Origin of the sequence: Pseudomonas sp. p50(2008) (assembly GCF_015351605.1) — a bacterium.
Taxonomy (GTDB): domain Bacteria; phylum Pseudomonadota; class Gammaproteobacteria; order Pseudomonadales; family Pseudomonadaceae; genus Aquipseudomonas.
The window spans coordinates 1-57,479 of sequence record NZ_JACMYF010000011.1 but is presented as its reverse complement, the minus strand read 5'-3'; the positions used below and the strand labels follow the sequence as shown (position 1 = coordinate 57,479).

Genomic DNA, 57,479 nt, shown 5'->3' with positions numbered 1-57,479 from the left:
CGGCCCGGCGCTGACAGTGGCCTTGCTGCTGCCGATCACCGCCAAGGTCGATCCGACCGGCGCGCTGATCATGTTCGCCGGGATCTACTACGGTGCGCAGTTCGGCGGCTCGACCACGTCCATCCTGCTCAACACACCCGGCGAATCGTCGTCCATGGTCACGGCCCTGGAAGGCAACCTCATGGCCCGCAACGGTCGAGCCGGACCGGCGCTGGCCACGGCAGCGATCGGATCGTTTGTCGCCGGCACCATCGCCACCATCCTGCTGACCCTGTTCGCCCCGGTGGTCGCCAGGCTGGCGCTGAACTTCGGCCCGGCGGAGTATTTCGCGATTCTGGTGCTGTCATTCACGACGGTTTCTGCGGTGCTCGGCGCTTCGATGTTGCGCGGCTTTGCATCGTTGGGGCTCGGGTTGGCCATCGGCTTGATCGGCCTGGACTCGACCTCCGGGATCGCCCGCTACACCTTGGGCGTGCCGGAACTGGTGGACGGCATCGAAGTGGTGCTGGTGGCGGTCGGTCTGTTTGCGGTGGGGGAGGCGTTGTACAGCCTGCTGTATCAGAAAGAAGAAACTTCGGGCCGGCATCGCCTGACCTCGTTGTGGATGACCCGCGCGGACTGGAAGCGCTCGATTCCCGCCTGGCTGCGGGGCACGCTGATCGGCTTTCCCTTTGGCTCGATTCCGGCCGGCGGCGCGGAAATTCCGACCTTCCTGTCTTACTCCACCGAACGCAAACTCAGCAAGTACCCGAAGGAGTTTTCCGCGAACAAAGGCGAGGGGGCCATCGAAGGGGTCGCCGGGCCGGAAGCGGCGAACAATGCGAGCGCGACCGGTTCGCTGGTGCCGCTATTAACCCTCGGCATTCCGACATCCGCCACGGCGGCGATATTGTTGGCGGCGTTCCAGAACTACAACCTGCAACCGGGGCCGATGCTCTTCGAAACGTCCGCCGACCTGGTCTGGACGCTGGTGGCTTCGCTGTACATCGGCAACGTCATTTTGCTGGTGTTGAACCTGCCGCTGGTGGGCCTTTGGGTCAAGCTGCTGCAGATCCCCAGACCGTACCTGAACGCCGGGATTCTGGTGTTTGCCACCATTGGCGTTTACGGCATGCGTCACTCGTCATTCGATCTGTTGCTGATGCTCGGGATTGGCTGGGGCGGGGTGTTGATGCGGCGGTTCGACTTTCCTGTGGCCCCGGTGATCGTCGGCATGTTGCTGGGGCCGATGGCGGAAAAACAGCTGCGCAACGCCTTGTCCATCAGCCAGGGCGACTGGCTGATTTTCGTCACGCAGCCCATATCGGCTGCGTTCCTGGCGTTGACGCTGTTGGTGCTGCTGGTTCCCCATCTGCTGCATGCCCGGGGTATCAAGCTGCATGAGGATGATTGAACAGGCTTAAAACTGCGGGGTGTATTTCACGCTGAACATCAGGTTGCGTGGATCACCGTAGTTGTTGTTGCCGTTAAGCTGGTTAAACCCGGCGGTGATGTAGCGCTTGTCGAACAGGTTGTTGGCGTTGACCGCGAGGCCGACTTCCGGGGTGAGCTGATAGCCGACACGCGCATTCCACACGGTGTAGCCCGGCACTTCATAGGTGTGTTCGTAACCCAGGGTGTGACTCTGTGTCGTGAAGCCCAGACCGGTGCTGAGACGGTTGAAGTCGCCACTGAACTGGTAGTCGCTCCATACCCGCAACATGTGCTTGGGCGTCCAGGTGCTGAAGGTCTTGCCTTCGTTGTCCGGGTCGTCGAGGTACTGGGTGGTGTTGTAGGTGTAGCCGGCGAACAGTTGCAGACCATTGAGCACTTCACCGCTGATTTCGGCATCCAGGCCCTGGCTGCGGACTTTCCCCGAGGCGGTGGAGCAATACCAGCCGTCGCAGGCAAAACCCGAGGCCACATCGTTGACCGCGCGGTTTTCCTGGTCGTAGCGGAACAGCGCCAGGGACGTATTGACCCGGCCATCCATCAGTTCGCCCTTGAGGCCGACTTCGTAGTTGCTGCCGATCACCGGTTTGAGCACCGAGCCGCTGACAGTGCGCGAAGTCTGGGGCTCGAACACGTCGGTGTAGCTGGCGTAGACCGCCCACTCGCGGTTCAGGTCATAAACGATGCCGGCGTAGGGCGTGACTTCGCCGTTTTCGCTCATGTTGCTAGGGGCTTGGGGCGTAGCGAAATCTTCAAATGCGTTCTGGGTCGACGACTTGTAGCTGTAGTCGTACCAGCTGACGCGGGAGCCAAGCACCAGTGTGAGTGGCTCGAACGGCTTGACCCGCCAGCTGCCATAAAGGCCTTTCTGGCTGATGTCGTACTTGCTGGGAGTGGCGCGACCACCCGGGGTGTTGAGTATTCCCTCGTAGCTGATCTCGGGACGATGGTGGTCAATGCCAAAGATCGTGTCCGTACTGTTGTTGAAGGTGCGGGCGAATTTGTCGTCGGAATGCAGCTTGGAGTAGTTGCTGCCGATCATGACTTCCTGCGGCATGGACAAGGCATCGAAGTGCCCGGTGAGGTTCATGTCCAGGCCGATCTTGGTGGCGTCAAAGTCCGAGACGAAGTCGGCATATTGCACGCCGCTGCCATCGTCATTGATGCTTGCGCCTGAGGATTGCAGCCGTTGGTTTTTGGCTTCGTTGTCTTCAGTCATGTGCACGGCGCCGACCTTGAATGCCCAATCGTCATTGAACCGGTGTTCCAGGTCTGCATAGACCGTGGTGACGTCAATTTGCGAGTGGTTCCAGGTCGAGCCGGTGAAGGTGGAGCGGGGCACGTTGACCATGCTGCCGTCGGCGTAGCGCGGCAGGCCACGGATCATCGGGCGCGACTCGGCCTCGGTGCGGCTGACCGCCAGGCCCAGGGTAGTGTCCTCGCGCAGATCGAAATCCAGTGCGCCGTACAGCGAGTGGGTTTTGCTCCATTCGTAGTCGATGAACGAATGGCTGTCGTCCTCGTCGGCGACCAGGCGTCCACGCACCGTGCCGCTCTGATTCAGCGGGCCGCCAGCGTCCAGTTGCAGGCCGTAGCGGTCCCAGGAGCCGGCCTTGCCGGTGAGGGTTACGGTGGGTGCGTTCTGGCCGCGTTTGCGGACCAGGTTGATCGCGCCACCCGGGCTGCCGGTGCCCTGGAGCAAGCCGGAAGCACCGCGCAGGATTTCCAGGCGATCAAAGAAAATCAGGTCCTGAGTCGCCCAGTTTCCCAGTGCATACATGTTGCGCGGGATAGGGACGCCGTCGTATTGCCAGTCATCGATCTGAAAGCCGCGTGAGGTCAGGATCATGCCTTTGCCCACGCCCTGAACGCCGACCAGGCCGGTGGTGTGATTGGCGGCATCCTTGAGGTCAGTCAGGTCCTGATCGTCCATTTGCTTGCGGGTCATCACGGTGACCGACTGCGGAATTTCCTTGAGGGTGTGCGTGCCTTTGCCGATGGTTACTGCCCGCGCGGCGTAGGAGCCGGAGCCTTCGGTGGTGGCGTCGACGCTGCGTTCAACGATGTTGGTTGCGCCCAGTTGCAACGCTGCGCTGTTGTCCGGCGCCGGCTCGACGCTGAAGTTTCCTTGACCGGTCACGCGCAATTGCAGCCCGCTGCCGGCCAGTGCCTTGTTCATCGCCTGCTCGGGGAGCATCTGGCCAACCACTGCTGGCGCCTGTTTGCCCTGTACCAGCACGGGTTCGAGGGAAACAATATGGCCGCTTTGGCTGGCAATTGCATTCAACGTGGCGGCCAACGGTCCGGCCGGCAGGTTGAAAGTCAGAGGTTGCGCCTGGGCCAGGGCAGGGCTGGCCAGGGTGGCTAGGGCAACGGCGACGGAAAGGGCGTGGGGCCACGGGTTGAACACAGCATTCTCCTGATGATTTGTAAGTGTCAGGAGATAGGTGGGATGAGAATCAAAAACCGGACACGAATAAGAATTATTGTTAAAAATTATCAAGCATCGCTCTGGCCATGTGGCGGGCTTTGAGAGGGTTATGTTGGTTATTTTGCTCGAACCAGCGTCAGCCAGGGACTGTAGCGATCCACCCGGATCGGCAGGGTTTCGGCCAGTGCGTTGAGAGTGCGGTCCGGGTCGTCGAGGGGGAAAACACCTTGAACGCGCAGGTGACGAACTTCGGGTGCCACGCGGACAAATCCCCGGTTGTAAGGGCGCAATGCGTCGACGACTTGCTCAAGGGGTTCGTCGAGCACATTCAGGCGTCCGACCATCCAGTCGGCGCGAGCGCGCTGGTCGCCGATGATGGGCGTGATGATTGCGTCAGACAGCGTGGCCGACTGACCTTCCTGCAGCGTCCGGGTCGTGCCGTCCTGAAGCTGCACCTCAACCGAATGCTGCAGCACAATCACCCGAGTCGCTTCCTGTTCCTGAGCCACCAGGAACCGCGTCCCCAGCGCCCGCACTTCACCTTGGGCCGTGCGTACGCGCAACGGCCGGCGGGGATCGGGCGCCACCTGTATCACCAGCTCGCCGTGACGCAGGATCACCAGACGTTGTTTGTCGTCGAAGCGCAGGTCCACGGCGCTGTTGGCGTTCAGGCTCAGGCGGCTGCCGTCCGCCAGATTGAAGTCCTGTCGCTGGCCGCGTCCGGTGTACAGGTCCGCCAGCAGTGAGTCTCCCAGGGGGCTGCGTGCGCCGAGCCACAGGCCGCCGCCCAACAGACCCAGACCGGCAATGACCCGCAGCGCATCCCGTCGCGATCCGTGGGGCTGAAGCAGGATTTGCCGGGCTTCACCGGCCTGGCCGGGCAGGCGCCGGTCCAGGGTGCGGACGGTGTTGAAGGACCCGCCAAGGCGTTCCTGCAAGGTCGTCCAGGCCTGCAGGTGCGCGGGGGCTGCTCCCAGCCAGGTATTGAAGCGCGCTTGCAAGGCGGCATCGGGCGTCGCGGCACGCAGCTTGACCATCCAGTCGATGGCCTCCTCGCTGACAGGGTCCAGGCGCCGAGTGCTCATGGTGTCAACTCACTCAGGTAGCACTGACGCAGGGCTTGTTTCATGTAGCGGCTGACCGTGCGTTCCGACAGCCCCAGTTTCTGCGCGATGGCCACGTAGCTCAGGCCGTCCAGCTGGCTGTAGAGGAAGGTGGCCTTGACGACCTGTGGCAAGCCGTCGATGGCCCGGTCGATGGCGACCAGCGCTTCGATCAGCAGCAGTTGTTCTTCGGGAGAGGGGGCCAGCGCTTCGGGCAGCAAGGACAGGCGCTCGACATAGGCCAGCTCTAGCTTGCGGCGCCGATGACGATCGAAAATCAGTCGCCGGGCAATAGTCGACAAATACGCACGAGGTTGTTCGATGCTGTCGGGATCAACCTGCGCCGCCAGCAACTGGCAAAAGGTGTCGGCGGCGGTGTCCTCGGCGTCCGCGTGATTGCGCAGGCGCTGCTGGATATGCTGCAGCAGCCAGCGGTGATGGTCGCTGAAAAAGAAGCCCAGCTTGCGGGTCGAAGAGGGTTGCACCGGTCGGCTTTCCAGATGTGAGTGAGAATCGCTCTCAATACTACCTGTGCGATGGTGGCGACTGCAATCACTCGATAGTGGCATGGGTCGACGCCAGAGATGCAACGAATGCCCCGTCAGGGCCTCATATGAAAACGAGCCGTGCCATTGAAGCGAGATGGCCGAGTGCGATTTTGAACCCAGACAACAGGTGATTGTTTTATGACGGCGGCGGAAAAAAACCATGTGTCCTGGCTGGTAGAACAATCGATGCTGCACGCGGCGCGGCAGCGGGCCAAGCTCTACTCGGGCCAGGGTCGACTGTGGCAGCAGCCCTACGCCCATACCCGGCCTCGGGATGCGTCGGCGCTGGCGTCGGTGTGGTTCACCGCGTATCCGGCGTCCATCGTCACTCGCGAAGACGGCACCGTGCTCGAGGCGTTGGGCGATGAAACCCTGTGGCATGCACTGTCGAGAATCGGCATCCAGGGCATTCACAATGGCCCGCTGAAGATGTCGGGCGGTTTGCGAGGCACGGAGCAGACACCGACCATCGATGGCAATTTCGACCGCATTAGTTTCGAGATCGACCCGCAACTGGGCACCGAGGCGCAGTTGCAGGCCCTGACCCGCATGGCCGCCGCGCACAACGCCGTGATCATCGACGACGTGATTCCGTCCCACACCGGCAAAGGCGCTGATTTTCGCCTGGCCGAGATGGCGTATGAGGACTACCCGGGTCTCTACCACATGGTGGAAATTCGCGAGGAGGACTGGCCGCTGCTGCCGGACATTGCCGAAGGCCGCGATGCCCAGAACCTCAGCCCGCAGCAGGTCGACATCCTGCGGGACAAGCATTACATCGTCGGTCAGTTGCAACGGGTGATCTTCTTCGAGCCCGGGGTCAAGGAAACCGACTGGAGCGCGACACCGGTGGTGATCGGCGTCGACGGCAAGCCGCGGCGTTGGGTGTACCTGCATTACTTCAAGGAAGGGCAGCCGTCGTTGAACTGGCTGGACCCGACGTTCGCCGCGCAGCAGATGATCATCGGCGACGCACTGCATGCCATCGACGTGATGGGGGCGAAGATCCTGCGTCTGGACGCCAACGGCTTTCTTGGCGTGGAGCGCAAGCTCGATGGCACCGCCTGGTCGGAAAGCCACCCGTTGTCGATCACCGGTAACCAGTTGCTGGCCGGTGCCATTCGCAAAGCCGGCGGCTTCAGTTTTCAGGAACTGAACCTGACGGTCGACGACATTGCCGCCATGTCCCACGGCGGCGCCGACCTGTCTTATGACTTCATCACTCGCCCGGCCTACCAGCATGCCCTGCTGATGGGCGATACCGAATTTCTGCGCTTGATGCTGCGCCAGATGCACACCCTGGGCATCGATCCGGGCTCGCTGATCCACGCGTTGCAAAACCACGATGAGCTGACCCTCGAACTGGTGCATTTCTGGACGCTGCACGCCCATGACACCTACCTGTATCAGGGGCAAACCTTTCCTGGCAGCATCTTGCGCGAACACATTCGCGAGCAAATGTACGAACGTCTCGCCGGGGAGCATGCACCCTACAACCTGAAATTCGTCACCAACGGCGTGTCGTGCACCACCGCCAGCATCATCACTGCGGCATTGGGGATTCGCGATCTCGACGCGATCACGGACGCGGATATCCAGCAGATTCGTCAGGTGCACCTGCTGTTGGTGATGTACAACGCCATGCAGCCGGGGGTGTTTGCCTTGTCGGGTTGGGACCTGGTCGGTGCGTTGCCATTGCCGGCAGAACAGGTCGCGGACCTGATGCTCGATGGCGATACCCGCTGGATTCATCGCGGTGCCTACGATCTGGTGGACCTCAACCCGGACGCGCCATTGTCGGCGGGTCAGATGCCCCGTCCCAAGACCTTGTACGGCAGCTTGCCGACGCAATTGAAGGACCCGGATTCGTTTGCCTCGCAGCTGAAAAAAATCCTCGCCGCGCGCCGCGCTTATGACATTGCCGCCAGTCGCCAGATCCTCGTGCCGGACGTGCAGCACCCCGGTCTGTTGATCATGGTTCACGAACTGCCGGCCGGCAAAGGCACGCAAATCACCGCGCTGAATTTCGGTTCGACGCCGATCACTGAAACCTTGCACCTGCCCAACATCGCGCCGGGGCCGGTGGTCGATATCATCAACGAGCGGGTGGAAGGCGACCTGACAGACGAGGGTGAGTTCACCATTACGCTGGATGCCTATGAAGGCCTGGCGCTGCGGGTGGTCAGCAGTTCGCCGATGATTTAGCGGCCTGTGGACTAACCCGACCTGTAGGCGCTGCCGAAGGCTGCAATCTTTTGATCTTGCTGTGTTTGTGGTTTGGGAAGATCAAGATCAAAGATCGCAGCAGCTCCTGCAGGGTGTCGGATTGCTTGTGATGGCGGTGTGTCAGGTACCAGGTTTGGCCGCTGTTGAGTGTTTTCTCTATCGAAAAAACTCCCCTGGCGTATCGCCAAACTGTTGCCGAAACGCCGCGATAAACGCCGAAGTTGAATCATACCCGCAGGCCAGTGACACATCGGTAACCCGCGCGCCCTGCTCCAGAGGCGTCAGGGCGCCGAGCAAGCGCAAGCGTTGGCGCCATGCGCGGAACGTCAGGCCGGTGTCGCGCAGGAACAATCGGCTCAGGGTTTTCTCGCTCACGTTGAATTTCTGGCTCCAGTGAGCCAGCGTCGTCTGTTGTTCCGGGTGCAGTTGCAGGCTGTGATAAATCTGCCGCAATCGGCTGTCCTGGGGCAGTGGCAACATCAAGTCTATCTGGGGTGCCTCGGCCAGCTGATCCAGCAGCACCTGCGTCAGCCGTCCCTGCGCGCCGTCCTGCTCATACTCCACCGGGATCTTGCTGAACGCGTGGATCAGCTCCCGCAGCAGATTGCTGACGCCGAGGACATGGCAGCGCTGCGGCGCCCAGGCCGTGACGCTGCAATCGAGGTACAAGCTGCGCATTTCCGTGCGCGGCGAACTGAAGACCCGGTGCGGCATGCCCGCCGGAATCCACACCGCACGCTCGGGCGGAGCAACGAAGCGTCCGGCGCTGGTTTGCACTTCAAGCACGCCCTGGATCGCGTACGACAATTGCACCCACGGGTGGCTGTGGCGTCGGGTCAGCGCACGGTTCGGCAGCGATTCGGTACGTCCGTAGACAGGTCTCGGCAGGCTGGGAAGCCCGGGAATACTGCGTCTTACGCTTTTATCATGTCCTTTTGGCGGCATCAGCTGGCTCATCGGCGTTAGTCGGTCATCGCCAGTCACGTTAGAGTCGTTCCCACGTCCTTGGCAACCCCCGGATATCTCTCTGATGACTCGCCCTCGTTTCCTCCCCGATAACTTCACCCTGACCTTGATCGGCGTGGTGATCATCGCCAGCGTGCTGCCTGCCAGCGGGCAAGTCGCGGTCGGCTTTGGCTGGTTGACCAACAGTGCCATCGCGCTGCTGTTCTTTTTGCACGGGGCGAAGCTGTCCCGCGAGTCGATCATCGCCGGCGCTGGCCACTGGCGCCTGCACCTGCTGGTGTTCGGCCTGACGTTTGTGCTGTTCCCATTGCTCGGCCTGGCGCTCAAACCGTTGATGGCGCCCATGATCGGCGATGAACTTTACATGGGCATGCTCTACCTCTGCGCGCTGCCCGCCACGGTGCAGTCGGCCATTGCCTTCACCTCTCTGGCGCGGGGCAATATTCCCGCAGCGATTTGCAGTGCGGCGGCGTCGAGCCTGTTCGGGATTTTTCTGACGCCATTGCTGGTCACGCTGATGCTGGACGTTCATGGCGATGGCGGCTCGACGCTCGACGCGATTCTGAAGATCAGCGTGCAATTGCTGTTGCCGTTTATTCTCGGGCAGATCGCGCGTCGCTGGATCGGCGCCTGGGTAGCGCGCAATAAAAGCTGGCTGAGATTTGTAGATCAGGGGTCGATCCTGCTGGTGGTTTACGGGGCTTTCAGCGAGGCGGTGACTGAGGGCATCTGGCATCAGATTCCCCTGTGGGAACTGGCGGGGCTGGTGGTTGTTTGCTGCATCTTGCTGGCGTTGGTCATCGTGGCGGCGACGGTGCTTGGCAAGGCTTTTGGCTTCAATCAGGAAGATCGCATCACCATCCTTTTCTGCGGTTCGAAGAAGAGCCTGGCTACCGGCGTGCCAATGGCGCAGGTGTTGTTCGCCGGTAGCACCATTGGTGTGCTGATATTGCCGGTGATGCTGTTCCATCAGATTCAGTTGATGGTTTGCGCGGTGCTGGCGCAGCGTTACGCCAAACGCCCGGAAACGGTGGCCGAGCTGATGGGGCAGGTGGATCCGTGATCGCATAACCCTGTGGAAAGGTAATGCTGTTCACTGAAGAAAAGCTTCAGGCGGGCACAATATTGTTGCGAGGGGATCTAATTGTGGCGAGGGGATTTATCCCCGTTGGGCTGCGAAGCGGCCCCAAAACCTGCAACCGAGGTGTATCAGGTACACCCGCGTGTGATGGTTTTACGACTGCTACGCAGCCGAACGGGGCGGTGCGACGTTTCGCTAAATCCCCTCGCCACAGGGTTGTGCGGTGAATCGGGGATGAATCCCCTCGCCACAGAGTTATGCGGTGATTCGGGACTATTTGCGTTTGGGTAACTTCCAGTTCGGCCGGATGAAATGGCAGGTATAGCCATTCGGATACTGTTCGAGGTAGTCCTGGTGCTCGGGTTCGGCTTCCCAGAACGGTCCGGCAGGTGCGATTTCGGTGACGACCTTGTCCGGCCAGAGGCCTGACGCATCGGCGTCGGCCACGGTGTTTTCCGCGACTCGTTTCTGTTCCTCACTGAGGTAGAAGAGGGCAGAGCGGTAGCTGGTTCCCACATCGTTGCCCTGGCGATTCTTCGTTGTCGGATCGTGGATCTGGAAGAAAAATTCGAGGATTTGCCGATAACTGATCTGATCCGGATTGAATACGATTTCCAGCGCTTCGGCGTGGGTGCCATGGTTGCGGTAGGTGGCGTTGGGCACGTCTCCACCCGAATAGCCCACCCGCGTGGACACCACGCCGGGGTAGCGTCTGAGCAGATCCTGCATCCCCCAGAAGCAGCCTCCGGCGAGAATGGCAGTTTCAGTTTGCGTCGTCATTTTGCGGTTCATCCCGTTAGTGAAATTGGGCTTTTTCAGAGGGCGCGTATTGGCTACTGATTACCGGCCGGACTGTTGAACGGGTCAGTGTAGCTGCCCGTTATGGTGGATCGACTATACGAGCCTGATTCACCCCACGTATACCGAAAAAAGACGACGGGACAAGCGTGGGTTTTTCTTGCTTCCGGCAGTTCTAATGTCAGGCCGAATCAATCTAAAACGCGAACACGTTTTTGCGGGGGCTTTGCTATTCTCAAACCTGTAGGTGAAGACGCAGACTGATGCGCAAGCGGATAGCGAGGAAACGCGGGGCAGCGTTCCGAAGGGTACACGGTTAGAAAGATCTCCGCGCTGAGATCCAGCCCTGATGCCGTGTGAAGCACGAGCGCACAAAACGCTTGTGTGGGAGTCCTGATAAACCTTGTAAGCCAGATACCAGCACTGGCCACCTACTCAAATTCCAAGCCCGCCTCGCGCGGGCTTTTTCGTTCTTCGAGATCCATCTTCGCCGCACACAATAGATCGTTGATCGTCCAAATGCGGACATGGATTTTGGCCACTTCGATCTCCTTTTGGCCAACCTCGCACTGTGATCAACCCCGACTGTCAGCAAGAATCGAACAAGAGCGCGTGTTGCCGAGCGCCCAGCGATATAACAACCAAAATCTTGCCCTTGGCTTTTTTCAAAACCGCTGCCGTGTACAGAACATAAAAACCGTCGTACTAACGTCACACTTGGGGAAAATCCATGGTCACGATGAAACGCATACTGGGCGCCACTGTGTGTGGGCTGACGCTGCTCGCCAGCGCCGTGCAGGCTGAACAGCGCGAGCTGAGGGTGTACAACTGGGCGGACTACATCCTGCCGTCCGTGCCCAAGGATTTCGCAAAGGACACCGGCATCAAAGTGACCTGGGACACCTTCGACACCAACGAGTCCCTGGAAGCCAAGCTGCTGACGGGCAACTCGGGGTACGACCTGGTGGTGCCCTCGAACCAATTCATCGAAACCCAGATCAAGGCGGGGGTTTTCCAGAAACTCGACAAGTCCAAACTGCCGAACTGGAGCCATCAAGACCCTGAATTGCTCAAACTGCTGAACAAGAATGACCCCGGTAATCTGTACGGCGTGCCTTACATGTACGGCACCGTACTGATCGGCTTCAACCCGGCCAAGGTCAAGGCGGCCCTGGGTGACAATGCCCCGGTGGACAGTTGGGACCTGGTGTTCAAGCCCGAGAACATGGAAAAGCTCAAAGCCTGCGGCGTGGCGATGCTCGACTCACCGTCGGAAATCCTGCCCCTGGCTTTGCATTACCTGGGGCTGGATCCGAACAGCCAGAACCCGGACGACTATGAGAAAGCCAAGGCGCTGATGATGAAGATTCGGCCCTACGTCACCTATTTCAACTCCGCCAAGTACATGACCGACATCGCCAATGGTGATATCTGCGTTGCCATCGGCTACTCGGGCAGCTTCTACCAGTTTGGCAATCGCGCCAAAGAAGCCGGCAACGGTGTGGTGGTGGATTGGCGCTTGCCAAAAGAAGGCGCGCCGATCTGGTTTGACACCTTCGCGATTCCAAAAAGCGCGAAGAACGTCGAAGAGGCCCACGAGTTTCTCAACACGCTGCTGGACCCGAAAGTCATCGCCCCCATCAGTGATTTCCTTGGCTACCCCAACGCCAACAAGGACTCGCTTGCGTTGATCAACAAGGACATCACCGGCAATCCGAACCTCACGCCGACCAGCGAAGCCCTCAAGACGCTGTATGTCGTGCAGCCCCTTCCGCAGAAGCTTGAACGCGTGCGTACGCGCGTCTGGACCAGCATCAAGTCCGACAAGTAATGCCATCATCCGCACCGTTGCGCGTCGATGCGCAATGGTGTCGGGCAGGGCGCAATCAGAAGGGATCGTGCGGCCCGGCCCGCTGCCCAACACACGCAAGATGCCGGAGCGCATGGCGAACTCGACGATGTGGGTTGTAAACTGCCCCGGCAGAAGGCGTCGCCGCATTCATTTTTTCAGCGGCCCGCCAACCCATTGACCCCTTACCAAGAGATTCCCATGGCCAACCACGACATCACCTACGTCCCCGATCCTGACGAGGATTCCATCTCGTCCGACGTCACCGGTTTCGGCGGGCTGCTGGTCTCCACGCAGATCCCCACCCGTGCCGACGGCAGTCTGGAACTGGGCGATATCACAGTGCAAAGCGAATGCACCCTGCAGGCACTCAAGGTTGCGCTGGAGCGCGCCGGCAGTTCCATGGACCGCGTCCTGCACCTGACCATCTACCTCACCGACATGGCTGATCGCGCCGCCTTCAACGAGGTATACAAACGCTTCTTCGCCAAGCCCTGGCCGGTTCGCGCCGCCGTTGGCGTGGCGGCTCTGGCCGTGGAAGGCATGCGCGTGGAAGTGACCGCGATGGCAGCCAAGGGCTGAGTCTGCGTGTTCGTCCGTGGCGTCACTCAGCGTGCGGCGCCACCGACCGCGTTCATCCGCAATGCCTGCCCCAGACTGTGCATTCGATGCCATGGACAACACTACTAGGACCCGTAATGCCTCTGATATCGCAACGTGTAGAGATGGCACGCAACGGAACAAACGATAAGGTCATTTGCCGAATGGCGTCCGGTTGGGCGGTCATGGGCGACGTGCAGTTTCTACCTGGATACTGCCTGCTGCTGCCCGATCCTGTCGTATCAAGCCTGAACGATCTGGATGCACAAGCCCGCGCGACCTACCTGCTCGATATGGCGCGCATCGGAGACGCGGTTTTACAGGCCACCGATGCACTTCGTATGAACGACGAGATACTGGGCAATTCAGAGCCTGAGCTGCATTGCCACATTTTTCCGCGCTACGACTCCGAGCCGGACGACAAACGCAAGATGCCTGTGTGGTTCTACGACTGGAAAACCGCGATCGCCTACTCAGAGGAAATACACGGAGATCTGCGTAAAAGAATTGCCGAGTTGCTGGCAAAGCACGAAGTAAATCCCTGATTGGCACATACCCTTTGGCGAGGAAGTAAACTCCCTCGCCACAGGGATATTCGGGGTGACGGCTACCAATGGAGCACCTACCCCGCACTTGCTTGCTTGATATCCCCGCAAAAGATATCGACGTTGCCACTCTCCGGCGCCGTTCGCACCAATATTGAGTGCTCATTGGAAAGCAGGACCGACAGCTCAACAGGTGCCGTTCTGGACATCGTCCAACCGCGTACGGCCTGGCGTTCGGTGTTGACCTGATCATTCAATGCGTAGGCGACCGGACCAGGTTGCTGGCAGCTGCCTTTATTGATGAAGGTGTAGAGGCGCAAGGGTAGGGTCACCCCGCTCGGCGCTCCGCTGATGAAAAAGCTGAGGCCGGTTTGCTTGTCCTGGCTCGTCAATGTGACGGACCCGATCTGCCCGGTGTTCTGCCGAGTGGCAACCAACGGAACATTCACGCCATGGTTTGATGAAGTCGAGCAGCCCGCCAGGCTGGCGGTGATCATCAGGAGGGCCAGTGAACCTGCAAGTTTCATTGCCAACCTCCAACGTTGAAGAACTGCCATGGGAAACTATTCGGTATAGCGCATTAATCGCATCCCAAGTGGTGCCCGTGCGAAATTGGCTGGGTGCCTGACCGGCCGGATGACCAGCTGGCACTTTTTGGTTGAGTGTCCTGGCCAATAGTGGTAGAGGCAAGCGACTGTTTTAAAACGAAAAAAATCTTATTTTGGGCTTCCATGATGAAGCGAAAGTTGATAAATTTCCGCGCATTCCTGCACAGGGCCTTACGGCGCTGACAGCGAACGCAGCAACACTTCCTGTTGCTCACAAACCAGCGACACAGAAACACCGTGCATCGCGCACATCGCAACAGATACAGGGGCGTCGCCAAGCGGTAAGGCAGCAGGTTTTGATCCTGCCATGCGTTGGTTCGAATCCAGCCGCCCCTGCCATTTCTCAATAACTATTCCTGTCTAAAACCCGTGATCAGCGTTCACTTCGACGCGCTCGCTTTCGATATTCCGTGAGAAAGGAAAATGAGTACATCAACGGATCTGAGAAGCTGGTGCAGCTCATAATCGGCTGCTGAATTCCTGGGCACACCAGGCATCAATGTTGGCTTTTACCTTGTCGTTCAAATGTCCCGTCCAGATAGCCTGAGACGGCCCTTTCAGACGGTACAGAACTTGGAAACTCAGGTGACGCCTGAAGCGCCTGTACTTGGCAATATTGCGGGTGTCAATTTCATAACAGTGCCAGAGCAAGTTGATCACTGCTTCGATATCCTCGTCGATGACCGAAGCAGCAATGACTATTTCAGATATCAAATAGGCGGCGTCGTGTGTGCCACAGCCCAATTGACCTTGCTCGAAATCTATTATTGCAATGCGTCCGTCTTCGCAAATAATAATATTTCTGGAGTTCAAATCTCCGTGCAATAAAGTCTCTTCTATTGTCAGGTGTTCGTTTAGAAAAGCATTTGCTTCCTCAAGGTTTTTGTTTTGTAAGAATTCGAAAGATTTTTGGTATTGAAGAATTGCTTTGTAGCGTTTGAAGGCTTCACTGTTGATTTTTAGAATAGGTGTGTTCGAATTTTTTAATTCATGAAAGGATTTGAGCCATATTAAAACGTGTGCAACCCTTTCAACAGCCAAAGAGAATGTCGCTTGATTCACCATGTATTCAAACAGGTAAATCCCTTTGGCACCCTCCATGGCAATGGCTCTGTTTTCGAGATCCACAGCCATCAATCGAGGCACATACACGTTGCTCGTGACTACCGTTTGAGCTTGCTCATGCAAGGCAACAGCAATTTCATACCGCTGTAGAGCGGTGGTTGGCAGGGGAGGGAAACTCAGGGCTTTAGCCTGGTCTGAAAACGATTTTATGTAGAAATGCTCCCCCGCCTTGATCACGCAATGCACGTCATTAAATAAACCTCCGTCCACCACGCAAGCAATATCATTGCGCGCCAGCTTAAGGGCTCTATAAAGTTTTTGGTGGCGCGGATTCAATTTTTTTCACTCGAAGCAATGCTTTATGACAGAGATTCCTGCAAACATATTGCTGGCCGAGGCTGTGCGTCAATAGCGAAAAAGATATAGGGAGTTTAGCTCACTTTTTTTGTAGTCCGAAACCCTTAATAAGTACTACTCGTTATACGTGGTAGGAAGTTACCTATGACTTTTTCCTTATCCATCATGCGCGGTAGACGTTTTTCTCCGGTTCTGCCCAACATCTATGGCGACTACTCCCAATCTATCGTCCATCGCCGCATCCGTTTACGATGGGCCTTTCCACGGAGCGGAGGCACACCCAATGGATTGTCATATTCGACTCGCAACAGCCCTCGATGCAGAAGCAATCAGCCTCATCACGATCAGATCACTGCGTGAATCCAACGCGCAGGATTACTCGCCCGACGTCATCGCGCGCGTGGAGCAGGGCTTTTCCCCGCAAGGGATTCTTGGGTTGATGGTGCAGCGTCAGGTCTATGTGGCGACGGTCGATCAACAGGTCGTCGCAACCGCCAGCCTGGATAAGGACGTTGTACGAAGCGTATTTGTCGACCCGCACTATCAAGGGTGCGGCATCGGTCGGCAGCTCATGGCGGTCATTCATGTGGCGGCCATCGACGCGGGCCTGGATGTTTTGCGGGTGCCGTCTTCGATCACTGCCGAGGGCTTTTATGCTTCGTCGGGGTATCGAAAAATCCGCGATGAGTTTCACGGTGACGAGCGCACGATCATCATGCACAAGTGTTTGATGAAGTAGCGGGGCGGCTCGGTGCCCCGCTGGTGTCGCTACCGAACGCTTGTCACACCCGCGCCAGCGCCTGAGCCAGATCCGCTCGCAAGTCTTCCACATCTTCGACGCCCACCGACAAGCGCACCAGCGCATCGCCGATGCCCAGTTGTGCGCGGGTGTCGGCGGGGATGGTGGCGTGGGTCATGATTGCCGGGTGTTCGATCAGGCTTTCGACGCCGCCCAGGCTCTCGGCCAGGGCGAAGATTTGCACGCTTTCGAGGAAACGCCTGGCGCCTGCCAGATCACTGTTCAGATCAAGGGAGATCATGCCGCCGAAACCACGCATTTGCCGCTGTGCCAGCTCGTGCTGGGGGTGTGACGGCAGGCCCGGATAGTAGACGCGTGCGACTTGCGGTTGGCGTTCCAGCCATTGCGCCAGTTCCAGTGCGTTGCTGCAGTGGCGTTCCATGCGCAGTGCCAGGGTTTTTACGCCGCGCAGGGTAAGGAACGCGTCGAACGGGCCGGCGATGGCGCCGACGGCGTTTTGCAGGAAGCCCAGTCGCTCGGCCAGTTCAGGGTTTTGTCCGACCACGGCGATGCCGCCGATCACGTCAGAGTGGCCATTGAGGTATTTGGTGGTCGAGTGCAGCACGATGTCGAAGCCCAGTTCCAGCGGGCGCTGTATCCAGGGGCTGGCGAAGGTGTTGTCCGCCACGCAGATGATACCTCGGGCACGGCAGAGGCGAGCGATGGCAGCGAGGTCGGTGAGGCGCAGCAGAGGATTGCTGGGTGTCTCGACCATGACCATGCGCGTGTCGTCCTGCAGCGCAGCTTCGAAGGCCGACAGGTCGGTCAGGTCGACGAAACTGAATCGGTGCCCGGCGCTGCGCTGGCGGACCTTGTCGAACAGGCGGAAAGTGCCGCCGTAGAGGTCATTGCCGGAGACGATGTGTGCATTGGCATCGAGCAGTTCGAGTACGGTGGAGATCGTGGCCAGCCCCGAGGCGAAGGCGAATGCCTGGGTGCCGCCTTCGAGGTCGGCGACGCAGCGTTCCAGGGCAAAACGCGTCGGGTTGTGTGAGCGGCCGTAGTCGAGACCTTTGTGCACGCCGGGGCTCTGTTGCAGGTAGGTGGAGTTGGCGTAGATCGGCGGCATCAACGCCCCGGTGGACGGGTCCGGCGTCTGCCCGGCGTGGATCACGCGGGTGGCAAACGCATGTGGCGGGGCGGTTTCATCGTGCTGACTCATGCAAGGGATCTCCGTAAATGATTGAGCAGGTCGACGCGAGTGATCAGGCCGTGGAACCCCGCAGCGTCGGCGATGATCGCCACCAGTCCGCGGTCGAGCTCCGCCTGGAGTTCTGCCAGGCCGGCGCCGGGCGGCAGGGTTTGAACCTTGTTGGTCATAGCGCTGGCGACGGTCATGCGAAAGTGCGACGCGTCTTCCTGCATGCCGAGCAGGATGTCGGATTCATCGATCACGCCGACCAGTTGTTGCCCGTTCACCAGTACCGGCAACTGCGAGACATCGGCCAGGCGCATGCGCTGGAACGCCGTGAGCAGGGTGTCGTCCGGACCGACGCTGATCACCCGGCCATCTTCGAAACGCCGGGCGATCAGGTCGCGCAAATCGCCGTAGCGTTTGTACTGCAGGAGGCCTTGATCGTTCATCCACTGGTCGTTGTAAACCTTGGACAGGTAGCGGGTGCCGGTGTCGCAGACGAAACTGACCACGCGCTTGGGCTCGGTTTGTTCGCGGCAGTAGCGCAACGCCGCCGCTAGAAGAGTGCCGGTGGAAGAACCACCGAGAATGCCTTCGGCGCGCAGCAGTTGGCGGGCGTGATCGAAGCTTTCCTCGTCGCTGATCGAGTAAGCCTTGCGCACACTGGAGAGGTCGGCAATTGACGGGATAAAGTCTTCGCCGATGCCTTCGACGGCCCAGGACCCCGGCGTGCCGAGCGTGCCGCTGCGGCTGTACTCGGCCATCACCGAGCCCACCGGGTCAGCCAGCACCATTTCGAGATCCGGTTGCACGCGGCTGAAAAAACGCGTCAATCCGGTCAGGGTGCCAGCGGAACCTACGCCGACCACGATGGCGTCCAGATCATGCTGGGTCTGCGCCCAGATTTCAGGCGCGGTGCTGCATTCGTGAGCGAGGGGATTGGCCGGGTTGTTGAATTGGTCGGCAAAGAACGCGTCGGGAATGTCCTGAGCCAGGCGCGCGGCAACATCCTGGTAGTACTCGGGATGACCTTTGCCGACGTCGGAGCGGGTGATGTGCACTTCGGCGCCCATCGCCTTCAAGTGCAGGACTTTCTCGGTGGACATTTTGTCGGGCACCACCAGGACCACTCGGTAGCCCTTGGCGCGGCCGACCAGGGCCAAGCCAAGACCGGTGTTGCCGGCGGTGGCTTCGACGATAGTGCCGCCGGGTTTGAGGCGACCATCGCGTTCAGCGGCATCGATCATTGCCAGGCCGATGCGATCCTTGATCGAACCGCCGGGGTTCTGTGATTCGAGTTTGAGAAACAGGGTGCACGGGCCGGTATCGAAGCGGCTGACACGCACCAGTGGCGTGTTGCCGATCAGTTCGAGCACGGCAGGGCGGGAGTCGCTGGGCATGTCGTCACCTCGCTACTGAATTCGCAATGGATGGACAGCAATTCGCTGCAAGTCGTCGCACCAAAAACGGGCGACGTCTGGCATGGACCATAGGTCGGGATGGTGTCATTCGCAACTGTGGATGGCTGGCCGGTTGTGCTGGTGGGCTGGAGTCGGGGTAAAGAAAGATCAAAAGATCGCAGCCTCGTTTCACTCGACAGCTCACCGCTCCTGCAGACGTGGATCTCTGTAGCAGCTGGCGAAGCCTGCGTTCGACTGCGTAGCGGTCGCTGGCCAGAACAATGTGATGTCGGCTTGAAAAACAGGGCCGCTTCGCGCCCCAACGCAGGCTTCGCCAGCTGCTACAAAAACGCGTCCCGCCGATCCCTGTAGCCGCTGCCGAATGCAACGAGGCTGCGATCTTTCAACAAATTACCCCAAACTCAAGCCTTGCTCGCCGCCAGGTAAGTACCCAGCCGCTGCCCCATCTGTTCCCCCAACGCCTGCAAGCCACTCAACGGCCGGACCATTACTTCGAAATCGACAATCTTGCCTTCTTCGTTGAACCGAATCATGTCGATGCCCTTCAACTCTTTTCCGTTCACGTTGGCGCTGAACTCCAGCACCACATTCAAACCGTCCGCGGTGGCCAGTTCACGGTGATATTTGAAATTCTCGAAGACGTCGAACACCGTGGTGAGAATCATCGCCACCACGGCGGCACCGGGGTAGGGCGTGTGCGCCATCGGCGAGCGGAAGACCACGTCGGGTGCCAGCAATTCGGGCAAGGCGTGCAAATCAGCGTTGGCAATCATCTGGTGCCACTGGCTCAAGGACGCCAAGGCGTTGGGGTGCAGGTTCAGCTCGGACATGTTCGACTCCTGTTTTTGTTGTTCTGCGAAGCCTGACGTTATACCAACCCTGATCTTCAAAGGGCAGGGGGTTGATGTCCGAGCATTTGCAATCCACAGGCTTCATACTTAATATACGTTTCATATGCATTTCATATTAGGTAAGGCAATGGGTATCGTAAAAATTTCAGAGCACATGCACGAGAATCTACGGGTCGCCAGCGATGCGTTGAGTCGCTCGATAAACGCCCAGGCCGAACACTGGATGCGCATCGGCATGCTGGCGGAGCTCCATCCAAATCTTGATCACAGTGACATCTGTCGCTTGCTGATTCGTGCCGAACTGGCAGGGGGGCTTGATTTGAAGGCGTTGGGTACGCTGGAGGAATTTCCTCGGGCAGATCAGGTTCATGCGGCCATGGGAGCCAAGCAATGAAGGCGCACGTCCCGATCAACACGCCGGCACAAATAGCACAGTCCCGTGTGGCGGGCATGCTGGCCGCGGAGGTGCTGGCGATGATTGCTCCTTACGTGAAGGCGGGAGTGACGACCGACGAGCTTGATCAGCGTTGCCACGACTACATCGTCAATGTACAGAAAGCCATTCCCGGCAACGTCGGCTACCACGGATTCCCCAAAACGGTCTGTGCGTCCGTGAATCATGTGGTCTGCCATGGCATCCCGTCGAAGACGCCACTGAAGGATGGCGACATCGTCAACATCGACATTGCCGTGGTGAAGGATGGCTGGTTCGGCGACACCAGCCGCATGTACTGCGTGGGTGATCCCACTCCGGACGCACTGCGGCTGATCAATACCACCTATGAGGCGATGTGGGCCGGCATTCGCACGGTTCGCCCCGGCGCTACGCTGGGTGACATTGGTCACGCGATTCAGACGGTTGCGGAAAAAGACGGTTTCAGCGTCGTGCGCGAATACTGCGGTCACGGAATCGGCAAGGTTTATCACGATGAGCCGCAGATTCTTCACTATGGCTATCCCGGCCAGGGGATGACGCTCAAGACCGGCATGATCTTTACCATCGAACCCATGTTGAACGCCGGCAAACGCCATGTGAAAACCCTGGCCGATGGCTGGACCGTGGTCACCAAGGATCAGTCCCTCTCAGCGCAGTGGGAACACATGGTGGCGGTCACAGACGAGGGTTATCAGGTGTTGACGCCTTGGCCGGACAGTACCGACTGAAAAGCATTCTGGGCACCCCTTTAGCAGCCGCCGAATGCAGCCTTCGGCAGCTGATACAGGGAGTAGGGTGAAGACGTGTACGTACCGGCGGTCAGACGGTATGAATTATCTCGGATGGATTCACTCGATGAACGGTGGAGGTTTGCTTCGCAATGGCGGTGATATCCGCCCGGGGCGCACTCAATGACATCGGTAGACGACTTCAGAACCAAATCTCACGAACTTCTAATCGAACTCGACGCCGCTACCATGGGCATGATGCAGCTGGTCTCCTCCAGATGTGTGTCCGGGCCAGTATGGGAAGAGGCGACTCGACGGCATCACGATGCTTATGAGGTCTGGAACACCTTTCTCAACGTGCCAGAGTCAGGGGTGAGCCCGGACGCTCTCTGACCTTTGCCAGGAGCGACCGGGTTTTTCAACTGCTTGAAGATGACCGAAGCGGACCGGGTTACCCAGTCCGCACGGCGAGGTCAGCTTTGGCAGAACCGGATCCGGTTACCGAAAGGATCGTAGACCTCAAGGATCTTTCCCCAGCCCTGTTCAACGATATCCGGCCGTCCGTACCCGTAGCGTTTGCCCTGTAACTCGTCCCGCAGCAGTTCGATATTTTGCATCGGGACGAATATCGTCGAGCCAGGGCTCGCATCGCCATGATGCTCCGAGAGATGAAGGTGCAGGCCGTTGCGGCTGATGCCCAGGTACAGCGGTAGATCGGCTTCGAAACGGTGTTCGAATTCGACGCTGAACCCCAGGAAATCCAGGTAGAACTCACGCGCCTTGGCCTCGTCAAACATCCGCAAAATCGGGATGGCTTTGTCGAACGTTATCCCGGGCGTGGCGTTTTCCTGTGGCAGCAGCGCTGCTGCGGTGTTCCAGTCCTTGTAGCCCAACTGCTGCGCCACTGTTTCAAGCGCGGTGGCGTGGGACACCTCTTGATTGCGACCTTCCAGCGAAGTGCGCAACCGCTTGGCCATCTGCTTGGCTTGCTCGATTGAAATCATTGTTCCTCCTGTGGTCCAGGCATGTGGGTGCTCGCGTTGCCAAACCTCGACCTTCAAGAGAATCAACAGGATTTGGAGAGAAGAGATGCTTTCACCTGTCCTTTCGGAAGCGAGCGGCGGGCAGCATCGGCCCGGGCGGATGATACATCACTCCCACAACTACATCTTCACCAGTCACTGAACGGGTGTGCATGCCTGGTCACCTGTGGGAGCAAGCTTTGTTCCTACAATTGGATCTGCGTATCCACTGCTAGAATTGTTGTCTCAGTTCTATCCTGGAGAACCAAGATGATCAGTAAAAATACGATTTGTCTCTGGTACGACGGCACGGCCCTGGATGCAGCGACGTTTTATGCCAAGACGTTCCCGGACAGTGCCGTAGGGGCCGTCAATCGGGCGCCGGGTGATTATCCGGCGGGCAAGCAGGGCGATGTCTTGACGGTCGAGTTCACGGTGATGGGCATTCCTTGCCTGGGTCTGAACGGCGGATCGGGGGTCACACACAACGAGGCGTTTTCATTTCAGGTGGCGACCGACGATCAGGCTGAAACGGACCGTTTGTGGGACGCGATCATCGGCAATGGCGGTAGGTAGAACGTCTGTGGCTGGTGCCAGGACAAGTGGGGTTTGTCATGGCAGATCACGCCACGCATCTTGTCGACGGCCATCGCCAGCCCTGATCGAGCGGCGGCCAAGCGTGCCTTCGAAGCGATGATGCAGATGAAAAAAATCGACGTCGCGGCGATTGAGGCGGCTCTGAAGGGGTGACCGGCGCTTGATCCGCACGATGTCGCGTACATGCCATAGGTTTTCAGAGGAGGTGCAGCATGGAGCGATTCAACGGTGGTTGCCTGTGTGGCAACGTTCGCCTCGAGGCGATTGGTCGGCCTTATCGGGTGGGCCTGTGTCATTGCCTCGACTGCCGCAAACACCACGGGGCCTTGTTTCACGCGAGCGCCATATTTCCTCAGGAGGCGGTGACCATCGAGGGCGAAACACGGGACTACGCCGGTCGGTTTTTCTGCCCTCGTTGTGGCTCCTCGGTCTTTGCGCGAACCGACGACGAAATCGAAGTGAACCTGGGGTCCCTCGATGCACCGGACCAACTCACGCCGACCTACGAGAGCTGGATCGTGCGGCGTGAATCCTGGTTACCGTCGTTTCCGTTGACGAGACGGTATGAGCGCGATCGTGAAAATCCGGGTCGACTGGAGGAGTAGGTCTGCTCGCGATAGCGGCCTGAGAGCCGACCATTCTCTCCCGAATGTCACCCGATCAAGTGTGGGAGCTGGCTTGCCAGCGATGGCGGCCTGATAGCCGACCGATTCTTTCCTGATGTAACCGGATCAAACTGTAGGAGCGAGCCTGCTCGCGATAGCGGTCTGATCGGCGGTGAAATTCTTGCCGGTGTACATATCCATACCTGCGGTTACGGCTTCTATCGGTTTCGCTCTTACAGCGAGTCACTTGGAAGAGCGCCAAGTAACCAAACGCTCTTGCCCCTTTCGTCCGGTGCCTCGCCTGGGCTCGGCATACCCTCGCTCCGGTCCTGCTCCGTGGGCCCGCCGCGATCGGCCATCCATGGCCGTGCGCGGCTAACCCGGCATCCATGCCGGGTTGCCCACTGCGCAGAACCTGCGCTCGGCCTGCCGATGGGGCAAGAAGATCAAAAGCAGATCAAAGGCAGATCAAAGGCAGATCAAAGGCAGATCAAAAGCCAAAACTAGGCGGCCTGACAGCCGACCATTCTCTCCCGAATGTCACCCGATCAAGTGTGGGAGCTGGCTTGCCAGCGATGGCGGCCTGATAGCCGACCGATTCTTTCCTGATGTAACCGGATCAAACTGTAGGAGCGAGCCTGCTCGCGATAGCGGTCTGATCGGCGGTGAGATTCTTGCCGGTGTACATATCCATTCCTGCGGTCACGGCTTCTATTGGTTTCGCTCTTACAGCGAGTCACTTGGAAGAGCGCCAAGTAACCAAACGCTCTTGCCCCTTTCGTCCGGTGCCTCGCCTGGGCTCGGCATTCCCTCGCTCCGGTCCTGCTCCGTGGGCCCGCCGCGATCGGCCATCCAAGGCCGTGCGCGGCTAACCCGGCATCCATGCCGGGTTGCCCACTGCGCAGAACCTGCGCTCGGCCTGCCGATGGGGCAAGAAGATCAAAAGCAGATCAAAAGCAGATCAAAGGCAGATCAAAGGCAGATCAAAAGCCAAAATTAGGCGGCCTGACAGCCGACCATTCTCTCCCGAATGTCACCCGATCAAGTGTGGGAGCTGGCTTGCCAGCGATGGTGGCCTGATAGCCGACCGATTCTTTCCTGATGTAACCGGATCAAACTGTAGGAGCGAGCTTGCTCGCGATGGCGGTCTGATCGGCAGTGAAATTTTTGATGGTGTACATATCCATTCCTGCGGTCACGGCTTCTATTGGTTTCGCTCTTACAGCGAGTCACTTGGAAGAGCGCCAAGTAACCAAACGCTCTTGCCCCTTTCGTCCGGTGCCTCGCCTGGGCTCGGCATACCCTCACTCCGGTCCTGCTCCGTGGGCCCGCCGCGATCGGCCATCCATGGCCGTGCGCGGCTAACCCGGCATCCATGCCGGGTTGCCCACTGCGCAGAACCTGCGCTCGGCCTGCCGATGGGGCAAGAAGATCAAGATCAACAGCAAATCAAAAACAAAGCGAGGCGACCTGACAGCCGATCCTTTTCTCCGATGTACCTGAATCGTAATCATTGCATTTGAAATGAGAGTACTGTGGGTCGGCAGCACACGACACACCGCACTTTTAAGGAAGTCTGGAAGAAACACACCATTCAGGGACTACAGGGAATTATCGAATGAGCACGACAGATCAAGTGCAGGACCACAGCAAGTACAGCGCGAAATGGCAGGAGCGTTTTGCATTTTTCGATACCTACGGTGCGCCGAATGCGCCGGGATACAAACCGGCACTCCAGCAGCTTCCCTTTAAACGGAAGATAACCATCAACGCAAACATTATCGCGTTCTTCTTTGGCCCGATTTACCTGTTTGTGCTGGGACTGTGGAAAAAGAACCTGACGCTGATTGCGATCATTATTGCGCTCACCCTCGTGCTGGATGTTGTCTTCGCGCTGGTCGAGTTCAGCTATGCCAAGCAGGTCAACTTTGCCGTAGGGTTTGCGATGAACATGTTGTATGCACTTTCCACTAACTACGCTTATTACCTGAAGGAACAGAAGGGCGAGCAGGGTTGGAATCCGTTCAAGGGCATGCGCTGGTAAGTCATCTGCACAAGCGCCTGGGAGCGGCGAGTCAACGAGTCCACTGTGCCTCGCCACTCGCGCGGGTCCGATCGACCAGGCGGATGCTGTTGCGTCCGCCGCGTTTGGACTCGTAGAGCGCAGCGTCACATTGCTCGATCGATGCCGCCAGGCTGGCAGGCGGCTGATCGAACAGGCTGGCGCCGATGCTCAGGGTGACCGGTTCAGGCGTGGCAAATGTCTGGACAGCCGCTTTATGAAACTCTTCACGCAGCGCGCTACCCAACGTCTCAATGCGTTCGGTCGATGCGTTTTTCAGCAAAATCACGAATTCGTCACCCCCCAACCGGGCGGCCAGCGCGCCTTCCGGCAGTCCCGAACGAATCATTTCGCTCAGTGCGACAAGCAACCGGTCACCGGCAGTATGGCCGTACAAATCGTTGACCAGTTTGAAGTTGTCGATGTCGATCAACAACAAGGCACCCGGCCGCTCGGTCGAAGCTTTCTCCATGAGTCGCGGCGCTCGCATCTCCAGGGCGCGGCGGTTGTACAGGGCGGTCAACGGATCACGGGAGGCCAGCCGTGCGATCCGTTTCTCCCGGCGATAGCGCTCGGATCCGGTCATCGACAACGCAATCAGCATGATCGCCATCGCACCTTCGACCAACGAAATCTGGATGATCTCGCCACGCAGGGCAGCAAGATCGATCAGCGTGCCCGGAACCACCGCCGTTAATGCCTTGACGAGGTAGAACAGGCCGTGGATCAGCAACACATAGCGCAGTTGTCCCGCTCCCACGCTCAGGGATTTGCCGTGGGGGCGCAGGAGCATGCTTGCCTTGAGCGTCGGCAGGGCAACCAACAGCGAATTGACCAGCAGCATGACCTTCGACCAGGGCTGCTCCCCCGGCAACATCAGCATGGCGATCCATGCGACAAAAATCAGGTACCAGGCGCGCGACAGTCGCGCCTGTGTGAAGCGCGCAACGCCCATCAGGAACAGCCAGTGAGCGGTCACCAGCAGACCGTTGGCAAACCAGATGCCGATCAGTAAAAGGCCGCTTCCGCGCAGCAAGGCCAGGGTCGATCCCACGGTGATCGTCGCAAAACCCGCGCTCCAGAACAGCAGCGAGGGCTCCCGAACGTTGCGCCACTCAATCGCCAGGTACAGCGCGGCGGCCGCGGCGAGGGCGATGGACAGTATCAAGAGGGTGGGAGGGTCGAGCGCCATAGCCTGACGGGGTGCCTGATTGGAAATGAAGGGCGCGATTGTAAGCGTTTAAGATGAATTTTCGCAGGGTTGGCCGTCGTCACGTATTCGTTGCTCCGCCACCAGCAAAAGCGACTGCGGCAGCGGACTTTGCGGGTGCTGGGGTTCCTGCACACTGGCGAGGCGAAACCCGGCCATGTCCAGCGCGTTGACCCAACTGGACAGAGTCCGGAAGTACCAGGGCATGGGCTGCCAATCCCCTTTGAACCCCTCGAACGTTTCTTCTCGCCACCCATCCTGATAGTCGCCGCCTGCTGCGGCCCATGGATGCAATGTCTGGATCAGCAGTGCGCCACCCGGGGCGAGCAGGGCATTCATGGCGGCGAGCAGAGGAATGATGTCCTGATGCAGCAGGGCGAAGTTGGCGCAGATCACGTCATACGCATTGCCAATGTCGACCTTCGCCGCCACCAATTCTTCATAGTTCGCCAAGTGCACCCGGCAGGCGCTCGAGGTGCGTGCAAACTCAACCAGCGTAGCGTCGCCATCCACACCGATCGCTTCGATGGAGCGTTCGCTCAACGCACGCAATAGCCAGCCTTCACCGCAGCCCAGGTCGAGTGCGCGCTCGGGCTGACGGCCCAGCACTGCCAGCAGGATGGCCTGGTCGGTGACCTTGAGGCGGCTGTCGATGCTGCCGGTTCGGATAGCCTCTATCCAGGAGTGGGCGTTGTGGTGCCAGCTGTGGAGGAGGGTGGATTCGGGATCATGCATTTCGCTGTCCGGTGTGGTTGCCTGGAGAAAAGAATAGGACAGGTACGGAATCAGCGAACATCAGTTTTGGCGCGATGTTTGCCGACCCTCCGAACGCACCACCAGCCAGATGCCAATCCCTGACACGGCCATGCCTGCGATCATTTGCCATGACAACGGTTCATCGAACATGGCCCAGGCCCAGAGCATCGTCACGGGTGGGCTCAAGTACAAGACGCTGGCGACTCGAGTGGCCGTGGCGCGGCGCAGGCAGATCCAGTAAAGCCCATACCCGCCGAGCGTCGATAAACCGACCGTCCACAGCACGCTCAGCGCAAACCCTGTGTTGGCTATTGGCATCAAGCTGCCCTGCGCGCCCTCGACGACGGCGAATGCAACGCTGGAGACCGCACATTGCAGCCAGAGGTTGGGCAGCAGCCCCAGGGATTGCGAAGCGGGTAAATGCTTTTGCCAGAGCGTCGCCACAGCGAGCGACAGCATGCCCAGCAGCGGCAAGCCGTAAGCCCACAGAGGCGCGTTGCCCCATCCCAGCGCGCCATGGGTCACCAGCACCACCCCGATAAGGCCGATGACCAGCCCCGCCCAGACTTGCCAGACCATTCGTTGCCCAAGGACGACCGCCGCGAGCAAGGCCATGCCCATCGGCAGCAGGTCCGCGAACAGCGCCGCAAGTCCCGCCGGTACGCCCAGGGCAATACCTTGCACGACACCGGCCAGATAGCCCGCCATGGCCAGAAGACCGATGCCTGCGTTCTTCAACAGCACGGCAAGCGAGGTCTGGCGCAATGGCCTGGCGACGAAAGGAAACAGGATGAGCGTGACCACGACACAGCGCCAGAACACCACCAGCAAGGGTGGCGCGTAATCAAGCGAGAATCGCGCACCGACGAATCCTGAGCTCCACGTCAGAATCAACCCGGCCTCAAGCAAGGGCAGGGGAAGCGTCTGGCGCCGGTCAGGCGTGGCTTGCTGATGACATGAAATCGGAGTGTGCTGGTTCATCGCCACAGGCTACGAAATCAGCGTAATCTAATAAATCAAAATTAAATGCATGAGTCATTCACGAAGACGGAATCATGACAGCGATCCTCGATATTGAGCTGGTGCGTACCTTTCATGCTGTGGCGCGGATAGGCAAATTCAGTGCGGCAGCCGAGCAGTTGCACAAGAGCCCGGCAGCGGTGAGTGTGCATATCCAGCGGCTTGAAGCAGTCGCCGGCGGCCGCTTGCTCAATCGCGATAATCAGTCAGTCTCCCTGACCGCGCTGGGCAAGCGCCTGCTGGTGTCGACGACAGAATTGCTGTGCACCCACGACCGGGTGCTGGCCGACCTGCATGGCACCCATTTGTCAGGGCGCATCACCTTGGGCGTGCCCGACGAATATGCCACGCACGTGATCCGCGACATCCTGCCGACATTCGCCGCCGCCTGGCCCAACGTGGTGCTGGAGTTAAAGACAGCGCCCAGTTATGCGCTGCGTGATCAGGTGCTGCGGGGAAGGCTTCAGGCCGCTGTGATTGCGCAACCCGAGGGGCAGTCGAGCGCGCAGGCGCAGTTACTGGTCTCCACCACGCCTGTCTGGGTGGGGCCGGCCAATACCCCGATGGCCACGACGGATCCACTGCCGCTGGCCGTGCATGCGGCGCAATGCCCTTATCGGCAAGCCATGATGGAATCGCTCAAGCACAGTGGCCGACGCGCTCGCGTGGTGCTGGAAAGCCCCTCTAATCAGGCCATCAAGGCCTGCGTGGAGGCCGGGCTGGCGATCAGTTTGATCGACCGCGCCCGTGTGACGGAAAACATGCAGATCCTCGACGGTTTTCCCGCCATACAGGCGCACGAGATTGTGTTTATGCGTTCGCTGTCATCAGCCGGCGATGAAGCGGTGGACCTGCTTTCCCATGCCCTGCAGCAACGCTTTCGGCTTTAGTCAAGGTGTCACAGCCGATCGCCCGGGATAGTTCATGACGAACTGCACATGCGCCTTCACGCCAGTGGCGAGGGTGGCGTCATCGGCGGTGAAGTAAGGGCTGTGGTTGTTCGGCGCCTTGCTCATGTCCTGGCCTTCGGGCGTCGCGCCAAGGAACACGAAGAGTCCGGGCACCTTGCGCGCGTAGTAAGAGAAATCTTCGCTGGGTGACAATGACGCCTCAAGCCGCTCGACTTTGCCCGGCGCGGCCAGTTCCAATGCCGGCACCATGGCCTCGGTGAGTTTCGGGTCGTTGGTGGTCACCGGTGCGTTGTTCACGAGCAGCAGCTTGGCTTCGGTTTCATATGCGCTGGCGATGCCGCTAACCAGTGGTGGCATTTTTTGCAGGAGGGTTTCGCGGATATCGGCGTTGTTGGTGCGAATGGTCCCGGTCATCTCCAGAGTCTCGGGGATGATGTTCGCCGCCGAGCCGGAATTGATCGTGCCGACGCTGATCACGCCCATGCCCTTGGTCAAATCGATGCGCCGGCTGACCAGGGTCTGCAAGCCGCTGATGATGCTCTGGCTGGTGACAATCGGATCGATCCCGCTCCAGGGCGCGGAGCCGTGGGTCTGTTGCCCCTTGAGCGTGATGCGGAATGAATCGCTGCTGTTGAGCACGGTCCCGGACTTGTAATAAAGGTGCCCGGTCGGGTATCCCGCCATCACGTGCACGCCGAATACCGCTTCGACCTTCGGTGAGTCGAGGGCGCCATCGCGGATCATCGCTTGCGCGCCGATCAGGGTGTCGGTCTGGAATTCGTCGACGTCCGCAGCGCCTTCTTCGGCCGGCTGGAACAGGAACACCACCGTGCCGCGAACCTGATCCCGATGTTCGGCCAGTACCTTGGCGGCACCCAGCAGCATCGCCGTATGGGTATCGTGGCCACAGGCGTGCATCACCGGCACGCTCTTGCCTAGCCTGACGCTCGTCGCCTGACTGGCGAAGGGAAGGTTGGTCATCTCCTTGACGGGCAACGCATCCATGTCGGCACGCAGGGCTACCACAGGACCGGGCAAACCACCTTTCAGGACACCGACGACGCCGGTCTTGCCGACTTGCGTGCGCACCTCGATGTTCGATGCCTTGAGACGCTCGGCGACCAGGGCAGCGGTTTTGAATTCGAGGTTTCCCAGTTCCGGATGCTGGTGGATGGTGTGACGCAGATCGATGACTTCCTGATTGACCGAGGTGACCGCTGGGTCCACCCAATTGAGGTCGGCGGCCTGGCTTGAAGTGGTGGCAACGGCAGCCAGCAAGGCCAGACATAACGGGGTTTGGATCGGACGCTTCAAAGTGATTTCTCGCTTATGTTTTTGTTGTGGATACACAGTTGCAGCGCCCAAGGGTATGACGTGGTCAACGAGGGGACAAAGGCAGTTGACCGGTAATCGCACAGCTTTTTGCTTTTTAATAAACCTCCCAATTTGGTGCATCATCGCGACACTGAAACGTGCTCGATATGGATAATGATCTGCAGAAACTGGCTATTGCGGACGAGAAATTGTTGGCTGTCAGGCCGCCATCGCGAGCAGGCTCACTCCTACAATTGGATCTTCGCCGGGTGCGGGATTTTGTGCGCGCCACCAATCCCTGTAGGAGCTGAGCTTGCTCGCGATGAAGAGGGCAGATGACCGGTCTCGATCACGCTTCGCTGATTTTATTGACCCCGGTGATCTGCCCGTTCCAGATCATTTCATAATGGGCCGTCTGGATAATCTGTGAGACCGGCCTGGGTGTCATCAGTGCCCAGCAGTAGCCACCTTGCAGGCGCACCGAGTGATAACGAATGCCGGGGCAACGGGCCTCTTTGATGGCCTTGCCCAAACGATGGGAATGCGAGTAATCGTCCGGCGCGTAGATCGGATCTGTGCTCGCGATGGAGTTGGCATCTTTCATCGCCGTATTGATGAAGGAGCAGGACAAACCCCGGAATACAAACCGCTCATAGTTCAGGCCCCGGACTTTCGACCAGTACAAACCCTGGTGATGCTGCACTTCGGCGAGCGCGGTTTCCATGGATGCTGCCAGGTACAACACGCCAAAGCTGCCATCGCTGAATCGTGAGCCGGCAGGGTTGACGTGGGTGAAGGGGGCTATTGCGTAAGAGCAGCCAGGAATACCGAAAGGGATCTCGCTTCGCGCAATCATCTCAAGCTGACCGATTTCGTTTTTCAGCCTGGGATTGGTGAGCGCCTGCAACTGATACAGCACCTCGAATTCTTGCGCGTCGGCGACGTCATCGAACAGGTCGATGGGCGGGAATTTCGAGTTGACCAGCCGATAAGCCTGCAGCAGTTCGCCAGTGAACTCGGGCAGCTGCTTCAGCGTCACCATTGCGCGCCTCGCAGCACGTCGATGCGGCGGAAGGTTTCATACAGCGAAATCATGTCGCCCTGAGACATGATGTCCAACGGAGTACGCCCGTTGAAAAACTCGTTCGCATTGGGCATCGCCGGGAAGCCATACACATTTTCGGGATTATCAAACACCAGGCGCAGCGCCGCGTGGATGTTGAGCACAAAGCTGATGCGCTGCATCTGATCGGCGTCCAGCAACACGGACCAATCAGGGTCGCGTTGCTTCGCGCGGGTATGGGTGCTGCGGGATATACGCAGGATCCGGCAGGCCTGTTCGCTGGAAGCGCCCCACTTTTCGATGATGCCGACGGCCGCGCGAAGGCCGGTGACACATTGGCTCTTGGAAAATGCTTGTGCTTGAAGGGTAACGGCCATGAAAACTTCCTTAACGCTTAATCTATAGACTAATTTATAGTCTTATTGAATCTACAGATCAAGCTGGAAAAAGAAAGTTCTGATGCGCATCAACGTTTTCGGTCACCCGCCCCAACGAGGTGTTTATTAACGTATCAAGGCCTGACAGAGGGTGTACTATCGAGTTCTGACCATCAGATATCAGTTTGCCATGACCGCGCAAAGCGAAGAGAGCCGCCAGATCGTAGCTTCTCTGGCGCACCGTGTGGGTCCCAACGCTGACATTGCCAGGATCGCCCAGGCGCTCGTTACCACCTTGCAGGATATGGGCGCAGCCCTCACGCCCATCATCGGCCAACAAGGGGTTGTCGCGCTTTATCGCCGCAGCATCCACCTGTGCGCCTCAAACCATCCACGTCTGGCCGGCACCTACGACAGTGTGCAGTCGACGCTGGATCTTATTGCCCTCAAGTCCGTGCTCGTTGAACAGAGCGAAACCGATGGATTGTTTTTCGGTGAAGTGCTGCTGACCACGTTTTACGAGTTGTTGACCACGCTGATCGGGCCCTCGCTCACCGCACGTTTGCTTCGTGACGTGTGGGGACCTTCTTTGAGCGACACCCCTTCGCAGGAAATTTCGCCATGAGCACCAAAGTAACGATCAACCGTCTGGCCACCGGCGTGCCAGGCCTGGACGAGGTGCTGGGTGGAGGTCTGCCGGAATTTTCGTTCAACCTGATCGCCGGCCCGCCAGGTTGCGGCAAAACCACCTTGGCGCACCAGATGATGTTCGCCCTGGCGACACCGGAACGCCCTGCGTTGTTCTTTACCGTGCTCGGCGAGCCGCCATTGAAGATGCTGCGTTACCAGCAGCAGTTCGACTTTTTCGACAGCGAAGCGATCAACCATTCGATTCGCTACATCAACCTGGCGGACGACACCCTGGCCGGCAACCTGGACGAAGTCCTGCGGCGCATTGTCAGCGAGGTGGAAACCCATTCCCCGGCGCTGGTGTTCGTCGACTCGTTCCGTTCAGTGGTGCTGGCCAGCCAGACCCAGGACAACCCGAACAACAACCTGCCGCAGTTCGTCCAGCAACTGGGCATGTTGATGACGACCTGGCAGGCCACGACCTTCCTGATCGGCGAGTACTTTACCGAAACCGACACCAACCCGATTTTCACCGTGGCCGATGGCCTGATCTGGCTGCGTCAAAGCGTTCAACGCAACTCCATGGTCCGCAAGATGGAAATCATGAAGATGCGCGGCCAGCCGACGCTGCCAGGGTTGCACACGTTCCGCATTGCCACGTCGGGGATCAAAGTCTTTGCGCCGGCAGCACACCACCTTGTTGATACGCCGCTGGAGTTCCCTGTCAAGCGCTTGAAGATGGGCGTGCCGCAACTCGACAAGATGCTCGGCGGCGGGTTGCCTCGGGGTTATTCACTGTTGGTGGCGGGGCCGTCGGGTTCGGGCAAAAGTATCCTCGCCGCGACCTTCCTTGCCGAAGGTGCGCGCAACGGGGAAACCGGTGTGATTGCGGTGTTTGAACAGCGTCCCAACCATTCCCAGAACGCTACGTTGGCCAACCTGATCCAGGCCGGCAAAGTGGGCCTGGTGGACAGTCGCGCACCCGACCTGTCCATTGATGAAATCGTCCAGTTGCTGCTCAGCGAAATCGACCGGTTGAAAGCAACTCGCGTGGTGATCGATTCGCTGTCGGGCTTCGAGCTGGCGCTGGCACCGACCTTCCGCGAAGACTTTCGCGAGTCGCTGTCGCGCATGGTCACTGCATTGACCGGCGCGGGCGTCAGCGTGCTGATGACCTCGGAACTGGAAGACCGCTATACCGACTTGCGATTCAGTCCTTACGGCACGGCGTTTCTCACCGATGCGATCATCGTGCAGCGCTACATTGAAGTGCAGAGCCGCTTGCTGCGCATCATGGCCGTGGTCAAGGTACGGGCCAGTGCTCACTCTGATGAGTTGCGCCTGTATCGCGTCGACGATAACGGGTTGCAGATCGGTGAGATGCTGCCCGATCAGGAAGGGTTGCTCGGTGGCCGACCAACCCGGCAGCACACAGTCCTCGACAATGGATGAGCCAAGATCATGAACGGGACCGATAGCCGGAACGAGGAAGCGCTGGCATTTGCCACTCGCGAATTGTTCCTGCTCGGTCAGAAAACCGTGGAAGCGCGAGCCGTACTGGCGGCGCTGCAAAAGGAGTTGAGTGACACCAGTAGCCGGCTGGTGGATAGCCAGCAGGTCGAACAGTTGATCGAGGCCAATCAACAGCTGGTGCTGGCGATCCTGCTGGCCCAGTCCGATGCAGAAAAATCACAGCGTACCGAGCAAGAGCAGCAGATGCTCCTGGAGATGCGCGAAGCCAACGAACAACTGGTGATCGCCGCCCTCAGCGCGCAACAGTTGCAAGCGTCGGCTGAGCACTCGCTGGAGCAGCAACGCAACATCCTGACCCTCGTCGCCCACGAATTGCGCAACCCGCTGACGCCCATCAGCATGATCGCCGGCCGGCCGGCTGGTGCGGGTGCCCAGTGATGAGCTGCCGCGCATGCAGAAGCTGATCGAAGGTCAGGTTCGGCACATGTCACGGCTGGTGGATGATTTGCTCGATGTCTCGCGCGCCAGTACCGGCAAGCTGCGTCTCAACTGCTGCTTGATCGACATGGTGCCGATCATCCTGGACGCGATCGAGGTGTGCCGCCCGCTGATGACGGCGCATCATTTGTTGTTCACCGCAGAGTTACCCGAGCAAACGCTGGCGGTAGACGGCGATCCCGTGCGGCTTACACAAATCCTTGGCAACTTGCTGGGCAACGCCGCCAAATACACGCCCGCAGGTGGCGTCGTCACGCTTGCAGTCACGGTCGAAGGTGACAGCCTGACGATGAGCATTCGCGACGATGGCATCGGTATTTCGGCCAAGGCGCTGCCGTTCATTTTCGAACCCTTCGTTCAGGACGTTCATGCCGTCGGCTTCAATGGGGCCGGCCTGGGCATTGGCCTGACGGTGGTGCGCGAATTGGTCGAGGCTCATGGCGGTACCGTGATCGGCATGAGCGACGGCGATGGCAAGGGCAGCGAGTTCGTCGTGACCTTACCCTTGGTAAGCCGTTAACGGTTCGTCAATCGGATACCAAGACGCTTTCGACTCGACGTGCACATGTTTGTGTTTCTTGATCAGAAGCGCCGTGTCCAGCGTGCTGATCGCCACCGATACCCAGTCCGAAAAATCACCCTTCGAGTCAGACCAGAACAGCGAAGACCCGCACTCGCCACAAAACTGTCGCGCGACCCCTTCAGACGAATGAAAGGTCTTGAGGACATGCATGCCCCGGTCAATCGACAGCGTCGAGCGAGGTGCGCTGGCATAGCTTGCAAACGCTGCCCCGTGACCCTTTCTGCATTGACTGCAATGGCAATGCGTAACGGCTTTCAGCGCGCCCGACACGTGATAGGTGACGGCGCCGCACAGGCAGCTTCCTCGGTGCAGTTCATCCATGATGCTCGTGATCCCGGGAATCGAAAGGCGCTATTTTAGTGGCAAGAACGCTGACGTTTCTAATGTATTGTCCGTCTCCAGGGATTTTCATACCGGACAAGGAGTGCGCATGACACTGACCACCCAACGCTTGATCGACATCGCCATGACCAACCCGGCAAACGCCGAGATACTCAAGCGTTTGCCCGCGCTTGGCCTGAACCAGTGCATGCTCACCGCAGGCTGCCTGTTTCAGGCGGTCTGGAACCATCAGGCTGAGCGACCCGTTGCATGGGGCATCAAGGACTATGACGTTTTCTACTTTGATGAGGACGTGTCATGGGAGGCCGAGAATGACGTCATCCAGGCCGCCGGCGCACTGTTCCACGACCTCGATGTGAGCATTGAAATCAAGAACCAGGCACGGGTTCACCTCTGGTACGGCGAGCGGTTTGGCGGGGCGTATCCCCAGCTGAACTCGGCGAAGGAGGGGGTTGATCGATACCTGATCGCGGGAACCTGTATCGGCGTCGACGTACCGACGGGCGAGGTGTATGCGCCTTATGGATTGAGTGACATCGAGGAAGGTCTGTTGCGGATCAACCCGGTCAACCTTCAGCGGCATCTGTTCGAGCAGAAGGCCAGGAGTTATCAGGTGCGCTGGCCGTGGCTGAAAATTCTGGACCCGGACACTTAACTCGCCCGAGCCCGCGGTGTCCTTATCTCAACCTTCAACAACAGCACCTGTCGACTACGACCCAGAAACCCCCGGCACATCCATATTTATTTTTCGCCAGGCCGCTTCGGAAAAACTGTAGGCCGAAAAGGCAATCAACCCCAGCGCCATCACCATCAGAATCAAAGCGCCGGCTGGCAGGTTCTGAAGAGCATCAAGGGCTTCCTTCAAGCCCGGGGGATTCGTGGCTTCAAACCGGGAACCGCTCATCGCGAGCAGCAGGGCGATCTCGATAAACACCACGCCTCGGGCTATCAGTCCAAATCGAGACACCGGGCGTATGTAACGCATTACATCTTCGTCAGCTTCAAAGTACTTCTCGAAGGTCGCCTTCCATCCTTTGATGATGTGAGCAATGCCGACACCCAATGGCACGAGTGCAACGAGGTAGACCAACACGTTCGAGTGATCCCAGGACAGAAGATGCGCCAGTAAATCCTTTGTGTTCTCACCTCCGGAGCTGCCTGAACTGCGAAGGCCGGTGATGAGCAGGCCCAATGCAAAAAACGCAAGGGCACCGTTAACCAGACCTCCCGCCAATAAACCTGCACGAATCACCCAACCCTTGAGTTGCGTACCGTGATGATCGACGTCGCGAATCGCTTGCAGAACTCGCCATCCGGCGAAGGCCAGCAAACCGGCCACGACTAGGCCGACCAGGACATATCCGAATGGCTGGCTTAACAGCGCCTCCAGGCTTTTGTGACTGTCTTTGGGTTTTGTTGAGTCATGAGCCGCCAACAGAGCGAAAATGCCAATAATCAGATAAAGAACACCTCGAGCGGCGTATCCGCCCCGAGCGAGTAAGACAAGCGTGTTTTGAGCGAGCATTGGAGTATTTCCGAGAAGTTATACAAGAGCAGACCCATCGCTTGGGGAGGGGTTCGATAAACCGATTTGTTTGAACGATGTTGAAGGGGCGGTAATCGATTGAACTAAGGTGAAAAAAACCGGTTACTGAGCGAGGCCAATCACATGCCACCTGTCTACGTCGGTTGTGCCGGCTGGAGCTTGCCTCGCGAGCATTGGTCGCTGTTCACGGCTGACGGCACCCACCTGCAGCGATACGCGTCGCAACTGACGGCGGTCGAAATCAACAGTTCTTTCTACCGCCCGCATCGACCTCAAACCTATGCGCGCTGGGCCGAATCGGTGCCGGCGACGTTCCGGTTTTCGGTCAAAATGCCAAAACTCATTACCCATGTTCAGCGCTTGCAGGACTGCGAGTCGTTGCTGGAGGAATTCCTTTCCCAATGCACCGCGCTCGGGGACTCGCTGGGCTGTTTGCTGGTGCAGTTGCCGCCGTCGCTGGCCTATGACGAAGCCGTAGCCGACGCATTCTTTAGCGCGTTGCGCCAGCGTTACGCTGGCCCGGTGGTGCTTGAACCCCGGCACGACAGTTGGCTGAACGCCCACGCGCTGCTGGTCGAACAGCGCATCGGGCGAGTGGCGGCTGATCCATCGCCTATCCCGGGCGGTGACGCACCGGGCGGCTGGCCGGGGATTCAGTACTGGCGCTGGCACGGTTCCCCGCGCATTTATCACAGCAACTATGACCGCGACCGGCTGGAAAATCTGGCGCAACAGATGCGCCAGGCGGCGCAAGCCGGGAGCGTGATCTGGTGCATCTTCGATAACACCGCCAGCGGTTTTGCAGTGAGTAACGCGATGACTTTGCGCGCCATGCTGGCCGACCCTGACCACAGGTCGTAAAGAAACAGTCGTTTGGAAATCGCCTTCAATTACCCGCTCACCCGGTCGATAACCTGTTCAGAGAAACCATCCGCGCATGGTTTTACCCAACTGACCAGGAATGCCCAAAGTGTCGATAAAATTACGCTTGATTCTGCTGATTGGCACCGGCCTGCTCACGGCCTTGATCATGAGCCTGGCCGGATATCTGGGTAATACGCACATGGCGGGGGCGGTGAACGACAATGAGGTCAGCATGGCCGCGCTGCGCAACCATCTTGAGGCCGACATGATGCATGACGCCCTGCGCGCCGACGTCCTGTCCGCGATGCTGGTCGGGTTAGGCAAAAGCACCAGCAGCAAAGCCGAGGTGCGCAGTTCCATCGACGAACATGCCGCGCGTTTTCGTGAGGTGCTGGGCAATAACCTCAAGCTGCCGGTCAACGACACCATCAAGACGGGTCTGAACAAGGTCAAGCCGAGCCTCGATACCTATATCAGTGCGGCCGAACGCATTGTAGGTCTGGCGCTGGAAAATCCCGATGCCGCGCAAAAAGACCTGGGCACCTTCAACGCGGCGTTCAGCCAGCTCGAGGGGCAGATGGCTGCCCTCAGCGAGTTGATTGAAACCGATACACAGCAGACCAGTGTCGGCACACAGCAAGCCATCAGCAACGCCAACATGGCACTGGGTGGCGTACTCATCGCCAGCCTGCTGTTGTTGCTCGCCCAGGGACGCTGGGTGATGTTGAGCATCATGGGTCCGCTGCAATCGGCCAGTCGTATCGCCGACAGCATCGCCCGGGGCAATTTGAGTGAGCCGATTGTCGAGCCCACCGCAAAGGACGAAGCCAGCACGTTGATCCGCAGCCTGGCGACCATGCAGCGCGACCTGCGCGGTATGATCGAGGTGGTTCGCAGCAACGCTCACGGCGTGAGCGGCATGAGCGAGCGTCTGAGCAGTGGTTGTCACGAAGTGGCCGGCAGCAGTCAGCAGCAGAGCAGTGCCGCCAGCACCATGGCCGCAGCAGCCAGCGAAATGACCGCGAGTATCGAGGAAATCACCCGGCACGCCGAGCGCGCGCTGAACATGGCCAATCAAGCGGAAACGCTGGCCAAGGATGGCGGCCGGGTGATCCACCAGGTGGTCAATGACATGGATGGCATCGCGCGTTCGGCGCAGCAGTCCGCTCAGGTCATCCGCACGCTGGACAAAGAGTCCGAAGGGATTTTCAGCATCATTCAGGTGATCAAGGGCATTGCCGATCAAACCAACCTGCTGGCACTCAACGCCGCCATTGAAGCCGCGCGCGCCGGTGAGCAGGGACGCGGGTTTGCCGTGGTGGCCGACGAAGTCCGCAGCCTGGCGGGTCGCACCAGCGCCTCCACCCAGGAAATCGCCGACATGGTTGCGCGCATTCAGCTAAGCACCCGTGAAGCCGTCACCAGCATGGAGGCCGGCGTTGCGCAGGTCGACAAAGGCATGGCCGTTACCGCCGAGGTCGAGCGGGCGATCCGGGCAATTCTCGACGCCACGCTGAACACCACTCAACTGGTCAACGACATCAGCCGCACGATTGGCGAGCAAAGTCTGGCCAGCAACGAAATTGCCCATCAGGTGGAAATGATCGCCGGCATGTCTGAAGACAACAGTCGAGTCATCGGCCAGACCGCCACAACGACCGATGAACTGGCCACGTTGGCAGGCAAGCTGTCGCAGTCGGTGGATCGGTTCAGGCTTTGAGCGGGCGGCTGCACATGAGGGAGGGTTGAGGGCAAAAAAAACGAACAATGTTTTTATATGCTCAAAAAAACATTTACAAGCAATCAGCATGCTGTGAATATGTCCGTGCGAATTTAAAAAAACAAAATCGCATGCGGCGCTGATCAAGGTCAGGCCATAACAAAAACGACATAAACACAGGCTTGAAGCCGGCTCTGCCCCTGGCCGGACTTTTCAGCGAAGGAGAACCTCTCCCGTGCATCGCATATTGAACAAATCTCTCTGCGTCACCTTGCAAGCCCTCGGCGTGGTCGCCCTCGGTGCTGCGTTTGCGCAGGCCCAGGCCACCACCACGTTGCGAGTCGGCCTCAACGCCGACATCCGCAGCACCGAGCCGGGCGTCAACCGTGACGAAAATACCGACACGGTCATGCTGCACATCGTCGAGGGTCTGGTAGCCCATCGCGAAGACGCGTCCGTCGGCCCCTTGCTGGCCCGGGAGGTTCAGGTCTCCGATGACGGCCTGACCTACACCTTCAAACTGCGCGAAGGGGTGCACTTTCATAACGGCGCCACGCTGAGCGCTGCCGACGTCAAGTGGACCTGGGAGCATTACCTCAACCCCAAGACCCAGTGGCGCTGCCTGGCGGAATTCGATGGCCGAGGCGGGGCGAAAATCACCAGCATTGCCACGCCCGATCCACTCACCGTGGTGTTCCAGCTTGACCAGCCAAGCGGGCTGTTTCTCGCGTCCATGGCGCGGCCGGATTGCGGCGGTGGCGGCATTCTGCACCCGGAGTCAGTGGCAGCAGACGGCAAATGGAAGGCGCCCATCGGTACCGGGCCTTTCACCCTGGCGGACTGGAAACCAGGCCAGTCTGTAGAGTTGGCGCGTTTCAAGGATTACAGCGCCCGTGACGATGCCGGGCCGGACGGTTTCACCGGCAAGAAGCAGGCGTTGGTCGACGTGCTGCGCTTCATGATCATTCCCGATGCTTCGTCGGCCAAGGCCGCCTTGCTCTCGAACAATATCGACTTGCTGCCCGATGTGACCGCCAGCGATGCCCAGGAGCTCAAGACACTGCCGGGGATTCAGGTCTCGGTGAGCCCGATCATGGCGATCTGCGGCCTGCTGTTCCAGACCAATGACCCGTTGCTCAAGGATGTGCGCATCCGTCAGGCGATTGCGCATTCCCTGGACTACGGACAAATGGTCACCGCTTTGTCCAACGGGCTGTCCGAGCCCAACAACTCGGCCGTTCCGCAGACCAGTGCCTTCTATAGCGCCGCCGCCAGGCAGGGCTATAAATACGATCCGCAGGAAGCTCAACGCCTGTTGAAAGAGGCGGGCTATCACGGTCAGCCGATCAAGATGATCGTCAACAAACGCTATCAGCAAATGTTCGACATGGGTGTGCTGAGCCAGGCCATGGCGCAGGGCAGTGGCTTGAATATCGAGATGGAAACCCTGGAATGGGGCACCCAGCTGGAGCGTTACCAGAGCGGTAACTACCAGATGATGTCGTTCTCCTATTCGTCCCGGCTGGACCCGGCGTTGGGCTTCGATTCGCTGATGGGCGACAAGAGCAAGGAGCCGCGCAAGGTCTGGGACAACCCGCAAGCCCAGGCGCTGCTGCGTGATGCCGTGCGCCAGAGCGACACGGGTAAACGCCAGGCGTTGTTCGATCAGCTGCACAAGATGATGATTCAAGACACGCCGATGGTGATCATCTACAACGGCACCATCATTGGCGCGCTACGGGACAGCGTCCGTGGCTATCACTCCTGGCCGGTGGCCAAGCCTCGTCTGTGGGGCGTCAGCCTCGCGGCACAGTAAGGCGGAGTCTGATCATGTTGCGTTTTATCCTGCAAAAACTCGGGATGGCGATACCGACCCTGTTACTGATCTCGGTGATGGTGTTCGCATTGATTCGCCTCATCCCCGGTGATCCGGCACTGTTGATGCTCGGCGACATGGCCGACCCACAGAGCCTGGCCGACATGCGCCAGAACCTGGGGCTGGATCACACGTTGGTGACCCAGTTTCTGATCTGGATCAAAGCCGTCCTCAGCGGCGATCTGGGGTTCTCCATCAGCACCAAACAAGCGGTGTTGCCGCTGATTCTCGAGCGCTTCAGCGTCAGTGCCATCATCGTTCTGGTGTCGGTGCTGCTGGCCACCCTGATTGCGGTGCCGGTCGGGCTGATCGCCGCGTGGAAGCAGAACAGCGCGCTGGACCTGGGGCTGGTCACCACGGCCACGCTGCTGCTGTCGATTCCCAGCTTCTGGCTCGGCTTGCTGTTGCTGCACGCCTTCGGCATCAAGCTCGGCTGGTTGCCGGTGGTGGGGTACGTCAGTTTTGCCGAAGCGCCCTGGAAAGCGATGAGTTACCTGGTGCTGCCGGTGGTCACCCTGACACTGGTGGAGCTGGGCGCGATCACTCGCATGGCCCGGGCCAGCACCATTGAAGTACTGCGCCTTGAGTACATTGCCCATGCCCGCGCCAAAGGCCTGTCCGAGCGTGCAGTGCTGTGGCGGCACGCCTTGCCTAATGCATTTGCGCCGACCTGGACGCTGGTCGGGCTGATCCTGGGCAACCTTCTGGGCGGCATTGCAGTACTCGAAACCGTGTTCACGTTGCCAGGCATCGGCCGGCTGATGGTGGACGCGATTTTCGCCCGTGATTATCCGGTGCTGCAGGGCTGTCTGTTGCTGATCACCTTCATCTATGTGCTGGTCAACCTTTGTGTGGATCTGCTCTACCCGCTGTTCGATCCAAGGGTGAAGTTATGAGTTCGAATCTACCCGTGGCACCCGCTGCCGGCGCCATGAAGACGCCCGCCAAACCCCCGCGCGCCTGGCCGCCCGCCAACGCGCTGATCGGTGGCAGCCTGCTGCTGATACTGATCTTCCTGGCCTTGCTGGGGCTGGTCTGGACGCCGTTCGATCCGCTGCGTATCGACCTGTTGTCGCGGTTCCAGGCGCCATCGTCCCTGCATTGGCTGGGCACCGATGAGTTCGGTCGCGACGTGTTCAGCCGGTTGCTGATCGGCGCCCGTACGAGCCTGTGGATCAGCTTGCTGACGGTCAGTGTTGCGGTCTTCGCCGGGACGCTGATCGGCATGCTTGCCGGTTACCTGCGTGGCTGGACCGACCGTTTGCTGATGATGTTCAACGATGCGCTGCTGGCGTTCCCGGGCATCCTCATGGCGCTGGGCATCATGGCAATCATCGGTGCCAGCAAGTACGGCATCGTTCTGGCGCTGGGCATTGCCTACACGCCATCGGTGGTGCGGGTGGTGCGTGGCACGGTGCTGTCGCTGCGCGAACTGGAATACATCGAGGCATCGCGCGTGATCGGCAACTCCGAGCTCTACACCATGCTGCGCCATATTGCACCTAACTGCCTGGCGCCGCTGTGCGTGCTGGCCACCAGCATGTTCGGCTGGGCGCTGCTCTCGGAAAGCGCCTTGAGCTTCCTCGGGCTGGGCGTTCCACCACCGGCCGCGACCTGGGGCAACATGCTCGCCAGTAGTCGGCCGTACATCGCCTCGGCGCCTTGGCTGGGAATCTTCCCGGGGCTGTTCATCTGCCTGGCACTGTTGGCAATCAATCTGTTCGGCGATGCCCTGCGTGATCGTCTCGACCCCCGGATGAGGAAATGAGCATGTCAGCCGACAACGTTTTGCTGAACGTGGAAAACCTGATAATTCGCGTGGGTGAGCATGGCACGCTTGCGGTCGACGACCTCAGCTTCAGCGTCGCACCGGGCGAGATTGTTGCCCTGGTCGGCGAGTCGGGCAGCGGCAAGACCATGGCTGCCCGGGCAGCGATCGGCCTGCTGCCTCAGCCGATGCAAGTCTGTGGCGGACGGCTGGATTTCCAGGGCCGCGATCTGGTCAACCTCGACACCGCGCAGCTTAGGGCCATTCGTGGGGCGAGTATCGGCATGGTGTTTCAGGAACCGATGGTGTCGCTCAATCCGGCCTTGAAGATCGGTCAGCAGATGAGCGAAGCCTTGCAGCTGCACACCGATCTGAATGCCGCACAGATCCGCGAGCGCTGCGTGACGATGCTGCAACGCATCGGTATCAAAGACGCCGAACGTTGCCTGGAATCGTACCCGCATCAGTTCTCCGGCGGCATGCGCCAACGGATCATGCTGGCCTCGGTGATGCTGTTGCGTCCGGCCCTGTTGATTGCCGACGAGCCGACCACCGCATTGGACTGCCTGGCTCAGCTGGATGTGATCGAGCTGATGCTCGAACTGACCCGGGAGCAAGGCACGGCGATCCTGTTCATCAGTCACGACCTGTCGCTGGTGGCGCGCTATGCCCACAAAGTGGTGGTGATGCGCCACGGCAAATCGGTAGAGCAGGGCACCATCCAGGACATCCTGCTGGCCCCGAAGGCCGAGTACACCCGACAGTTGCTGGAAGCGTTGCCCCGCCGTGGTGAATTGGCGCCGCTACCGGCCAGCAGCGGGCCGTTGGTGGAAGTCGATCAGGTCTGTATCGAACATCCCGGACCCACTTCGTTCTGGGGGAAGCGCCAGTACAAGCGTGTCGTGCATTCGGCCAGCCTGGCGATTGCACCGGGTGAAACCCTGGCACTGGTGGGCGGCAGCGGGTCGGGGAAAACCACCCTTGGCCGCTCGCTGGTGGGCTTGATCAAGCCCTGTTCCGGTGCAATACGCTTCAAGGGCGTGGACATTCTCAAGGCCGCCAATCGCACCCATCGATTGCAGTGCCAGATGATCTTTCAGGACCCTTATTCGTCCCTCAATCCGCGGATGAAAATCGGTGAGATTCTGGCAGAGCCGTTGCGCCATGAGCCGGGGCTGAATGTGGATCAGCGGCGAGAACGAGTGGCGCAAACCCTGCGAGATGTCGGGCTGGCCGAGCAGTTTGTCGACCGGTTTCCCCACCAGCTCTCCGGGGGGCAACGCCAGCGTGTTGCGATTGGCCGGGCGCTGGTTCGCCACCCGCAACTGGTGATCGCCGACGAGCCGATCTCCGCCCTGGACATGACGATCCAGAAGCAGATTCTCGAGCTGTTCGAGCGCTTGCAGGCGCAGTACGGTTTTGCCTGTCTGTTCATCTCCCATGACCTGGCGGCCGTTGAACGCATTGCGCACCGGGTGGCCGTCATGCACCAGGGCGAAGTGGTGGAGGTGGGAGGGCGCGAGCAGATCTTTGACCATCCGCAGCACCCGTATACGCGCCAGTTGCTCGCGGCGGCCAGCCCGTTGGAAAAGCTCGTTGACGGCGGTTACCGAATACGACCTGCCAACTTTTGATTTAACACCCTGACTGCACCCCGCGCGCCAGCCTCGACACTGGCGCGATGGGAGAAGTCATGCCCGAAAAAACAATAAGACCGACTCGACAATCACGACTGCCAGGAGCCAAGACAATGAATAACAACAACTTCAACCTGATTTTGAAGAGCGTGGGCCTGATGGGGGGCGGCCTCATGTGCGTGCCGGCCCAGGCCGATTTCATCAAGGACAGCAAGGCTGATCTGGACCTGAAAAATTACTACTTCAATCGCGACTACCGTGAAGACGCCGGGCAATCGAAACGCGAGGAATGGGCCCAGGGGTTCATCCTCAGTCTGAAGTCGGGTTTCACCGAAGGCACCGTCGGCTTTGGGGTCGACGCGGTCGGCATGCTCGGCCTTAAACTCGACTCCAGCCCCGACCGCTCCGGTTCCGGCCTGCTGTCGCGAGACAACGAGGCAGAGCCAGGTCAACCGAGCTACGTCAAACGCGCCCACGATGAATACTCCAAGCTGGGTGTGACCGGGAAGATGCGCTTTGCCAAGAGCGAACTGCGCAGCGGTTACCTGGTGCCGGACCTGCCCACCTTGCAGCCCAACACCAGCCGATTGTTCCCGCAGACGTTTCGCGGCACTCAGGTGACGTCCGCCGATATCACCGGCCTGAACCTGACCGGTGGCCAGATTGACCGGACGAAGCAGCGCGAATCGACCGATTACCAGGACATGGGGCTGACCAGTCAAAGCGGCGCGTACAAGAGCTCGGCGAGAAGCGATCAGTTTCGTTTCATGGGGGGTGATTACAAGGTCAATCCGAACCTGACGCTGACGTATCACTTCGCTCAACTGGAAGACATCTATCAGCAGCATTACGTGGGCTTGAAGAACAGCTTTGCGCTGGGCGGCGGCACGTTGAAAACCGATATCCGTTACTTCGACGCGGACAAGGCGGGGGCGGGCCTGGCGGGCAAGGTCGATAACCGCGCGCTGAGTACGCGGGTGGCCTATAGCTACAAAGGGCACAGCCTGGGCGGCGGTTATCAGGAACAGTTCGGTGATACGCCGTTCACCTATGTTGATGGCACTAATACCTATCTCTTTTCCGAGTATCAGCTGAGTAACTTCTCGCAGACCAATGAGCGGGTCTGGCATGCGCGTTACGACTTTGATTTTGCGGCGCTGGGTGTTCCGGGGCTGACGTTTTCGACGCGTTGGGCCAAGGGTGATCAGGCGCAGGTGTTGGGTTTTGCGGGGGAGGGGCGTGAGTGGGAGCGTGATATCGACCTCGGGTACGTATTCCAGTCGGGGGCGCTCAAAGGGGTTTCTTTGCGGTGGCGTAATGGGTTGAGCAAGGCCAATTACCTGCGTGACACGAATGAAAACCGGTTGATCGTCGGTTACACCGTGGCGCTCTGGTAATGAGTGCGCTGTTGCGATGGGGGGTGGATAGGCGACCACGGTTTGTCGGGCACACTCCGATCAACTGTGGGAGCTGGCTTGCCAGCGATGGCGGCCTGACAGCCGCCGCATCTCTCAAAGATGTTCCCCATTCAAACTGTAGGAGCGAGCCTGCTCGCGATGGCATCCTGGCAGCCGCCGCATCTCTCAAGGATGTTCCGCATTCAAACTGTGGGAGCAGGCTTGCCAGCGATGGCGGCCTGACAGCCGCCGCATCTCCCAAAGATGTTCCCCATTTAAACTGTAGGAGTGAGCCTGCTCGCGATGGCGGCCTGGCAGCTGACAAATTTTCTGCTGGTGTACATATCCATTCCTGCGGTAACGGCCTCCTATGGTTTCGCTCTTACAGCGAGTCCCTTTTGTCAAACGACACAAAAGGAACCAAAAAGTCTTGCCCCACCATACGGCCCCTCGCTGGGGCTCGGGGTTCCCTCACTCCGGCATTGCTCCGGGGGCACGCCGCGATCGGCCATCCATGGCCGTGCGCGGCTAGCTCGGCATCCATGCCGAGCTTCCCCCTGCGCAACGCCTGCGTTCGGCCTGCTGAAATGGGGCAGGTAGATCAAAAGCCAAAGCAACAGCAACAGCAACAGCAACAGCAACAGCAACAGCCAAAGCAACAGCTTCGCGAGCAGATTGAATTTTCGCTTCGCTGCTCCCATTCGGGTTCGCGTGCGCTAAGCCTTGTTGCGTGCAACACCCATTTTGCTGGCCACTTCCAGATGTCGGTGCAGCAGGGTGGACGCCCATTCGTTATCCCCTTGCTCCAGGGCATCGAGAATCGCCAGGTGCTCGCGGCACGAGACCTTGACCCGTTCGACGTTGCTTGCCGAATGAAACTCGGTCAGACGCCGCAACCGGTTCTGTTGCTGGATCGCCTGCAGGATGTAGGTATTGCCGGACGCCGCCGCCAACAGCTCATGGAACTCGGCATTGCTTTCAAAAAAACGCTGTCCGTCGACCTGTCCTTCAAGCAGTTCGAGCTGGCGTTCACGGCAGCGGCGGAACTGTTCCGGATTGATCTTGAAGGTCGGTTCGAGCAAGCCGGATGGCTCCAGCAGCATGCGAAAACGATAACTCTCGAAGCGGGTCTGCGGGCTGCTCAACGTCGGCAGGAACAACCAGCCATGCCCGTGTCGGCGCTGCATCACGCCCTCATCGGACAGGCGCAGCAAACACCGACGCAACACGCTTTTGCCCACGCCATAACGCCGCAGCAGATCACTTTCGGAGATCTGGTCGGGCAGGACCTGGTTCAGCCGGTCATCGATCAGGCGGGTGTAAAGCTCGTCCTCCTCGTTGTGCAGCTCACTGACCTGCTGCGCAAGACCGGTAGCGGTGTGCAACGGCACGCGAAAGCCCTGTTGGGGCAACGGTTCGATCAGTTGCTGTTCGGCCAGGTACGACAACGCGCTGCGAATCGGCGAGCGGGACACGCCCAGGCGCTGCGTCAGTTCGACTTCCTTGAGATGGGTACCGGGTTGCAGGTCGCCCGACTGAATGGCGGAAAGAATCTGGCCGGCGACTTTGGTCTGCAGCGAGGTGAGTTGAGACATGGCGCGTTGTCGTTCCTGTGACAGGGGAGGGAAGGATACCCGAAAACAGCAAATAGCTTCGATGTGGCCTTGAGCGGAATTATAGGCAGTACAAATACATTTTTGCAGTGATCAGTAAATATTCAGCTGTATTATTTCGAATATAAAAACATTGCCAGCCCATGAGCGGCAATTTTGAGGACGCTTTGTTATGACCTATGTACCCCTGCCCAGAGCCTTGCCTCATGAACGGGGCGTCGACGCCGGCGCCATCGTGGACTTTCTGTCAGCGATCACCCGCGCCGACCTCGAAGTGCACAGCTTTATGCTCTACCGCCAAGGTGCGGTGGTGGCGGAGGCGTTCTGGCAGCCGTACTCGGCCCGGCGCATGCATGTGCAGCATTCGGCGACCAAGAGCTGGACCGCCACTGCCGTCGGCTTGCTGGTTGATGATGGCCGCCTGAAGCTCGAGGACAAGGTGGTCAGTTTCTTCCCTGAATTGTGCCCGGTCGAGGTCAGCGCGAATCTCGCCGCCATGACCGTGGAGGACCTGCTGACCATGCGTACCGGGCACCAACGGGGCATTTCCGGTGGGGCCTGGCGCAACCTGCAAACCAGCTGGATCGAGGCCTTTTTGCAAGAGCCGGTGGATGAGCCGCCTGGCAAATCGTTCATCTACAGCAGCGCCTCGAGCTTCATGCTGTCGGCCATTGTCACCCGCGTGACCGGGCAAACCATGCACGCGCTCTTGCAGGAGCGGGTGCTGGATCGACTGGGCCTCGACAAACTTGAATGGGACCTCGCCCCCGGTGGGTTCAACTCCGGCGGTAACGGCCTGAGCTGTACCACTGAAGACTCGCTGAAGTTTGGTGTCCTGCACCTGAACAAGGGGCTGTGGCAAGGGCGCCAGCTGCTGTCGCCGGAATGGATCGCCAAGGCCACACGCAATCAGGTCGATGATGTCTGGATGGGCGAATTCGACGGCAAGCAGTACCTGCCCCGCAACAAGGATGCTGCCAATGAAGCCAAGCGTGAAGGCTATGGCTATCAATGGTGGATGACTCCGTATGGCGGTTACTACGCTTCGGGGGTTTTCGGCCAGTACTGCATCGTGTTGCCCGAACAGGACACTGTCATCGCATTCACCTGCGGCCTGCGTCTGGGCGAGCGGCGTTTGCACGCGGCCATCTGGGAACGGCTGTTTCCGGGGTTGGGGCGAGAGTCAAAGGATCCCCAGGCCAGCCAGGCCCAACTCGACGCGCTGATCGATGGCCTGCGTCTGCCCACGCTGCAGGGCCTGAGCGAATCGCCGCACGCCGCCGAACTGCAAGGTCGTTTTAGCATTGAGCCCAACGAGGACGGGGTTCGCGAACTGGCCTTCGATTTTCATGAGGATTACTGCGACTTCAGTCTGGTCGACCACCGTGGCACCCACCGCCTGCGCGTCGGTTTGCAGCAGCCGGTCGAGTCCGTCACCAGCCTCACCGGCAATTATCTGCACCATCAATATCAACCGGAACAGACCCCGGTCATCGCTCACGCTCGCTGGACTGAAGCGGGCGAATTGCGCATGGACTGGCGGTTTGTCGAAACCGCTTTCGGCGATCACGTCAGCTGCCGCCTGGAAGGGGGCCGCCTGCTGTTTGATCGCGGCGTCAACACCAATGCCGGATCGATGCAGCGCCCGACACTGACCGGTACCCGGATCTGAATTGCCTACGATTTTAGGAGCAAACCTATGAACCACACCTCGACTTCGGCGCTGTGGGCGCCCTTTACGGCCATGCGTCAATTCAACCGCCAGCCAATGCTGTTCGACAGCGCCGAGGGCATGCACTACACCACGACGGACGGCCGCCGGGTGCTGGACGCCATGGCCGGGCTCTGGTGTGTCAACGCCGGTCACGGACAGGCGCGAATTGTGGAAGCGATTCGTGAAGCGGCGGGGCGTCTGGACTTTGTTTCCTCGTTCAAGATGAGTCACCCGGCGGCGCTGGACATGGCCGATCAATTGGTCGCGAAAGCGCCGGTGGGCCTCGATAAGGTGTTCTTCACCAACTCCGGTTCCGAGGCGGTGGACACCGCGCTGAAGATTGCCCGTGCATACCATCAGGCTCGCGGCGACTGTCGCCGGACCAAGTTGATCGGCCGCGCCAAGGGGTATCACGGCATGGGCTTTGGTGGTCTGTCGGTGTCCGGTATCGGCCGTCAGAAGCGCGACTTCGGGTCGTTGCTGGGTGATGTCGCACACCTGCCGCTGCCGTACGACGCCAGCCTTCGATTCAGTGCCGGTCAGCCTGAGCAAGGCGCGCACTACGCGGACGCCTTGCTGCAGCTGCTGGAGATCCATGACCCGGCTACGGTGGCGGCAGTGATTGTCGAGCCGGTTACCGGGTCTGGCGGAGTCTACGCGCCGCCAGTCGGGTATCTGCAAAAACTGCGCGAAATGTGCGACCGCCATGGCGTGCTGCTGATTTTCGACGAGGTGATTACCGGTTTCGGTCGACTGGGCGACAACTTCGGTGCGCAGGTCTTTGGTGTGACGCCGGACTTGATGACGTTGGCGAAGGGCTTGACCAATGGCGCGGTACCGATGGGCGGCGTGCTGGTGAGCGGTGCGGTGTACAACGCATTCATGAACGGTCCCGAGCAAGCCATCGAGTTGATGCACGGTTATACCTATTCTGCGCACCCGCTGGCGTGTGCGGCGGGTCTGGCGACCTTGGCGGTGCATGAGGAACTGGGCATCAACGCGCACGTACAACGCATTGCGCCGACCTGGCAGCACACCGCGCTCGCCTTGCGTGAGCAGGGCCTGGTGCTCGACGTTCGCGCCATCGGCATGCTCTGCGCGGTAGAACTCAAACCGCGTGACCAGGCACCGGGTGCACGGGCGGCCGAAGTGGCCCAGCGCTGTTTCGACGCGGGTCTGCTGGTCCGTGCCTCGGGCGAAAATATCGTGTTGTCACCGCCGCTGATCGTCACCGAAGAGCAGATTGCCCTGATCTTCGACACCTTACGCAGCGCCCTCGATCAAACCGCCTGAGGAGCAACGATGAACTACCTGGATTTCTACATCGATGGCGAGTGGGTCAAACCTGAAGGCGCTGCGACCCTGGAGGTGATCGACCCGTCGACCGAGCGGTCCATCGGCGTCATCAGCCTGGGTTCGCGCGCTGATCTGGACCGCGCCGTGGCGGCCGCCAGACGAGCCTTTACGGGCTATGCGCAATGGACCCGTGAGCAGCGGCTGGAGCTGTTGGCGGCCATCATCGAGGGTTATGAAAAACACAGCGAGGCGTTGGCCGAGTGCGTGCACCAGGAAATGGGCGCGCCGCTGTCACTGGCGCGCAGTGCCCATGTCCCGGCGGGCCTGGGCCATCTGCAACGAGCCTTCGAGGTGTTGCGCACGTATGACTTCGACCGGCCCCATGGCACCACTCTGATCAGCCGCGAGCCGATCGGCGTGTGTGGCCTGATCACGCCGTGGAACTGGCCGCTTAACCAACTGACCTGCAAGCTGGCACCTGCGCTGGCGGCTGGCTGCACTTTGGTGCTCAAGCCCAGTGAAAAGGCCCCACTCTCGGCGATGTTGCTGGCCGATATCCTTCATCAGGCCGGCGTGCCCAAAGGCGTATTCAATCTGGTCAACGGCGACGGCCCGACCGTGGGTGACGGCATCGCCCGGCACCCTGACATCTACATGGTGTCGTTCACCGGATCCACGGGCGCGGGCATCGCCGTGGCCAAGGCGGCGGCGGATACGGTCAAGCGGGTTTCCCAGGAGCTGGGTGGCAAGTCGGCCAACCTGATTTTGGCCGATGCGGACATTGATTCGGCCGTTCGCCATGGGGTCAGCAGCTGTTTTCGCAACAGCGGCCAATCCTGTAATGCGCCGACCCGATTGTTGATTCCTCGCGCGCTGCAGCAGCAGGCCATCGAGATGGCCAGGCACGTCGCCGCCGAGGTCTGTTTCGATGACAGCCATCCGTCCACGGCCATCGGCCCGCTGGCCAATCAGGCGCAGTTCGAGCGGGTCCAGGCGTTGATCGGCACCGCCCTGCAACAAGGGGCGCACGCCGTGTGTGGCGGTGTTGGCCGCCCCGATGGCGTGCTGCAAGGCTATTACGTCAAACCGACGGTATTCGCCGACGTCACTGCCGACATGCCGATCGCCCGGGAGGAAGTCTTCGGGCCAGTGCTGGTGATCATCCCGTATGACAGCGAAGACGAAGCGGTGGCCATCGCCAACGACAGCCCTTATGGCCTGTCGGGTTATGTCACTGCGGGCACGCTGGAGCGCGCGCGGTCGGTGGCTCGGCGCCTGCGCACCGGAATGGTCCACCTCAATGGCAGTAAAGCCGACAACGGCGCGCCTTTCGGCGGCTACAAGCAATCGGGCAATGGTCGCGAGTGGGGCGTCTTCGGGTTGGAAGACTACCTGGAAGTGAAATCGATATTCGGTTATCAGCCGAACGCCTGAGGACCGAATCTGCTGGTGAGAGCAAGAGTTCGGTCAGCGCAGCAGTTTAAAGGTACTTATCCGTGACGGCGCCTTCCGAGGCGCTGGACACGGTCTTCGCATACTTGGCCAGCACCCCGCGTTTGTACCTGGATTCCGGCCGCACCCAGCGGGTCTTGCGCTCGGCCAGTTCAGTGTCGGAAACATCGACAGTGATCTGGCGGGTTTCAGCGTCGATGACAATCCTGTCACCGTCTTCAATCAGCGCAATCGGACCGCCCTCGAACGCTTCCGGGGTGACATGCCCCACCACGAAGCCATGTGAGCCGCCCGAAAAACGCCCATCCGTGATCAGGGCAACGTCCTTGCCCAATCCCTTGCCCATGATCGCTGAAGTCGGCGAGAGCATCTCGCGCATCCCCGGTCCGCCCTTGGGCCCTTCATAGCGGATCACGATCACGTCGCCGGCCTTGACTTCGCCGTTGAGAATGCCCGCCAGCGCGCCTTCCTCACCGTGGTAAACCCGCGCCGTGCCTGCAAAGCGCAGGCCTTCCTTGCCGGTGATCTTGGCCACTGCGCCGGTGGGAGCCAGGTTGCCGCGCAGCACCACCAGGTGAGAATCCTTTTTGACCGGCTTATCAAACGGCAGGATCACGTCCTGGCCATCCGGGTAGTCGGGCACGTTTTGCAGGTTCTCCGCCAGCGTCTTGCCGGTGACGGTCAGCACATCGCCGTGCAACATGCCGGCGTCGAGCATGCGTTTCATCAACGGTTGAATGCCGCCGATCGCCACCAGCTCGCTCATCATGTATTGGCCGCTGGGACGCAGATCGGCGACCACCGGGGAGACCTTGCCCAGTTCGACGAAATCATCCAGCGTCAGCTCGACCTCCACGGCATGTGCCATGGCCAGCAGATGCAACACGGCATTGGTCGAGCCGGCGAGGGCGATCACCACGCGGATCGCATTTTCAAACGCCTTGCGGGTCATGATGTCCCGCGGTTTGAGGTCCAGCTTGAGCAGCTCCATGACCTGCTGGCCGGCGCGGAAACTGTCCGAGGCCTTGTCGCTGCCGACCGCATCCTGGGAGCTGGAACCCGGCAAGCTCATGCCCAGCGCCTCGATGGCCGAGGCCATGGTGTTGGCCGTGTACATGCCGCCACAGGAGCCGGGGCCGGGGATGGCCACTTCCTCGATCTGCTTGACCTGAATTTCGTTGATGTCCCCGCGCGCCTGTTGGCCCACGGCCTCGAACACCGAGATGATATCGGTGTGGCCGGCGCCAGGTCGGATGGTGCCGCCGTAGACGAAGATCGACGGGCGATTTAACCGTGCCATACCGATCAGGCAGCCCGGCATGTTCTTGTCGCAGCCACCCACGGTGACCAACCCGTCGAAGCCTTCGCAACCGGCCACCACTTCGATCGAATCAGCGATCACCTCCCGCGACACCAGCGAGTACTTCATGCCTTCGGTGCCATTGGCGATGCCGTCGGAGATGGTGATGGTGTTGAAAATCACGCCCTTGGCGCCAGCGGCATTCGCGCCGCGCTCGGCCTCGAGCGCCAGTTTGTCGATGTGCATGTTGCAGGGCGTGACCATCGCCCAGGTCGAGGCAATCCCGATCTGCGGCTTCTTGAAATCGTCGTCGGTAAAACCTACCGCTCGCAGCATGGCGCGCCCGGGTGAACGCTCTACGCCGTCGACCACCTGGGAGGAATATTTGCGCAGATCGACTTCATCGCTCATCACGAGTCCTCATGGGTTCAATCGGAAAACGCTGAGTATAGTCGCCCGCCACACCCAGACCTGCCGGCGCCGGGGCAGTCAGCGCACGGACCAACACGTTGCGAACAGACGCGCGGGTTTGCCCTGACGTGATATTCTTCGCAACAACTTGGTTTGACCTATTCAGTTTGCGTGTCCTCGAGACGCGCCAACAGAATCACTGTCGCTCAAGTAGCTGAAGCCAATAAAGATAAAAAACCAGTTCAGAAGGGACATATAAACTGAGGTCGATACAGTCAATCGGCCTTGTGTGCCCACCCTCCAATCCAATGCACGAACACCCCACGACATCCTGCCTGAATGCCGTGAAACAAGGGGCTCGAGACTGAGGATGGCAGGGCGGATGGCGTTTTATCATAGGTGCTACAGATGTTTAAAAAAATGAACACGGCCCTGCTGAGGCTGGCTTTGTCGATGGGGATCACGTCCGTTCAAGCGGAAGAGGCAAAGAAAGTCGATGTACTGCTGATCGGCGGCGGCATCATGAGCGCGACCCTCGGTGTCTGGCTCAATGAGCTGGAACCGGGCACCTCGATGGAAATGATCGAGCGTCTTGACGGCGTCGCCCTCGAGAGCTCCAACGGCTGGAACAACGCCGGTACCGGGCACTCTGCCCTGGCCGAGCTGAACTACACCCCGGAAGACGAGAACGGCAAAGTCTCGATCCCGAAAGCCGTTGAGATCAACGAAGCGTTCCAGATTTCCCGTCAGTTCTGGGCCTGGCAGGTTCAGCAAGGCGTGTTGAAGAATCCGCGTTCGTTCATCAACTCCACACCGCACATGAGCTTCGTGTGGGGCGATGACAACATCAAGTTCCTGAAGAAGCGCTACGAAGCGCTGCAAGCGAGCCCGCTGTTCGCTGGCATGCAGTACTCCGAAGACCCGGCTGTGATCAGGAAGTGGGTCCCGCTGATGATGGAAGGGCGTGACCCGAACCAGAAAATCGCGGCCACCTGGAGCCCGATCGGCACCGACGTGAACTTCGGCGAAATCACCCGTCAGTTCGTTGCGCACCTGCAGACCACGCCGAAATTCGACTTGAAGCTGTCCAGCGAAGTGCAGGACATCACCAAGAACGACGATGGCACCTGGCGCGTCAGCTACAAAAACCTCAAAGACGGCAGCAAGTCCGAAACCGACGCCAAGTTCGTGTTCATCGGCGCGGGCGGCGGCGCCCTGCACCTGCTGCAGAAGTCGGGCATTCCTGAAGCCAAGGAATACGCTGGCTTCCCGGTTGGCGGCTCGTTCCTCGTGACCGAAAACCCGACCATCGCCGAGCAACACCTGGCCAAGGCCTACGGTAAAGCGTCTGTCGGTGCTCCTCCGATGTCGGTTCCGCACCTGGACACCCGCGTCCTGGACGGCAAGCGCGTGATCCTGTTTGGCCCATTCGCGACCTTCAGCACCAAGTTCCTGAAAGAAGGTTCGTACCTGGACCTGCTGACCACCACGACCACGCACAACGTGTGGCCGATGACCAAGGTTGGCATCAAGGAATACCCGCTGGTCGAGTACCTCGCCGGCCAGCTGATGCTGTCTGACGAAGACCGCCTCGACGCCCTGAAAGAATACTTCCCGAACGCCAAAGCCGAAGACTGGCGCCTGTGGCAAGCCGGCCAACGCGTGCAAATCATCAAGCGTGATGAAGCGGCCGGTGGCGTGCTGAAACTGGGCACCGAGATCGTCGCTTCGCAAGATGGCAGCATCGCCGGTCTGCTGGGCGCCTCGCCGGGTGCATCGACAGCCGCACCGATCATGCTGACCGTGCTGCAGAAGGTGTTCAAGGACAAGGTCGCAACGCCGGCCTGGCAGGAAAAGCTGCACCAGATCGTGCCGAGCTATGGCACTCAGCTCAACGGCAGTCCTGAGAAGGTTGCCGAAGAGTGGGCCTATACCGCCAAGGTATTGCAGCTGACTCCACCGCCAGTGATTGGCCAGATGGCGGCTCCGGTGGCTGCTCCGGTTGAAGCTGAAAAGGCTGCGCCGAAGGCCAATGCTGCGAGTGATATGGCTTTGTAATTTAAAAGCCTGGTTGTGAAGAAGCCCGCTGAACCGGTAATGGTCAGCGGGCTTTTTTGTGGGTGCTGTGGACCCGGAGCAAACTGTGGGAGCTGGCCTGCCGGCGATGGCGGTTTCATAGCTGACGGGTATTCTTCTGATCCACCCGGATCAAACTGTGGGAGCTGGCTTGCCAGCGATGGCGCCCTTACAGCCAACCCATATCTCACTGATCCACCCGGATCAAACTGTAGGAGCGAGCCTGCTCGCGATGGCTGCCTGATCGGCGGTGAGATTCTTGCTGGTGTACATATCCATTCCTGCGGTCACGGCTTCTATTGGTTTCGCCCTTACGGCGAGTTACTTGGAGGAGCGCCAAGTAACCAAACGCTCTTGCCCCTTTCGTCCGGTGCCTCGCCTGGGCTCGGCATACCCTCGCTCCGGTTCTGCTCCGTGGGCCCGCCGCGATCGGCCATCCATGGCCGTGCGCGGCTAACCCGGCATCCATGCCGGGTTACCCACTGCGCAGAACCTGCGCTCGGCCTACCGATGGGGCAAAAGATCAAAAGCAGATCAAAAGCAGATCAAAAGCAGATCAAAAGCCAAAACTAGGCGGCCTGACAGCCGACCATTCTCTCCCGAATGTCACCCGATCAAGTGTGGGAGCTGGCTTGCCAGCGATGGCGGCCTGATAGCCGACCGATTCTTTCCTGATGTAACCGGATCAAACTGTAGGAGCGAGCCTGCTCGCGATGGCTGCCTGATCGGCGGTGAGATTCTTGCTGGTGTACATATCCATTCCTGCGGTCACGGCTTCTATTGGTTTCGCCCTTACGGCGAGTCACTTGGAGGAGCGCCAAGTAACCAAACGCTCTTGCCCCTTTCGTCCGGTGCCTCGCTTGGGCTCGGCATACCCTCGCTCCGGTCCTGCTCCGTGGGCCCGCCGCGATCGGCCATCCATGGCCGTGCGCGGCTAACCCGGCATCCATGCCGGGTTGCCCGCTGCGCAGAACCTGCGCTCGGCCTGCCGAGGGGGCAAGAAGATCAAAATCAAAAACAGATCAAAAGCCAAAGCGAGGCGGCCTGACAGCCGACCTGACTTTCTAAGCGCACGCGTTCACCTGTGGGAGCCGAGCTTGCTCGCGATGGCGGCCTAATAGTCGATTAGTATTCTCCTGATGTGCCCGGATCAAACTGTGGGAGCTGGCTTGTCTGCGATGACGGTCTGACAGTCGACCATTTTCTTCGGATGTACCCGGATCAAACTGTAGGAGCGAGCCTGCTCGCGATAGCGGTCTGATCGGCGGTGAGATTCTTGCCGGTGTACATATCCATTCCTGCGGTCACGGCGGCTATTGGTTTCGCCCTTACGGCGAGTCACTTGGAGGAGCGCCAAGTAACCAAACG

At 59.6% G+C, this 57,479-nt stretch carries 50 protein-coding genes, 1 tRNA gene and 2 pseudogenes (1 of these 53 running past the window's edge); 31 read left to right on the top strand and 22 right to left on the bottom strand.

Features of this window, described 5'->3' with window-relative positions; all coding sequences use genetic code 11:
• Positions 1-1,393: the 3' portion of a tripartite tricarboxylate transporter permease gene (locus tag H7698_RS27290; protein WP_194693437.1), read on the top strand. 116 nt of this gene lie to the left of the window's left edge; the window shows 1,393 of its 1,509 coding nt (coding positions 117-1,509); its start codon lies beyond the left edge, outside the window; the stop codon is at positions 1,391-1,393.
• 6 nt (positions 1,394-1,399) lie between these two features.
• Here the strand turns inward: H7698_RS27290 and H7698_RS27285 are convergent, their stop codons facing one another.
• The 3 genes from H7698_RS27285 to H7698_RS27275 all read right to left on the bottom strand — a co-directional run bounded on the left by H7698_RS27285 (position 1,400) and on the right by H7698_RS27275 (position 5,450).
• The gene (locus H7698_RS27285) at positions 1,400-3,841 is read right to left on the bottom strand and encodes a TonB-dependent siderophore receptor (RefSeq protein WP_194693436.1); all 2,442 of its coding nucleotides are present in this window, start codon (positions 3,839-3,841) and stop codon (positions 1,400-1,402) included.
• 137 nt (positions 3,842-3,978) lie between these two features.
• Complete coding sequence (locus tag H7698_RS27280) at positions 3,979-4,947, bottom strand: FecR domain-containing protein (RefSeq protein ID WP_194693435.1); 969 nt, start codon at positions 4,945-4,947, stop codon at positions 3,979-3,981.
• Complete coding sequence (locus H7698_RS27275; protein ID WP_194693434.1) at positions 4,944-5,450, bottom strand: sigma-70 family RNA polymerase sigma factor; 507 nt, start codon at positions 5,448-5,450, stop codon at positions 4,944-4,946. The genes H7698_RS27280 and H7698_RS27275 overlap by 4 nt, the downstream gene beginning before the upstream one ends.
• Positions 5,451-5,651: 201 nt before the next feature.
• Here H7698_RS27275 and treS point away from each other — a divergent pair, with 201 nt between their 5' ends.
• Positions 5,652-7,718 carry a maltose alpha-D-glucosyltransferase gene (gene treS / locus H7698_RS27270; RefSeq protein WP_194693433.1) on the top strand — a complete coding sequence of 689 codons (2,067 nt, stop codon included), beginning with the start codon at positions 5,652-5,654 and terminating at the stop codon, positions 7,716-7,718.
• Positions 7,719-7,895: 177 nt separating this feature from the next.
• On the opposite strand, the gene H7698_RS27265 is transcribed toward treS, so the two are convergent.
• Positions 7,896-8,684 (bottom strand): AraC family transcriptional regulator, encoded by a 789-nt coding sequence (locus tag H7698_RS27265; RefSeq protein ID WP_194693537.1) that lies wholly within the window; start codon positions 8,682-8,684, stop codon positions 7,896-7,898.
• Between the two features lie 85 nt (positions 8,685-8,769).
• Between H7698_RS27265 and H7698_RS27260 the strand changes: the two genes are divergently transcribed.
• The gene (locus tag H7698_RS27260) at positions 8,770-9,768 is read left to right on the top strand and encodes a bile acid:sodium symporter family protein (RefSeq protein WP_194693432.1); all 999 of its coding nucleotides are present in this window, start codon (positions 8,770-8,772) and stop codon (positions 9,766-9,768) included.
• A gap of 291 nt (positions 9,769-10,059) precedes the next feature.
• Here the strand turns inward: H7698_RS27260 and msrA are convergent, their stop codons facing one another.
• The gene (gene msrA / locus H7698_RS27255) at positions 10,060-10,566 is read right to left on the bottom strand and encodes a peptide-methionine (S)-S-oxide reductase MsrA (RefSeq protein ID WP_194693431.1); all 507 of its coding nucleotides are present in this window, start codon (positions 10,564-10,566) and stop codon (positions 10,060-10,062) included.
• Between the two features lie 748 nt (positions 10,567-11,314).
• Between msrA and H7698_RS27250 the strand changes: the two genes are divergently transcribed.
• From H7698_RS27250 to H7698_RS27240, 3 genes are all read left to right on the top strand, one after another.
• Complete coding sequence (locus tag H7698_RS27250) at positions 11,315-12,415, top strand: polyamine ABC transporter substrate-binding protein (RefSeq protein WP_162440658.1); 1,101 nt, start codon at positions 11,315-11,317, stop codon at positions 12,413-12,415.
• A 219-nt stretch (positions 12,416-12,634) separates the two neighbouring features.
• Positions 12,635-13,015 (top strand): RidA family protein, encoded by a 381-nt coding sequence (locus H7698_RS27245; RefSeq protein ID WP_162440659.1) that lies wholly within the window; start codon positions 12,635-12,637, stop codon positions 13,013-13,015.
• Positions 13,016-13,131: 116 nt separating this feature from the next.
• On the top strand, positions 13,132-13,578 hold the full coding sequence (locus H7698_RS27240; protein WP_194693430.1) for an HIT family protein: 447 nt from the start codon (positions 13,132-13,134) through the stop codon (positions 13,576-13,578).
• A 77-nt stretch (positions 13,579-13,655) separates the two neighbouring features.
• Here the strand turns inward: H7698_RS27240 and H7698_RS27235 are convergent, their stop codons facing one another.
• Entirely contained in the window at positions 13,656-14,105 is a 450-nt protein-coding gene (locus tag H7698_RS27235) for a hypothetical protein (protein ID WP_194693536.1), read from the bottom strand.
• A 345-nt stretch (positions 14,106-14,450) separates the two neighbouring features.
• Here H7698_RS27235 and H7698_RS27230 point away from each other — a divergent pair.
• A tRNA-Gln gene (locus H7698_RS27230) sits at positions 14,451-14,525 on the top strand.
• A gap of 120 nt (positions 14,526-14,645) precedes the next feature.
• Here H7698_RS27230 and H7698_RS27225 read toward each other — a convergent pair.
• Positions 14,646-15,587, bottom strand: a complete 942-nt coding sequence (locus H7698_RS27225; protein WP_194693429.1) for a phosphotransferase — start codon at positions 15,585-15,587, stop codon at positions 14,646-14,648.
• 304 nt (positions 15,588-15,891) lie between these two features.
• Between H7698_RS27225 and H7698_RS27220 the strand changes: the two genes are divergently transcribed.
• Positions 15,892-16,347, top strand: a complete 456-nt coding sequence (locus H7698_RS27220) for a GNAT family N-acetyltransferase (protein WP_194693535.1) — start codon at positions 15,892-15,894, stop codon at positions 16,345-16,347.
• 43 nt (positions 16,348-16,390) lie between these two features.
• Here the strand turns inward: H7698_RS27220 and H7698_RS27215 are convergent, their stop codons facing one another.
• The 3 genes from H7698_RS27215 to H7698_RS27205 all read right to left on the bottom strand — a co-directional run bounded on the left by H7698_RS27215 (position 16,391) and on the right by H7698_RS27205 (position 19,793).
• On the bottom strand, positions 16,391-17,569 hold the full coding sequence (locus tag H7698_RS27215; protein ID WP_194693428.1) for a trans-sulfuration enzyme family protein: 1,179 nt from the start codon (positions 17,567-17,569) through the stop codon (positions 16,391-16,393).
• Entirely contained in the window at positions 17,566-18,942 is a 1,377-nt protein-coding gene (locus tag H7698_RS27210) for a pyridoxal-phosphate dependent enzyme (protein ID WP_194693427.1), read from the bottom strand. Before H7698_RS27210 ends, H7698_RS27215 begins: the two co-directional genes overlap by 4 nt.
• 422 nt (positions 18,943-19,364) lie before the next feature.
• Positions 19,365-19,793: a nuclear transport factor 2 family protein gene (locus H7698_RS27205; protein WP_194693426.1), complete on the bottom strand. Its 429-nt coding sequence runs from the start codon at positions 19,791-19,793 to the stop codon at positions 19,365-19,367.
• A 148-nt stretch (positions 19,794-19,941) separates the two neighbouring features.
• Between H7698_RS27205 and H7698_RS27200 the strand changes: the two genes are divergently transcribed.
• On the top strand, positions 19,942-20,208 hold the full coding sequence (locus tag H7698_RS27200) for a ParD-like family protein (RefSeq protein WP_194693425.1): 267 nt from the start codon (positions 19,942-19,944) through the stop codon (positions 20,206-20,208).
• Complete coding sequence (map, locus tag H7698_RS27195; RefSeq protein ID WP_194693424.1) at positions 20,205-20,978, top strand: type I methionyl aminopeptidase; 774 nt, start codon at positions 20,205-20,207, stop codon at positions 20,976-20,978. Before H7698_RS27200 ends, map begins: the two co-directional genes overlap by 4 nt.
• A gap of 473 nt (positions 20,979-21,451) precedes the next feature.
• Here map and H7698_RS27190 read toward each other — a convergent pair whose 3' ends face one another.
• On the bottom strand, positions 21,452-21,982 hold the full coding sequence (locus tag H7698_RS27190) for a glyoxalase superfamily protein (protein ID WP_162440672.1): 531 nt from the start codon (positions 21,980-21,982) through the stop codon (positions 21,452-21,454).
• Between the two features lie 288 nt (positions 21,983-22,270).
• Between H7698_RS27190 and H7698_RS27185 the strand changes: the two are divergent.
• From H7698_RS27185 to H7698_RS27175, 3 genes and pseudogenes are all read left to right on the top strand, one after another.
• Positions 22,271-22,750, top strand: a pseudogene (locus H7698_RS27185) (VOC family protein).
• A gap of 59 nt (positions 22,751-22,809) precedes the next feature.
• Positions 22,810-23,202, top strand: a complete 393-nt coding sequence (locus H7698_RS27180; protein WP_194693423.1) for a GFA family protein — start codon at positions 22,810-22,812, stop codon at positions 23,200-23,202.
• A 1,618-nt stretch (positions 23,203-24,820) separates the two neighbouring features.
• The gene (locus H7698_RS27175) at positions 24,821-25,246 is read left to right on the top strand and encodes a DUF2628 domain-containing protein (protein ID WP_194693422.1); all 426 of its coding nucleotides are present in this window, start codon (positions 24,821-24,823) and stop codon (positions 25,244-25,246) included.
• Positions 25,247-25,277: 31 nt separating this feature from the next.
• Here the strand turns inward: H7698_RS27175 and H7698_RS27170 are convergent, their stop codons facing one another.
• From H7698_RS27170 to H7698_RS27160, 3 genes are read right to left on the bottom strand one after another with little or no spacing between them, the layout of a single operon-like run.
• Positions 25,278-26,456, bottom strand: a complete 1,179-nt coding sequence (locus H7698_RS27170) for a GGDEF domain-containing protein (protein WP_194693421.1) — start codon at positions 26,454-26,456, stop codon at positions 25,278-25,280.
• Between the two features lie 48 nt (positions 26,457-26,504).
• Positions 26,505-27,209: a class I SAM-dependent methyltransferase gene (locus tag H7698_RS27165; RefSeq protein ID WP_194693420.1), complete on the bottom strand. Its 705-nt coding sequence runs from the start codon at positions 27,207-27,209 to the stop codon at positions 26,505-26,507.
• 60 nt (positions 27,210-27,269) lie between these two features.
• Positions 27,270-28,211 (bottom strand): DMT family transporter, encoded by a 942-nt coding sequence (locus tag H7698_RS27160; RefSeq protein WP_194693419.1) that lies wholly within the window; start codon positions 28,209-28,211, stop codon positions 27,270-27,272.
• Positions 28,212-28,285: 74 nt separating this feature from the next.
• Between H7698_RS27160 and H7698_RS27155 the strand changes: the two genes are divergently transcribed.
• Positions 28,286-29,140 carry a LysR family transcriptional regulator gene (locus tag H7698_RS27155; protein WP_194693418.1) on the top strand — a complete coding sequence of 285 codons (855 nt, stop codon included), beginning with the start codon at positions 28,286-28,288 and terminating at the stop codon, positions 29,138-29,140.
• Here H7698_RS27155 and H7698_RS27150 read toward each other — a convergent pair whose 3' ends face one another.
• The 3 genes from H7698_RS27150 to H7698_RS27140 all read right to left on the bottom strand — a co-directional run bounded on the left by H7698_RS27150 (position 29,141) and on the right by H7698_RS27140 (position 31,915).
• Entirely contained in the window at positions 29,141-30,475 is a 1,335-nt protein-coding gene (locus H7698_RS27150) for an amidohydrolase (RefSeq protein WP_194693417.1), read from the bottom strand. It lies immediately after the preceding gene.
• 349 nt (positions 30,476-30,824) lie between these two features.
• Entirely contained in the window at positions 30,825-31,517 is a 693-nt protein-coding gene (locus H7698_RS27145; protein ID WP_194693416.1) for an RES family NAD+ phosphorylase, read from the bottom strand.
• Positions 31,511-31,915 (bottom strand): hypothetical protein, encoded by a 405-nt coding sequence (locus tag H7698_RS27140; RefSeq protein WP_194693415.1) that lies wholly within the window; start codon positions 31,913-31,915, stop codon positions 31,511-31,513. The genes H7698_RS27145 and H7698_RS27140 overlap by 7 nt, the downstream gene beginning before the upstream one ends.
• 190 nt (positions 31,916-32,105) lie before the next feature.
• Between H7698_RS27140 and H7698_RS27135 the strand changes: the two genes are divergently transcribed.
• From H7698_RS27135 to H7698_RS31485, 4 genes are read left to right on the top strand one after another with little or no spacing between them, the layout of a single operon-like run.
• A complete protein-coding gene (locus H7698_RS27135) occupies positions 32,106-32,540 on the top strand; it encodes a hypothetical protein (protein WP_235992968.1) in 435 nt (144 codons plus the stop codon).
• Positions 32,537-33,997, top strand: coding sequence for an ATPase domain-containing protein (locus H7698_RS27130; RefSeq protein ID WP_194693414.1), 1,461 nt, complete (start codon positions 32,537-32,539; stop codon positions 33,995-33,997). The genes H7698_RS27135 and H7698_RS27130 overlap by 4 nt, the downstream gene beginning before the upstream one ends.
• A gap of 9 nt (positions 33,998-34,006) precedes the next feature.
• A complete protein-coding gene (locus H7698_RS31490; protein WP_235992967.1) occupies positions 34,007-34,456 on the top strand; it encodes a hypothetical protein in 450 nt (149 codons plus the stop codon).
• A 13-nt stretch (positions 34,457-34,469) separates the two neighbouring features.
• Entirely contained in the window at positions 34,470-35,036 is a 567-nt protein-coding gene (locus tag H7698_RS31485; protein ID WP_235992966.1) for a sensor histidine kinase, read from the top strand.
• Here the strand turns inward: H7698_RS31485 and H7698_RS27120 are convergent.
• Positions 35,016-35,420: a GFA family protein gene (locus H7698_RS27120; RefSeq protein ID WP_162440266.1), complete on the bottom strand. Its 405-nt coding sequence runs from the start codon at positions 35,418-35,420 to the stop codon at positions 35,016-35,018. The two genes, H7698_RS31485 and H7698_RS27120, sit on opposite strands and share 21 nt — an antisense overlap.
• Positions 35,421-35,529: 109 nt before the next feature.
• Between H7698_RS27120 and H7698_RS27115 the strand changes: the two genes are divergently transcribed.
• Positions 35,530-36,096: a nucleotidyltransferase family protein gene (locus tag H7698_RS27115; RefSeq protein ID WP_194693413.1), complete on the top strand. Its 567-nt coding sequence runs from the start codon at positions 35,530-35,532 to the stop codon at positions 36,094-36,096.
• Between the two features lie 54 nt (positions 36,097-36,150).
• Here the strand turns inward: H7698_RS27115 and H7698_RS27110 are convergent, their stop codons facing one another.
• Entirely contained in the window at positions 36,151-36,966 is an 816-nt protein-coding gene (locus tag H7698_RS27110; protein ID WP_194693412.1) for a DUF1206 domain-containing protein, read from the bottom strand.
• 144 nt (positions 36,967-37,110) lie between these two features.
• On the opposite strand from H7698_RS27110, the gene H7698_RS27105 reads away from it, so the two are divergent.
• The 8 genes and pseudogenes from H7698_RS27105 (at position 37,111) to H7698_RS27075 (ending at position 46,249) form a co-directional block, all read left to right on the top strand.
• On the top strand, positions 37,111-37,848 hold the full coding sequence (locus H7698_RS27105) for a DUF72 domain-containing protein (RefSeq protein WP_194693411.1): 738 nt from the start codon (positions 37,111-37,113) through the stop codon (positions 37,846-37,848).
• A 100-nt stretch (positions 37,849-37,948) separates the two neighbouring features.
• Positions 37,949-38,713 (top strand): annotated as a pseudogene (locus H7698_RS31965) (MCP four helix bundle domain-containing protein); the annotation flags it as partial.
• The gene (locus H7698_RS31960; protein WP_442966336.1) at positions 38,708-39,571 is read left to right on the top strand and encodes a methyl-accepting chemotaxis protein; all 864 of its coding nucleotides are present in this window, start codon (positions 38,708-38,710) and stop codon (positions 39,569-39,571) included. The pseudogene H7698_RS31965 and the gene H7698_RS31960, both read left to right, overlap by 6 nt.
• 247 nt (positions 39,572-39,818) lie before the next feature.
• Positions 39,819-41,387 (top strand): ABC transporter substrate-binding protein, encoded by a 1,569-nt coding sequence (locus tag H7698_RS27095; RefSeq protein ID WP_442966335.1) that lies wholly within the window; start codon positions 39,819-39,821, stop codon positions 41,385-41,387.
• Between the two features lie 14 nt (positions 41,388-41,401).
• Positions 41,402-42,343 carry an ABC transporter permease gene (locus H7698_RS27090; RefSeq protein ID WP_162440260.1) on the top strand — a complete coding sequence of 314 codons (942 nt, stop codon included), beginning with the start codon at positions 41,402-41,404 and terminating at the stop codon, positions 42,341-42,343.
• Positions 42,340-43,215 carry an ABC transporter permease gene (locus H7698_RS27085; RefSeq protein ID WP_194693408.1) on the top strand — a complete coding sequence of 292 codons (876 nt, stop codon included), beginning with the start codon at positions 42,340-42,342 and terminating at the stop codon, positions 43,213-43,215. Before H7698_RS27090 ends, H7698_RS27085 begins: the two co-directional genes overlap by 4 nt.
• A 2-nt stretch (positions 43,216-43,217) precedes the next feature.
• Entirely contained in the window at positions 43,218-44,849 is a 1,632-nt protein-coding gene (locus H7698_RS27080) for an ABC transporter ATP-binding protein (protein WP_194693407.1), read from the top strand.
• Between the two features lie 116 nt (positions 44,850-44,965).
• Positions 44,966-46,249 (top strand): OprD family porin, encoded by a 1,284-nt coding sequence (locus H7698_RS27075; RefSeq protein ID WP_194693406.1) that lies wholly within the window; start codon positions 44,966-44,968, stop codon positions 46,247-46,249.
• Positions 46,250-46,965: 716 nt separating this feature from the next.
• Here H7698_RS27075 and H7698_RS27070 read toward each other — a convergent pair.
• Positions 46,966-47,844, bottom strand: coding sequence for a GntR family transcriptional regulator (locus tag H7698_RS27070; RefSeq protein ID WP_194693405.1), 879 nt, complete (start codon positions 47,842-47,844; stop codon positions 46,966-46,968).
• 190 nt (positions 47,845-48,034) lie between these two features.
• On the opposite strand from H7698_RS27070, the gene H7698_RS27065 reads away from it, so the two are divergent.
• The 3 genes from H7698_RS27065 to H7698_RS27055 are packed head-to-tail and all read left to right on the top strand — an operon-like array spanning position 48,035 to position 52,306.
• Complete coding sequence (locus H7698_RS27065) at positions 48,035-49,534, top strand: serine hydrolase domain-containing protein (protein ID WP_194693404.1); 1,500 nt, start codon at positions 48,035-48,037, stop codon at positions 49,532-49,534.
• Between the two features lie 27 nt (positions 49,535-49,561).
• Positions 49,562-50,869, top strand: coding sequence for an aminotransferase class III-fold pyridoxal phosphate-dependent enzyme (locus H7698_RS27060; protein WP_194693403.1), 1,308 nt, complete (start codon positions 49,562-49,564; stop codon positions 50,867-50,869).
• A gap of 9 nt (positions 50,870-50,878) precedes the next feature.
• On the top strand, positions 50,879-52,306 hold the full coding sequence (locus H7698_RS27055) for an aldehyde dehydrogenase family protein (protein ID WP_194693402.1): 1,428 nt from the start codon (positions 50,879-50,881) through the stop codon (positions 52,304-52,306).
• Positions 52,307-52,352: 46 nt separating this feature from the next.
• Here H7698_RS27055 and ilvD read toward each other — a convergent pair whose 3' ends face one another.
• Positions 52,353-54,035, bottom strand: coding sequence for a dihydroxy-acid dehydratase (gene ilvD, locus H7698_RS27050; RefSeq protein ID WP_194693401.1), 1,683 nt, complete (start codon positions 54,033-54,035; stop codon positions 52,353-52,355).
• Between the two features lie 408 nt (positions 54,036-54,443).
• Between ilvD and mqo the strand changes: the two genes are divergently transcribed.
• Positions 54,444-56,093 (top strand): malate dehydrogenase (quinone), encoded by a 1,650-nt coding sequence (mqo, locus tag H7698_RS27045; RefSeq protein WP_194693400.1) that lies wholly within the window; start codon positions 54,444-54,446, stop codon positions 56,091-56,093.
• 1,168 nt (positions 56,094-57,261) lie between these two features.
• Here mqo and H7698_RS31205 read toward each other — a convergent pair.
• Positions 57,262-57,479: hypothetical protein (locus H7698_RS31205; protein ID WP_208525874.1), on the bottom strand; the 218-nt coding region annotated here is incomplete at its 5' end.

Coding starts and splice junctions, on each gene's coding strand:
- H7698_RS27140 (WP_194693415.1), bottom strand. CDS start 31,915: ATGGCCGTTACCCTTCAAGCACAAGCATTTTCCAAGAGCCAATGTGTC.
- H7698_RS27220 (WP_194693535.1), top strand. CDS start 15,892: ATGGATTGTCATATTCGACTCGCAACAGCCCTCGATGCAGAAGCAATC.
- msrA (WP_194693431.1), bottom strand. CDS start 10,566: ATGACGACGCAAACTGAAACTGCCATTCTCGCCGGAGGCTGCTTCTGG.
- H7698_RS27145 (WP_194693416.1), bottom strand. CDS start 31,517: ATGGTGACGCTGAAGCAGCTGCCCGAGTTCACTGGCGAACTGCTGCAG.
- H7698_RS27085 (WP_194693408.1), top strand. CDS start 42,340: ATGAGTTCGAATCTACCCGTGGCACCCGCTGCCGGCGCCATGAAGACG.
- treS (WP_194693433.1), top strand. CDS start 5,652: ATGACGGCGGCGGAAAAAAACCATGTGTCCTGGCTGGTAGAACAATCG.
- H7698_RS27120 (WP_162440266.1), bottom strand. CDS start 35,420: ATGGATGAACTGCACCGAGGAAGCTGCCTGTGCGGCGCCGTCACCTAT.
- H7698_RS27210 (WP_194693427.1), bottom strand. CDS start 18,942: ATGCCCAGCGACTCCCGCCCTGCCGTGCTCGAACTGATCGGCAACACG.
- H7698_RS27055 (WP_194693402.1), top strand. CDS start 50,879: ATGAACTACCTGGATTTCTACATCGATGGCGAGTGGGTCAAACCTGAA.
- H7698_RS31485 (WP_235992966.1), top strand. CDS start 34,470: ATGCAGAAGCTGATCGAAGGTCAGGTTCGGCACATGTCACGGCTGGTG.
- H7698_RS27155 (WP_194693418.1), top strand. CDS start 28,286: ATGACAGCGATCCTCGATATTGAGCTGGTGCGTACCTTTCATGCTGTG.
- ilvD (WP_194693401.1), bottom strand. CDS start 54,035: ATGAGCGATGAAGTCGATCTGCGCAAATATTCCTCCCAGGTGGTCGAC.
- H7698_RS27265 (WP_194693537.1), bottom strand. CDS start 8,684: ATGCCGCCAAAAGGACATGATAAAAGCGTAAGACGCAGTATTCCCGGG.
- H7698_RS27090 (WP_162440260.1), top strand. CDS start 41,402: ATGTTGCGTTTTATCCTGCAAAAACTCGGGATGGCGATACCGACCCTG.
- H7698_RS27115 (WP_194693413.1), top strand. CDS start 35,530: ATGACACTGACCACCCAACGCTTGATCGACATCGCCATGACCAACCCG.
- H7698_RS27205 (WP_194693426.1), bottom strand. CDS start 19,793: ATGTCCGAGCTGAACCTGCACCCCAACGCCTTGGCGTCCTTGAGCCAG.
- H7698_RS27215 (WP_194693428.1), bottom strand. CDS start 17,569: ATGAGTCAGCACGATGAAACCGCCCCGCCACATGCGTTTGCCACCCGC.
- H7698_RS27065 (WP_194693404.1), top strand. CDS start 48,035: ATGACCTATGTACCCCTGCCCAGAGCCTTGCCTCATGAACGGGGCGTC.
- H7698_RS27165 (WP_194693420.1), bottom strand. CDS start 27,209: ATGCATGATCCCGAATCCACCCTCCTCCACAGCTGGCACCACAACGCC.
- H7698_RS27080 (WP_194693407.1), top strand. CDS start 43,218: ATGTCAGCCGACAACGTTTTGCTGAACGTGGAAAACCTGATAATTCGC.
- H7698_RS27180 (WP_194693423.1), top strand. CDS start 22,810: ATGGAGCGATTCAACGGTGGTTGCCTGTGTGGCAACGTTCGCCTCGAG.
- H7698_RS27110 (WP_194693412.1), bottom strand. CDS start 36,966: ATGCTCGCTCAAAACACGCTTGTCTTACTCGCTCGGGGCGGATACGCC.
- H7698_RS31490 (WP_235992967.1), top strand. CDS start 34,007: ATGAACGGGACCGATAGCCGGAACGAGGAAGCGCTGGCATTTGCCACT.
- H7698_RS27170 (WP_194693421.1), bottom strand. CDS start 26,456: ATGGCGCTCGACCCTCCCACCCTCTTGATACTGTCCATCGCCCTCGCC.
- H7698_RS27160 (WP_194693419.1), bottom strand. CDS start 28,211: ATGAACCAGCACACTCCGATTTCATGTCATCAGCAAGCCACGCCTGAC.
- H7698_RS27130 (WP_194693414.1), top strand. CDS start 32,537: ATGAGCACCAAAGTAACGATCAACCGTCTGGCCACCGGCGTGCCAGGC.
- H7698_RS27175 (WP_194693422.1), top strand. CDS start 24,821: ATGAGCACGACAGATCAAGTGCAGGACCACAGCAAGTACAGCGCGAAA.
- H7698_RS31960 (WP_442966336.1), top strand. CDS start 38,708: ATGCAGCGCGACCTGCGCGGTATGATCGAGGTGGTTCGCAGCAACGCT.
- H7698_RS27260 (WP_194693432.1), top strand. CDS start 8,770: ATGACTCGCCCTCGTTTCCTCCCCGATAACTTCACCCTGACCTTGATC.
- H7698_RS27240 (WP_194693430.1), top strand. CDS start 13,132: ATGCCTCTGATATCGCAACGTGTAGAGATGGCACGCAACGGAACAAAC.
- H7698_RS27235 (WP_194693536.1), bottom strand. CDS start 14,105: ATGAAACTTGCAGGTTCACTGGCCCTCCTGATGATCACCGCCAGCCTG.
- H7698_RS27105 (WP_194693411.1), top strand. CDS start 37,111: ATGCCACCTGTCTACGTCGGTTGTGCCGGCTGGAGCTTGCCTCGCGAG.
- H7698_RS27135 (WP_235992968.1), top strand. CDS start 32,106: ATGACCGCGCAAAGCGAAGAGAGCCGCCAGATCGTAGCTTCTCTGGCG.
- mqo (WP_194693400.1), top strand. CDS start 54,444: ATGTTTAAAAAAATGAACACGGCCCTGCTGAGGCTGGCTTTGTCGATG.
- H7698_RS27280 (WP_194693435.1), bottom strand. CDS start 4,947: ATGAGCACTCGGCGCCTGGACCCTGTCAGCGAGGAGGCCATCGACTGG.
- H7698_RS27250 (WP_162440658.1), top strand. CDS start 11,315: ATGGTCACGATGAAACGCATACTGGGCGCCACTGTGTGTGGGCTGACG.
- H7698_RS27190 (WP_162440672.1), bottom strand. CDS start 21,982: ATGATTTCAATCGAGCAAGCCAAGCAGATGGCCAAGCGGTTGCGCACT.
- H7698_RS27070 (WP_194693405.1), bottom strand. CDS start 47,844: ATGTCTCAACTCACCTCGCTGCAGACCAAAGTCGCCGGCCAGATTCTT.
- H7698_RS27075 (WP_194693406.1), top strand. CDS start 44,966: ATGAATAACAACAACTTCAACCTGATTTTGAAGAGCGTGGGCCTGATG.
- H7698_RS27200 (WP_194693425.1), top strand. CDS start 19,942: ATGGGTATCGTAAAAATTTCAGAGCACATGCACGAGAATCTACGGGTC.
- map (WP_194693424.1), top strand. CDS start 20,205: ATGAAGGCGCACGTCCCGATCAACACGCCGGCACAAATAGCACAGTCC.
- H7698_RS27245 (WP_162440659.1), top strand. CDS start 12,635: ATGGCCAACCACGACATCACCTACGTCCCCGATCCTGACGAGGATTCC.
- H7698_RS27060 (WP_194693403.1), top strand. CDS start 49,562: ATGAACCACACCTCGACTTCGGCGCTGTGGGCGCCCTTTACGGCCATG.